Raw genomic sequence first — 55,346 nt, forward strand, 5'->3', positions numbered from 1 at the left:
CTGGGGAACCGCCCGCCGCAGGCGCAACCGCAACCACAAACGACCCGCGGACGACGACGCCCTCCGCCCACAGGGAACGTGGGCGGAGGGCGGTGCGTGGGGTGCGGCCCCGCGGGGGTTACCGCTTGCGGAGGTGGAAGGTGAGGCCGAGGGCCTCGTCGGTGAACGCGGGGCCGTAGCCCTCCTCCGGGGCGCCGGAGGCGAAGTCCGTCGCGAGGACCTCGTCCGCGACGAGCCGCGCGTGCTCCGCGAGGGCCTCCGCCAGTTCCGCGTCCGCCGCGGCCCAGCGCAGCGCGATGCGGTCCGCGACGTCCAGGCCGCTGTTCTTGCGGGCCTCCTGGACGAGCCGGATGACGTCACGGGCCAGGCCCGCGCGGCGCAACTCCGGGGTGATCTCGAGGTCGAGCGCCACGGTCGCGCCGGAGTCGGACGCCACGGACCAGCCCTCCCGCGGGGTCTCCGTGATGATCACTTCCTCCGCCGACAGGGCGACCGGCTCGCCGTCCACGAGGACCGACGCGTTGCCCTCGCGCAGCGCCAGCGACAGCGCCGCCGCGTCGCACTCGGCGACGGCCTTGGCGACGGCCTGGACGCCCTTGCCGAAGCGCTTGCCGAGGGCGCGGAAGTTGGCCTTGGCCGTGGTGTCGACCAGGGAGCCGCCGACCTCGCTCAGGGACGCCAGGGAGGCGACGTTGAGCTCCTCGGCGATCTGCGCCCGCAGTTCCTCGCCCAGTGCCTCGAAGCCCGAGGCGGCCACCAGGGCCCGCGAGAGGGGCTGGCGGGTCTTGACCCCGGACTCGGCACGCGTGGCGCGGCCCAGCTCCACCAGGCGGCGTACGAGGGCCATCTGGTCGGACAGGACGGGGTCGACCAGCGCCTCGTCCACCGTGGGCCAGCCGGCCAGGTGCACCGACCCGGGGGCGCCCGGGGTGACCGGGACGACCAGGTCCTGCCAGACGCGCTCGGTGATGAACGGCACCAGCGGCGCCATCAGCCGGGTCACCGTCTCGACGACGTCGTGCAGGGTGCGCAGCGCCGCCTTGTCGCCCTGCCAGAAGCGGCGCCGCGAGCGGCGCACGTACCAGTTGGACAGGTCGTCGACGAAGGACGAGAGCAGCTTGCCCGCGCGCTGGGTGTCGTACGACTCCAGGGCGTCGGTGACGTCCCGCACGAGCGCGCCCAGCTCGCCCAGCAGCCAGCGGTCCAGCAGCGGGCGGTCGGCCGGGGCCGGGTCGGCCTCGCCCGGGGCCCAGCCGGAGGTGCGGGCGTACAGGGCCTGGAAGGCGACCGTGTTCCAGTACGTCAGGAGGGTCTTGCGGACGACCTCCTGGATCGTGCCGTGGCCGACCCGGCGGGCCGCCCAGGGCGAGCCGCCGGCCGCCATGAACCAGCGCACGGCGTCGGCGCCGTGCTGGTCCATGAGCGGGATGGGCTGCAGGATGTTGCCCAGGTGCTTGGACATCTTCCGGCCGTCCTCGGCGAGGATGTGGCCCAGGCAGACCACGTTCTCGTAGGCGTTCCGGTCGAAGACCAGGGTGCCGACCGCCATCAGCGTGTAGAACCAGCCGCGGGTCTGGTCGATCGCCTCGGAGATGAACTGCGCCGGGTAGGTGCCCTCGAAGAGCTCCTTGTTCCGGTACGGGTAGCCCCACTGCGCGAACGGCATGGAGCCCGAGTCGTACCAGGCGTCGATGACCTCGGGCACGCGCACGGCCTCGGCGGAGCACTGCGGGCACGCGAAGGTGACGTCGTCGATGAAGGGCCGGTGCGGGTCGAGGCCGGTCTGGTCGGTGCCGGTCAGCTCCGACAGCTCGGACAGCGAGCCGACGCAGGTGAGGTGGCCCTCCTCGCAGCGCCAGATGGGCAGCGGCGTGCCCCAGTAGCGGTTGCGGGACAGCGCCCAGTCGATGTTGTTGTTGAGCCAGTCGCCGAAGCGGCCGTGCTTGACCGCCTCCGGGTACCAGTTGGTGCGCTCGTTCTCGCGGAGCAGGGCGTCCTTGACCGCGGTCGTGCGGATGTACCAGGACGGCTGCGCGTAGTAGAGGAGCGCGGTGTGGCAGCGCCAGCAGTGCGGGTAGCTGTGCTCGTACGGCAGGTGCCGGAAGAGCAGCCCGCGCGCCTGCAGGTCGTCGACGAGGGCCTCGTCGGCCTTCTTGAAGAACTGGCCGCCGACGAGCTCCAGGTCCTCCTCGAAGGTGCCGTCGGGGCGCACCGGGTTGACCACGGGCAGGCCGTAGGCGCGGCAGGTCTTGAGGTCGTCCTCGCCGAAGGCGGGCGCCTGGTGGACCAGGCCGGTGCCGTCCTCGGTCGTCACGTACTCGGCGTTGACGACGAAGTGCGCGCCCTCCATCTCCACCAGGTCGAAGGGCCGGTCGTACGTCCAGCGCTCCATCTCGCGGCCGGTGAAGCGCTGCCCGGTGGCCTCCCAGCCTCCCCCTGGGCCTGACGGCCCGGGAGGTGCCCCCACGCCGAGCGCCTTGCCGAGCAGCGGCTCGGCGACGACCAGCTTCTCCCGGCCGTCGGTGGCGACGACGTAGGTGACGTCGGGGTGGGCGGCGACCGCGGTGTTGGAGACCAGCGTCCAGGGGGTGGTCGTCCACACCAGGAGCGCGGCCTCGCCCGCGAGCGGGCCGGAGGTGAGCGGGAAGCGCACGTAGACCGAGGGGTCGACCACGGTCTCGTAGCCCTGCGCCAGTTCGTGGTCGGACAGGCCGGTGCCGCAGCGCGGGCACCAGGGTGCGACGCGGTGGTCCTGGACCAGCAGGCCCTTGTCGAAGATCTGCTTCAGCGACCACCAGACGGACTCGATGTACTCCGGGTCCATCGTCCGGTAGGCGTCGTCGAGGTCCACCCAGTACCCCATGCGGGTGGTCAGCTCGGCGAAGGCGTCGGTGTGCCGGGTCACGGACTCGCGGCACTTGGCGTTGAACTCGGCGATGCCGTACGCCTCGATGTCCTTCTTGCCGGAGAAGCCCAGTTCCTTCTCGACGGCGAGCTCGACCGGCAGGCCGTGGCAGTCCCAGCCGGCCTTGCGGGTCACGTGGTGGCCCTGCATCGTCTTGAAGCGCGGGAAGACGTCCTTGAAGACGCGGGCCTCGATGTGGTGCGCGCCGGGCATGCCGTTGGCGGTGGGCGGGCCCTCGTAGAAGACCCATTCGGGCTTGCCCTCGGTCTGCTCGAGGGAGCGGGCGAAGACCTTGTTCTCCTGCCAGAACGCGAGCACCTCGTGCTCGAGCGCGGGCAGGTCGACCTGGGCGGGGACCTGGCGGTACTGCGTCATCGGATTCTGCCTCCGGCGGACACGTCGCGTGCGTATTCCGTCGGAGGGACGAGAGCACGTGCTGTGACTGCTCCCGCGGTACCACCCTCCTTGGCTGCGGACGGGCCCTCGCGGGCTCGCTCCGCAACCCCCTCATTGGGGTCGCGCTACCGGGTCTACTCGCCCTCGCGGGCTTTCTTCCGGCGGCTCCGGGGTGATCTTCACGTCGCGCACACCCCCGGGCTTCCACCGTCCCCGGGTCGCTATGGGCTGCGTACGGCGCTACTCGTCCCCTTCCACGCCTTTCGCTCCGCCCAGTGTAAGGGGCTGCGGGGTGCCGTGTCGGCCGGGTTTCCGCGGGGAGCCGGTGTGACCCGAATGGCCCGGTCCGCACCCTGTTACCCGTTGGTACCGGAATACCTCGTGGAGAGCTGGGCACAACCGATGCAGACCTGCCTCCCGACCCGGAGCGGCAGGCGGATCAGGCGGCGTGCCCCGTTGCCGCGGGTCCGGAGTCGATTTATCGTTCCGGCACGATTCGCGAGCAAGATCACAATATGTGAAGGGGCCTCGGCCATGGTGGGGAAGAAGACCACCGTCACGAAGAAGACGACGGCGAAGAAGACGGCACCGGCGGCCGCCTCCGCGGCCCGCAGGAGCGCCGCGCCCACCGCGCGGAAGGCGGCGGCCAAGCGCCCCACCAGGGCCGCGTCCCCCGCTCGCAGCGACACCGCCACGGCCGGCGAAGGAGCGGCCGAGGGGAAGCGGACCCCCGCGAAGCGGGTGGTCCCCCGTACGTCCGCGCCGCCGGAGAAGGCGGCGCCGGCCACCAGGACGACCGCGAAGAAGGCCGCGGCCGGGAAGAAGGCGCCCGCGAAGAAGGCTGTCGTACGCAAGGCGGCACCCGCCGCGAAGAAGGCCGCGGCGCCCGCCGCGGGGAAGACCGCGGCCGAGGCCGCAGGAAAGAAGGCGGCCGTGGCGGAGGAGACGACGACCAAGGCGGCGTCCACACGGAAGACCGCGGCACGCACCGCGAGGAAGACCGCGCCTCCCGCCAAGAAGGCGGTCACGGCGGCGGAGAAGCCCGCGAAGGCGCCGGCCGCGGCGAAGAAGGCCGCACCGGCGAAGAAGGCCGCGCCCGCGGGGAAGGCCGCGAAGACGTCCAAGACCGCCAAGACCGCCAAGACCGCCAAGACCGCGGGTACGGCCGCGACGGCCGCACCCGCGAGGACCGCGAAGACCGGCACGACCCCCGCCCGAGCGGCGGCGAGGACCACGAGGGCCACGAAGGCCACGAAGACGGGAGCCAAGACGGTGGCAGCGAAGAAGACGGCGGCCGGTACGGCCGCGGCAGGGGCGTCCGCCTCCGCGGTCCCCACGGCCCGCATCGCCGAGGCGGCGGGCGTCGTCGCCGCGGGCGACCTGGCCGTACGGCCCGACGAGGAGCCGTGGTCCGAGGAGGAGGTGGACGCGGCGCGCGCCGAACTGCTGGCCGAGATGGACCGGCTGCGGTCCGAGATCTCCACCTCGGAGGACGCCATCACCGGGCTGCTGCGCGACTCGGGCGACGGCGCCGGCGACGACCAGGCCGACACCGGAACCAAGAACATCACGCGCGAGCACGAGATGGCGCTGACCGCCAACGCCCGCGAGATGCTCGCGCAGACCGAGCACGCGCTGGAGCGGCTGGACTCCGGCACGTACGGGCTCTGCGAGTCCTGCGGCAAGCCGATCGGCAAGGCGCGGATGCAGGCCTTCCCCCGTGCGACGCTCTGCGTGGACTGCAAGCAGCGCCAGGAACGCCACTGACCGCGGACACGGGGAATCGCGGGGCCCGAACCCCCGCAGCCCCGCTGTTCGGACGTATGTGCCGTAACCTCGTCTGCGTCAGGATCCGGACTGGCGCAGATCAGGGCTGAAGGACTCACATGGCGAAGGCACAGGAGACCGCGGCGGACACGGCCGAGGAGCCGACCGGCGGTACGGACGAGGTCACCGGCAAGGGGCCGCGGCGGATCGCCGTGCTGCTCGGCGTCGCGGCGCTCGCGTACGTCCTCGACCTCCTCTCCAAGATCTGGGTGGTGACCAGCCTGGAGGGGCACGAGCCCATCGACGTGTTCGGCAGCTACCTGCGCCTGGAAGCGGTGCGCAACGCCGGCGCGGCCTTCGGCTTCGGCCAGGGCATGACCATCGTCTTCACGGTGATCGCGGTCACGGTGATCGTGGTGATCGCCAGGATCGCCCGCAAGCTGCACAGCGTGCCGTGGGCGATCGCGCTGGGGCTGCTGCTCGGGGGCGCCTTCGGCAACCTCACGGACCGGGTGTTCCGCGCGCCGGGCTTCCTGCAGGGGCACGTGGTCGACTTCATCGCGCCGACCCACTTCGCGGTCTTCAACCTGGCCGACTCGGCGATCGTCTGCGGCGGCATCCTGATCGTCCTGCTGTCCTTCCGCGGTCTCGACCCGGACGGAACCGTCCACAAGGACTGAGCCGGGATCGGGGCGGCGGAGGACGCCCCGCGGATCCGGCATACTCGATCAGGTGAGTATGCCTGCCGAAGTTCGATCCCTTCCCGTCCCCGATGGCCTCGAGGGCGAGCGCGTCGACGCCGCCATCGCCCGCATGTTCGGTTTCTCGCGGACCAAGGCGGCCGAGCTGGCCGCCGCCGGGAAGGTGACGATCGACGGCAGCGAGGCCGCCAAGTCCGACCGGGTGTCGGGCGGTGCCTGGCTCGAGGTCGAGATGCCCGCGCCGCCGCGCCCGGTGGAGGTCGTCGCCGAGCCGGTGCCCGGCATGCGGATCGTCCACGACGACGAGCACGTGGTCGTGATCGACAAGCCCGTGGGCGTGGCCGCACACCCCAGCCCCGGCTGGACCGGCACCACGGTCATCGGCGGCCTGGCCGCCGCCGGCTACCGGATCTCCACCTCCGGCGCCGCCGAGCGCCAGGGCATCGTCCACCGGCTCGACGTCGGCACCTCGGGGCTGATGGCCGTCGCCAAGTCGGAGATCGCGTACAGCGACCTCAAGCAGCAGTTCCGGGAGCGCACGGTCGACAAGCGTTACCACGCGCTGGTCCAGGGCCATCCGGACCCGCTCAGCGGCACCATTGACGCGCCGATCGGCCGCCACCCCAACCACGACTACAAGTGGGCCGTGACCGCCGACGGCAAGCCCAGCGTCACGCACTACGACCTCGTCGAGGCGTTCCGCGCGGCCTCCCTGCTCGACATCAAGCTGGAGACCGGCCGCACCCACCAGATCCGGGTCCACATGGCCGCCCACCGCCACCCCTGCGTCGGCGACCTGACCTACGGGGCCGACCCCACCCTCGCCAAACGGCTGAAGATCACCCGCCAGTGGCTGCACGCCGTCCGCCTGGGCTTCTCCCACCCCGAGGACGGCCGCTGGGTGGAGTTCGAGAGCTCCTACCCCGACGACCTGCAGTACGCCCTCGACGCCGTGCGAGCCGACAGTGCCTGAGACCTACGAGGTCCGGGTCGCCACCGACCCGGACGACCTGAAGGCGTACTACGCGGTGCGGCACGAGGTCTTCGTCGTCGAGCAGAAGGTCCCCGCCGAGCTGGAGTACGACGCCCACGACACCGACGCCGTGCACGTCCTGGCCACCGGCCCCGGGGGCGGCCTCGGCGCGGGCCGGCTCCTCCTCGGCGAGGACGGCACCGGCATCCTCGGCCGGCTCGCCGTGACCGGCGCGTCCCGCGGGCTGGGCATCGGCGTGGCCCTGGTGCGCGCCATCGAGGACGAGGCCCGGCGGCACGGCCTGTCCGCCGTCGAGCTGCACGCCCAGTCGCACGCCGTCGGCTTCTACGAGCGCCTGGGCTACACGTCCTTCGGCGAGGAGTACGAGGAGGCGGGCATCCCGCACCTGTCGATGAGGCGCGTGCTCTGACCGGGGCGGAGGCAGCCGACATGCCACGCTAGGGGTGTGGATCAACTCGCGCTGTTCTTCGCCCTGATGCTCGCGGCCATCGTCATGGTGCCGCTGGGCGACCGGATGGGGCTGCCGTCGCCCGTGCTGATGACACTGCTCGGGGTCGTGCTGGCCCTCCTGCCGTTCGTGCCGAACGTCGAGATCAACCCCGAGCTCATCCTGCCGCTCGTGCTGCCGCCGCTGCTCTACGCCTCCGTACAGCGCACGTCCTGGCGGCAGTTCGCCGTCAACAAGAAGGCCATCTTCCTGCTGGCCGTCGCACTGGTGCTGATCACCACCGCGGCGGTGGGCGCCATCGCCAACGCCGTCGTCCCCGGCATCTCGCTGGCCGCCGCCCTCGCGCTTGGCGCGCTGGTCGCCCCACCCGACCCGGTGGCCGCGACCGCCGTCGCCGGGCGCCTCGGCCTGCCGCGCCGCATGGTGTCGACCCTGGAGGGCGAGGGGCTGTTCAACGACGTCACCGCGATCGTCGTCTACAACGTCGCCGTCGCCGCGGCCGTGACCGGCTCCTTCTCCTGGCCCGAGGCGCTCGGCGAACTGCTGCTGTCGGCGGTGGTCGCGGTCGGCGTCGGCGTCGTGCTCGGCTGGACCGCCTCCAAGCTGATGGGCGTCGTAGGGGACCCGACCCTGCAGATCGGGCTCTCGCTGCTCGTCCCGTTCGCCTCGTACGCGATCGCCGACGAGGCGCACGGCTCCGGCGTCCTCGCGGTGCTCACCACCGCGCTGTTCCTCGCCGAACACGCCCGCGACGCCGACGACGTGACCGGGCGACTGGTCGGCGCCACCTTCTGGGAGGTCGTCGACACGCTCGTCACCGGCGTCGCCTTCGGCCTGATCGGCCTGGAGCTGCACAACGTCTTCGGCGTCGGCGCCGGCCGGTGGGGCACGATGCTGAGCCACGCGGCGATCGTCGTCGGCGCCGTCGTCCTCGTACGGCTGGCCTACCTGATGCCGGCGGCAGCGGTGACCAGACGGCTGCACAAGCGGCGCGACCTCGACGAGGACATCCCGATGTCCTGGCGGGAGACCGTCGTCATGTGGTGGGCCGGCATGCGCGGTGTGGCGTCCGTCGCCCTGGCGCTGGCCATCCCGCACACCACGGAGGCCGGCGAGGCCTTCCCGGCGCGTGACGAGATCCTCTTCATCGCCTTCTCCGTCGTCCTCACCACCCTCGTGCTGCAGGGCCTCACCCTTCCGCAGGTCGTCAAACGGCTCGGGGTCAGCAGCGACACCCAGGTGGAGCACGACATGGAGATGCTGCTCGCGCTGCGCGCCATGGCCGCCGCCAAGCAGCGGCTGAAGGAGGTCGAGGCGACCGAGGACTTCTCCGAGGAGGTCTCCGAACTCCTGCACCGCCGCGCCTTCGACGTCGGGGCCCGGATCTGCCCCGACATCGTCGACGACGAGAAGCGCGAGCGGCACACCGCCCGCGTGCGCCGCATCAGGACCGTCGAGCGCGTCCAGCGCGACATGCTCTCCGCCGCCCGGCACGAGGTCCTCGCGGCCCGCAGCGAGCCCGGCTACGACCCCGAGATCGTCGACCGGGTGCTGCGCCAGCTCGACGTGCGCAGCCTGCGCGTGTCCCGGTAACCGGCCCGGCGCGTTGCCTAGCGGGATCCGGGGCCGGGACCGATGTCCTCGGCCCCGGGTGTGGCCTGCTCCCGGTCCGGGGCCTCGGCCAGGCCGGGGGCGGTGGCGGTGTTGATGCGCGGCAGTGCGTACGGGTGCTCGCGGCGCAGCCAGTCGATCATCTGCTCCCGCACCACGCAGCGCACCGTCCAGATGTCGTCCGCGTCCTTCGCCGTGGCCAGCGCCCGCACCTCGATCGTGGACGGGGTGGTGTCCGTCACCACCAGGCCCCAGGCCCGGCCGTCCCACTGCTCGCACTCCTTGAGGACGTCGTGGAGGCGTCCGCGCATCAGGTCGACGGGCGTGGCGTGGTCCAGGTGGAAGTAGACGGTGCCGGTCATCCGGGCGTTGCCGCGGGACCAGTTCTCGAAGGGCTTGCTGGTGAAGTACGAGACCGGCATGGTGATCCGCCGCTCGTCCCAGGTGCGGACCACCAGGTAGGTGAGGGTGATCTCCTCCACCGTCCCCCACTCGCCCTCCACGACCACCGCGTCGCCGATCCGGACCATGTCGCCGAAGGCGATCTGCAGCCCCGCGAAGAGGTTGCCCAGCGTCGACTGGGCGGCTATGCCGGCGACGATGCCGATCAGCCCCGCGGAGGCCAGCATCGAGGCGCCGAAGCCGCGCATCGCGGGGAAGGTCAGCAGCATGGCCGCGATCGCCACCACGCCGACGACCGCGGTGACCACCCGCTGGATCAGGCTCACCTGCGTCCGCACCCGCCGCACCCGCGCCGCGTCCTGGGCGGCGGAGGCGTAGCGCGAGTAGGAGGCCTCCACGACGGCCGCCGCGACCCTGACGACCAGCCAGGCACAGGCCCCGATCAGCACCAGCGTCAGCACCTGCCCGATCCCGCGGGTGTGGCCGCGGGCCAGGTGCGTCTGTTCGTACGAGCCGCGCAGCAGCGAACTGCAGATCACCAGCTGGAGCGCCAGCCGGGCGCGGCGCAGCAGGTTCCACAACGGGGTCTCCGGGTGCCGGGCGTCCGCCCGGCGCAGCGCGTGGTCCACGGCCCAGCCCACGGCGAGCGTGACGACGAGGGAGCCGCCCACCACGCCGAGCGGTCGTATGACGGAATCCATGTCTTCGACGGTAACGGGCATGATGGAGCCCGTACCCGACCGTGCGCCGATCATGGGAAGTGAAATTGTGAGCTCGGGCATGACCATCGTGCTGTTCCACTCGGCCTACGGACTCCGTCCCGCCGTGCACGCCGCCGCCGACCGGCTGCGCGCGGCCGGCCACGAGGTGCACGTGCCCGACCTCTACGAGGGCCGCACCGCGGACACCGTCGAGGAGGGCATGGCCATCAAGGACGAGATCGGCCGCGACGAACTGCTGATGCGCGCCGTCACCGTCTCCGGCCCGCTCTCCGGCCGCGGCCTGGTCTACGCCGGGTTCTCGCTGGGCGGTTCCATCGCGCAGAACCTCGCCCTCGCCGACGACAGGGCCCGCGGCCTCCTGCTGCTGCACGGCACCTCCGACATCGCCGACGACGCGGCCACCGACCTCCCCGTCCAGCTGCACGTCGCCGAGCCCGACCCCTTCGAGCCCGACGACTGGCTGAACGCCTGGTACCTGCGCATGCGCAAGGCGGGCGCCGACGTGGAGATCCACCGCTACCGGGGCGCCGGACACCTCTTCACCGACCCGGACCTCGACGACTACGACGCGGAGGCGGCCGAGCAGACCTGGGCGGTCGCCCTGGACTTCCTCGCCGACCTCGCGGCGGAGGCCGGGACGGCGGGGGAGGCGTAACGCCGTTGCGGACGGGGGCCGTTGTCAGTGCCCGCTGAGATCATCGGGGACATGGGTGTTCTCTACGGGTACTACTCCGCCGCCGACGACAAGGACGCCGCACGCGCCGTGGTCCGGGAGTTCCGTGAGCTGTGCGAGTTCCGGGGGCCTCGCGAGCTCCGCGAGGCCGACGGCGACGGTCGCGACGAGCACGTGACCCAGGGCATAGACCCGGTCGTGGAGTTGCTCCCCGCGGAGGTGCTCATCACCGGCCGCGCCCCCGAGGACGTGCGCTCCGACCCGCGCCGCGGCGCCCTGGTGGGCGTGGCCGGCGAGGGCAGGGTGGTCGCCGTCTCGCTCACCGACAGTTTCCGCGACGCCCTCGCCGCCTTCGACGCGGACCTGCTGGACGACGTCGCCATGGGGTGGTCCCGCACCTCCGGGGGTCTCCACGGCGTCCACGGCCCGGACGTCCTCGGGCTGTTCCTCAAGGAACTCGCCGGGCTGGCCGGCCGCGCGGCGGCGGGCGGACGGCGGCTCTACTGCTGGATCCGCCCCTGAGCGAAGGCGGCCCCGCGCGGCCCGGCGGCCGCGGCGAGCAGCAGGAGCGCGGCCGAGGGCAGGAACACGTACATCGCCGGCACCGCGCCGATGACGGACCAGGTGACCAGCGCCAGCGCGATGACGACGCAGGCCTGGGCGAACACCCTGGGGAACCGCCCCAGGAGCGGTGGCAGCGCCAGCGGCACCACGGTCAGCACGAAGAAGCCTCCGTAGTAGCTGTCCAGCCCGAAGAGCAGCCCGGGCACGGCCGCGGCCAACGCCCCCACCGCGAGCACCCACTGCCGCCGCCCGATCCCCGCCCGCGCTTCCGGTCGCCCCACCTCAGCCCTCATGGCCGCCCCTTCCCCCTGGCGAAGAGCACTTTGAACGCGTTCAACCTAGCGGATCGAGGCCCGGCTCAGTACCAGCGGCTGAACGCGGCGGCACCGAGGCCGGACCGGGCGGCGTGACGCAGCACACGCACGGGGGCGTCGAGCAGCTCGGCCCCGTCGAACTCCGGGGCGTCGCCCATGCCGCGCATCCAGCCGGCCACGCGGGAAAGGACCTCGTCCCGCCGGGCGCCGGAGACGTCCAGGGCCCGCACGACCCGGGGGAGTGCCGCCACCACCTCGTCATGGCTCAGCAGGAACTCGCCGAACCTGCCGGGCAGCAGGGCCGAAGCCTCCGCGCCGAGACCGTGCAGCAGCGCCGCGACCGGGCTCGCCTTACGGGCGACGGCGGCGAACGGGCCGTCGCCCCCGGTCGTCGGCATGAGCTCCATGAGCTCGTCCTGAAGGGTCAGCGCGGGCTCGTCGTCGGGGGCGGTGTTGCAGTGCACGAGTTCGGCGAACCGCAGCGCGGCCGGGGTGGGGGACGCGCCACCTGAGCCGTCCGCGGTGCCATCGAAGAAGCGCTCCGCGTCACCTCCGCCCGACCACCAGGCGAGCGCCTGCGCGTGCACCGGTGGCAGGTCCTCGTCTCCGGTGCCCCGCCGGGCCGCGTGCCGGGACAACGCCCGTGCCTCGTCGTCGGGGACGGCCCCGACCACCCAGACGCCCATCACGCTCACGGCCCCCACCCACCTCCCGGTTCGATCCCGACCGTATCCAAGGGGGCCGGAGGGAGCGTGGCGGGGCGTCACGTCGTGGATGACGGTCGGCACGGCGCCTGGGCCTGCCGCCGCCACCGCCGATCGCCACGACGGCCTACGCGTGCTCGTTCCGCGCGACGGCAACGTTCGTTGCCGTTCCGGGGACGGCCGGGGTGGAATGGGCGGATGGAAGACCTGTCCTCGATCGCCGCCGCCCTGGCGGAGGTCGGCCCCCGCCTCAAACGCCTGCGCACGCAGCGGGGCGTCACGCTGGCCGCGCTGTCCGAGTCCACGGGCATCTCCACGAGCACCCTGTCCCGCCTGGAGACCGGCGGGCGCCGCCCCAGCCTCGAACTCCTCCTCCCGATCGCCCGGGCGCACCGCGTACCGCTGGACGAACTGGTCGGCGACCCGGAGGCCGGCGACCCCCGGGTACGCCTCAAGCCCCGCCGCGTGAACGGCCGTACCGTCCTGCCGCTGACCCGGCAGCCGGGTTCCCCGCAGGCCTGGAAGGTCGTCGTCCCGGCGGGCCAGTGCGAGCCCGACCTCCGTGTCCACGAGGGCTACGAGTGGCTGTACGTGCTCTCCGGACGCCTCCGACTCCTGCTGGGCGACCGCGAGGTCGTCCTCGGCGTCGGTGAGGCCGCCGAGTTCGACACCCGGATGCCGCACTGGTTCGGCAGCGCCGGTGACCAACCCGTCGAGATCCTCAGCCTCTTCGGCCGCCAGGGCGAGCGCATGCACGTCCGGGCCAGGCCCAGCCGGGGGAAGGGGCGCGGCGGTGACGGCTGAGGACGAGCTGGCTGATCGCGCTTTCCCCGTCGCAGTAACGCAGTAACCTCCGTCCGGAACGGGGGAGACGGGTGGGGACGGTGGGGGAAGTCCAGGGGCCGCTCGCGTCGGCAGAGGCCCTCATGCGCGGCGCAGCCCGGACAGGGATGCTCCGCGAATCGGACGTGGCCCTCAAAGGGGTGCTCGTCTGGGTCACGGTGGGGTTCGCCGGAACCTGGATCGCGGTCGCCGTCCGGCGCCGGCGACGCCTGTGCGCGGCCATCGCACAGCCGCCCGCACTCGTCGGTCGGCCACAAGGCCCTTTCGCCTGACCGGCTACCGGTACCAGTCGCCGCCATCGGCGAGGGCCCGCCGCAGATAATCGTCCAGCTCCCGCGCAGCCCACAGCCGACTGTCGTCCTCGTGGTCCCACACGAAGATGTCCGGACGCTTGGGCGTCTGCACGAAGGCGAACTGGTCACCCCCGCCGTTGTCACCGAAGAACAGCAGGGCGTCGAAGGGCATGTACAGGCCAGGGAACGCATCGGGAGACCAGAACAGCAGATTCTGTTCCACGATCCGATGCAGGGACCAGACGACGTCCTTGCCGTAGGTGCCGACCATCCCGTCGGCCTCCAGCAGCAGGGCGGCCAACTGCGCGGGCAGGGCCCGCCCCAGACGCTGCTCGGCCTCGGCGAGGGCTGCCCGGTCAACCGGTGGTCGAAATGCGACGTCGGGCAGGAGCTCGGCAGCGGTCTCTTTCCACATCAGCGCAGCATATGCGGCGGGCTGGTCAACCGGTCAGCTTCCGGATACGCCGGCGCCGGTCTTGAGCCGAAAGCTCAACTGGGCCCCCACCTCTCGGAAACCGAGCGCGCCCGCAACCCTTCGGGACGGCTCGGGCCGAGCTCTCCACTGAGGTAGGAGACCCGCATCGAGAGCATGAGCCACTGCTGCGGAGGCCACGGTCTTCGCCAACCCATGACCGCGGCGCTGCGGTGCCGTGAGTACCGACACATGAGCAGTACTCCCGGGCCACAGCCGATATCCCGCTGCGGCCACGACCTCGCCGCCGTCGAGGACGACGAACGCAGGCGAAGAGATCTCATCCAGGCCGCTTTCGCCGGCGTCTTCGTGCCCCGCTGCCCCGAGCAAGGCCAGCAGGTCAGGGTGTTCCGCGGGCAGGCGCACCACAGCCCGGTCCGTGGGCGCAGGACGGAACTCCACGTCGGACAGGTAAGCGAGGGTGGCCGGACCGAGTACCTCGATGACGGGCAGTACCGTCCGGAGCGCGTCCGTCCGGACGAGGGCGTCCGGAGGAATCCCAGCGGTGGCTTTGCACAGCAGGCCGGCGACCTCGGCTGTCGGAACCGTGACGATCCCTGCTCCGCCCAGCACCACGACCCCACACCACGAAGGGGGACACAACCCCGACCCCGGTGAGACGACCACCTGGGCCGCGGAGCGTCCGAATTCGACAGGTGCGCGGGCCAGTTCCCGCCACAGGGCTTGAGCACGAGCCGTCAGGTCGTCAGGCATGCGTGGATCCTGCCATTCGAGTGCCCAGTGCGAGGCGGCGTGAGCACAGGAGCCGGCCCGATCGGCGGCCGGTGTACGGGCCCGGATCTCTTGCGACCTCCGGCGCGACGTTCGCGGGGTCGGTCCGACGCGGCCGCTACGATCACCCCATGACGTCCCATCAGGTGGATGCCGCGTAGGGCGCCGCGCGAGGTGAGGGCCGCGGGGTCCGATGAACGAGGCAGTGATGCGGTGAGCTCGTTGCTCATCGGCACGTGTCCTGGGCAGCCCGTGTGCGCCGCCGTTCACACGTACCTCTTCGTCGACGGTCTCGACATGGTCGCGCGCAGCGACAGCAGGATGGCCGGCCTCGATCCGAGGCGGCTGCTCCGGCCGGGCGGGCCGCTTTATCCGACGGACATGCCGCGTGAGGTGGAGGTGGCAGCCCAGGGGCAGGCCGGGTCGGGGCCGGGCAGGCTGGGCATCCGGCTCCGGCTCCGGCTCCGGGGCGGGACGGTCATCTGGTCCGGCCTGATGTACCCCGGCATCGATGGCAGACCCGTCGAAGAGGTGCGCTTCCGCCTCGAGCAGTACCTGGGCGAGGTGGAGCGTGCCTATGCGGTCGTCACCGCCGACCGGCGGCCCACGGCGGGTGGCTAGGCCCCTGCCCTCGTCCTCATCCGCATGCATCGGTGGACCGACACGCCCACGCCGACGGCGAGGCATCCCGGCAGGCCGGTCGAGAGTGCCACGCCGGTCTCGCCGTCAGGATCTCCGATGCCGTCAGGAGTCGGCTCGATTCCGTACCTCACCGACAACGCGGGCGCCGCCCACGTCCGCCTCTCCGCGGCCGACCTCGCCGACCTCGACGCCATACCGGCCCCCGTCGGCGCGCGCTACTGACCCGACCGCCCCGGCACGCGGGGGCGCGGGACGATACCGCGCCCCCGCGGCGTGCCTTGCCCGCTACGGATCACGTGTGCAAAGCCCGGAATCGCCGAAGGCCACGAAGGTCAGCGTCGACATGGCCAGCACCATCGACGCACACACCCGCCTCGTAGTTGAAGCGCTGCGGCGCGCGTAGCTGTGCACGAAGTCCTCATGCGGGTGCCGCCCCGCAAGCGAGCGCCGTCACGGGGCCGTCGCCCGGCTGGAGGTCAGGTGATGCCAGGGGTGGCTGCAGTTGTGGACACGGCACAGTGCCCTGCGACTGCCGTCCGCGACGGCCAGCAGGGCGATCAGGAGGCGGAAGGCCTTCAGTCGCTCGTGCTGCGGGGTCAGCCCGGCGACCCTCCCCACCTGGTCCTCGATTCGTCCTCGAACGAGCATGACCGCAGGAGTGTGGGTCGGCCGGAGACCGGAACGCCGGATGCTCTCCAGGGCTTCCTCGGCGGTGGGGTGGGCTTGGAAGCAGAACCCCGCCAGCAGGCACAGCGTCCCGGTTTGCTCGTCCTCGGGGAGGGATGCGAACCATGCGATCCCCTCGTCGAGCGGGCGCAGGTCCTGGGCGAGTTCGTTCAGGTACTCCCCGGTGCCCGCTCTGTATCGCACGGCTTTCCCTCTCTCCTCGGCCGTCCACCCATCGTCATCTGCCCGAGGCCACCGCCGCATCCCCTCTGATGGAGGGAACTGTCCCCTTTGCCGCCATCTATTCTGGTGGCGCGACCGCAGGTTCGCGCGTGCCGCTGCACGTCGTGCCGAGGACGCGATCGGCGGGCACGATGGCCCTGTGCCGTCCCTGGGCCGTGGAAGGTCGACCAGCGTTGGCGAACGTTGACAACCAGCGGCGGCGTCAACTCTGCTCAGTAGACCGATATGTGCACGTGGTCGAAGTGGTTCTGCGTGATGGACCCGCGGTCCTCCATCAACTTCCACCCCTGTTGCGGGAGTCGGCTCGACCAGATGTGCTGCTCGTAGATGACGTACCAGATGCCGTATTCGTCCGCGTGCTCCCGCACCCAGGCCACGATGGCCTCGCCCAGGGCGTCGGACTTGCCGGTGGCCTTCTTGCCGGCGGGCATGAGCATGAAGTCGCAGGCGCGGCCGAGAGGGTGTTCGCCGCCGCCGGCGATGCCGCCTTCCTCGCGGTAGCAGCCGGGGGCGCCCTCGAGGCCGCGGGGGCCGAACTCCTTGACGACGGCCTCGCGGACGGCCTCCATGCGGGCGGTGATGTGCTGCGGCCCGCGGGGTTGCTCCTTCGGCCAGTTGGCCGCGCGGACCTGTGCGGAGAGTGTGGGCCACGCCACGGCGGCCAGTACGAGGCCGCCGATCAGCAGCAGCCCGAATATGGTGCGCCGCCGGCCGCGGCGCGCGGTGTCCCGCCCCCTGGTGGTGTTCATCGCAAGCCAGAACGCGCGACCGTGGCCGGAAGTGCCCGGTTGAACGCGGTGCGACGGTGACGCGAATAACGCCCCGCCGGGGGTCGTCCCCGGGCACGCGAGCGTACGCTCCTGCGTTGGACGCGGCAGACACGGACCAGCCCAGGAGGCACAGCACCGATGGCCACAGGCATGACGACGGACGAAGAGCGCGGCGAGCGGATCCTCGAGGTCTTCGGCACCGCGTTCGGGGAGCTGCTGGCCGCCGATCCGGCCGCGTTCCGGGTCAAGTTCCGCAAGATGGCGGCGTCGGCGTTCGCCTTCTACCGGGGCACCGCGTGCCTCTACTACGCGGACCTGGCCGACACCAAGGACGGCAGCCCGTTCCTGGACGAGCGCACCTCCCGGGTGTGGATCCACGGCGACCTGCACGCCGAGAACTTCGGCACCTACCTGGACGCCAACGGCCGCCTGATCTTCAACGTCAACGACTTCGACGAGGCCTACGTCGGCCCCTTCACCTGGGACCTCCAGCGGTTCGCCGCCTCCATAGCGCTGATCGGCTACAGCAAGGCCCTGGCCGACGACGTGATCTCCGGTCTGGTGCGCAGCTACGCCACCGCCTACCGCGAGCGCGTGCGCGCCCTCGCCCAGGGCGAGGCCGTCCCCGCGCTGACGCTGGACTCGGCGCAGGGCCCGCTGCTGGACGCGCTGCGCCACGCCCGCTCGCAGACCCGGTTCGGGCTGCTGGACTCGATGACCGAGATCCGCGCCTGGGACCGCCGCTTCGGCGCGGGGGGCGGCGCCGTGGAACTGGACGGCGGCACCCGCGAGAAGGTGCTGCGGGCGTTCGAGGCGTACCTGGACACGCTGCCGGAGACCAGCCGGATCAACCCGGAGAGCCACCGCGTCAAGGACGTCGTGGGCCGCCGCGGCGTGGGCATCGGCAGTGCGGGCCTGCCCTCGTACAACATCCTCCTCGAGGGCCACACCGACGCCCTGGAGAACGACGTCGTGATCTACATGAAGCAGGGGCAGACCCCGGCGGTCTCCCGGCACATCACCGACCCGGCGGTGCGTGACTACTTCCGCCACGAGGGCCACCGCACCGTGATCTCGCAGCGCGCGCTGCAGGCGCACGCCGACCCGTACCTGGGCTGGACCGAGCTGGACGGCGTCGGCCAGCTGGTCGCGGAGGTGTCGCCGTACGCGGTGGACCTGGACTGGTCGGACATCGACGACCCGGAGCAGATCGAGGCCGTCGTCGCCGACCTCGGCCGGGCCACCGCCGGCATGCACGCGGCCGCCGACGACGAGAGCGGGCACTCGCTGGTGCCGTTCTCCACGGAGGACGCCATCGACGCGGCCATCGCCCGGGACGAGGACGGCTTCACGGAGTCCCTGGTGGAGTTCGCCCACTCCTACGGCGCCCGGGCCCGCGCCGACCACCAGATCTTCGTGGACCTGTTCCGCAACGGGCGCATCCCGGGACTCTGATCCCGGGCGCCTTGTTCGGGGGTTTAGGCATTGCTTACACACCGGCATGGCACACTCTGCGCCATGGAAGGGACCGGACCCCGGCTGAGGGCACTGCGCGCGGGATGCTTCGCCGCGCTGTGCGTGACGCTGTCCGCGACCGCCCACATCATGCTCTCGCGGGAGCCCCTGCCGATGACGACCACGGCGGGGGCCTTCGCGGGCGTCTTCGCGGTCGCGTACGCGCTCGGCCGCCGGGAGCGCGGCTACTGGCCGATCGCCGGGCTGCTCGTCCCGCTGGAACTGGCCCTCGACACGCTGTTCACCGCGGGCCAGCACACCTGTTACGGCCCCGGGGGCGGTCCCGTCACCGGCTCGTGGCGCTCGATCAACGAGGCGCTGGCCTGCCACGGCGGCGACGTCGGCGGCTCGCTCGCCACGGGGCAGGGGATGTCCGGCGCCGGCACCTCGCCGTGGCTGCTGCTCCTGGCGCACGTCTGCGTCGGCCTGGTCGCCGCCGGGTGGCTGCGGTGCGGTGAGGACGCCCTGCACCGCCTGCTGCGTGCCGCCTTCCGGCCGCTGCTCGTCGCGGTGGCCGTCTTCCGGACGGCCGGACCGCGCGGTACCGCGCGCGCCGGCGCGGCCGGGCCCGTGGCCGCCGCCCCGGCCTTGCCCCTGCTCCTGCACTCCGTCGTACGGCGAGGGCCGCCCGCCCGTCTCGGCTTCCGCTGAGCACGGCGCCCCACCCCTCACCCACGTACGCACGAGTCGGAGATCACACCACCATGAGCAAGCGAAACAGCCAGGCCGCCAAGAACGCCGCCCGTGAGCGGCTGCGCGTCGAGCGCGAGCGGCAGGCGAAGCGGGACAAGCTGCGGCGGCAGCTCGTCGTCGGCGGCAGCGTCCTGGGCGTGCTGGCGCTCGGCGCCGGCATAGCCGTGGCCGTCGTCAAGATGAACGCGCCCACCTACTGGGAGAAGGCCGCGGACAAGCCGCTGGTGAAGCCGGCCAACTCCTCGGGCAAGAACGGCACGTCGATCGTCATCGGCGACGAGAACGCCAAGCACACGCTGAAGGTGTACGAGGACCTGCGCTGCCCGGTGTGCGCGCAGTTCGAGCAGACCTCGGGCGAGACCGTCCAGAAGGACGCCAAGGACGGCAAGTACAAGATCTCGTACACCATGGGTGCCTTCCTCGACGACCGCCTCGCCCAGGGCCAGGGTTCGAAGAACGCGCTGAGCGCGCTGGGCGCCGCCCTGAATGTCAGCAAGGACGCGTTCGTCCAGTACCACACGCTGCTGTACTCCAAGGACGTCCACCCCGAGGAGACCAAGGACGACTTCGGCAGCGACGACAAGCTGATCGAACTGGCGCAGAAGGTCGACGCGCTCAAGGGCAACAAGACCTTCGAGAACGCGGTCCGCAACGGCACCTACGACAAGTGGGCGCTGACCATGGACCAGCAGTTCACCGACGACGGCATCACGGGCACGCCGACCGTGAAGCTCGACGACAAGACCATCGACAGCGTGCAGGCGATGACCGCCGACCAGTACACGGCCGCGGTCGACCAGATCATCGGCAAGGGGTAGCACCGGCCCGTGGCCGGTTCCGCCCTCCGGTCCCCGGCGTCACGCCGGGGACCGGAGGGCGAAGTCCTCCCGAACTCTTGTGCATTCGGTCCCGGAAAGGGGTTACCGGCGCGTAATCTGACGCCCCGTGACCGATACCTCTGCACCCTCACAGACCTCATCGAGAACACCGAGCCGCCGTTCGGTCGTCAAGGCCGGCGCCGTCGTGACCGGCGCCGCGCTGATACCGCTGGCGGTCTCCGCCGCCCCCGCCTCCGCCGCGCCGGGCCCCGCCTTCCTGCACGGCGTGGCCTCCGGTGACCCGCTGCCCGACGGCGTGCTGCTGTGGACGCGCGTGACTCCCCTGCCCGAGGCCGTCCCGGGCTCCGGGCTCGGCCCCGCGACCGAGGTGAGCTGGACCGTCGCCACGGACAAGGCGTTCACCTCCGTCGTGGCTACCGGCACGGCGACCACCACCGCCACCTCCGACCACACCGTCAAGGCCGACGTGCGCGGACTGCAGCCCGCCACGGACTACTGGTTCCGCTTCACGGCCGGCGGTGTGACCTCGCCGGCCGGCCGCACCCGTACCGCGCCCGCCGAGAACGCCGCCGCCGACCGGCTGCGCTTCGGGGTGGTCTCCTGCGCCAACTGGGAGGCCGGGTACTTCTCCTCCTACCGGCACCTGGCCGCCCGCGGTGACCTGGACGCCTGGCTGCACCTGGGCGACTACATCTACGAGTACGGCACCGGGGGCTACGCCGCCCGCGGCACCGTCGTCCGCCCGCACGCGCCCGCCCACGAGATCGTCACGCTGGCCGACTACCGCACCCGGCACGGGCGCTACAAGACCGACACCGACCTGCAGGCGCTGCACGCCGTGGCCCCGGTCGTGGCGATCTGGGACGACCACGAGTTCGCCAACGACGCCTGGTCCGGCGGCGCCGAGAACCACACCGAGGGCGCCGAGGGCGCCTGGACGGCCCGGGTGGCCGCCGCCAAGCAGGCCTACTTCGAGTGGATGCCGGTGCGTCCCTCGGTGGCCGGCACCACCTACCGGCGGCTGCGCTTCGGCAAGCTCGCCGACCTGTCCCTGCTCGACCTGCGCTCCTTCCGCTCCCAGCAGGCCTCGATCGGCAGCGGCTCGGTGGACGACCCGGACCGGACGATCACCGGCCGGGCCCAGCTGGACTGGCTGAAGGCCGGTCTGAAGGCCTCGGACACCACCTGGCGGCTGATCGGCAACTCGGTGATGATCTCGCCGGTCGCCTTCGGCGCGCTGCCGGACCACCTGCTGGCGCCGCTGGCGAAGCTGCTCGGCCTGCCCGCAGAAGGCCTGGCGGTCAACGTCGACCAGTGGGACGGCTACACCGACGACCGCCGCGAGATCCTGGCCCACCTGCGGGACAACGGCATCCGCAACACGGTGTTCCTGACCGGCGACATCCACATGGCGTGGGCGAACGACGTCCCGGTGAAGGCGGCGACCTACCCGCTGTCGGCCTCGGCCGCGACCGAGTTCGTGGTCACCTCGATCACCTCCGACAACCTGGACGACATCCTCAAGGTCGCCCCGGACACCGTCTCCACGGTCGCCGAGGCCGCCGTGAAGGCCGCCAACCGGCATGTGAAGTGGCTGGACATGGACTCCCACGGCTACGGCGTGCTGGACATCACCGGCGAGCGGGCGCAGATGGACTACTACGCGCTCTCCGACCGCACCGACCCGAACGCCTCGTCGACCTGGGAGCGTTCGTACCGCACCCTGTCGGGCACGCAGAAGGTCGAGCGGGTCTACTCGCCGGTACGCTGAGCCTCCCGAACGTCGATTTCCGGCCAACCCCCCGTGCCGTGCGGGGACCGGCCGGCGCGGGGCGGGCGGTGGGGAGCCCCCGGGTCCGAATCCGGACACACCGCCCGCCCCGCGTTCCGCGGTGTTACGCCGGCCGGCACGGACCCTCAAGGGTCCTTCGTTGTCTAGGGATTACCCTCTGTCCGCCAATGGGCCGGAAGGGGGCTGCACCGGTTCTGGCATGGACACATAACCTCCGGGCGGCGAGGAGGAAATTCCTCCCGTACGTCCCACGAGGAGTGCCCCCACATGTCACGCACCCCCCGTTCCCGCCGTCTCGTCGGTCTCGCCGCCGTGGCCGGAACCCTGGCCCTGCTCCCCCTCACCGGCGCGACGGCCACCGTGAGCAGCGCCTCCGCGCACGCGAGGACCCCCGCGGAGCAGTGCGCGGACAGCGGCGACGCCGCGGCCCGCAAGATGAAGGGCTCCACCGCCCACGAGCCCAACGCCATCAGCGACGCCACCGCCAAGGCGATGGACGCGGACCTGAGGAAGCGCGTCGCGAAGATCAAGGCCGAGAGCAAGGGATCCCGGGTCGCCGCCGCCGCGACGACGACCATCCCGGTCTACTGGCACGTCATCCACAGCGGCAGCACCGGCAAGCTCAGCGCCGCCGCCGTCGCCGGCCAGATAGCGGTGCTCAACGCGGCCTACGCCGGCCAGGGCACCGGCAACGTCGACTCCGGCTACCGGTTCTCGCTGGTCGCGACGGACTACACCGACAAGGCCGCCTGGTACAACCTGACCGAGGGCTCCTCGGCCGAGACCTCGATGAAGACCAGCCTCCGCAAGGGCGGCGCGAGCGCGCTCAACATCTACTCGGCCAACCTCCAGGACGACCTGCTCGGCTGGGCCACCTTCCCGAGCTGGTACGCCGGCGACCCCGAGGACGACGGCGTGGTCATCCTCGACGCGTCCGTCCCCGGCGGCTCCGCCACCAACTACAACCAGGGCGACACCGCCACCCACGAGGTCGGCCACTGGATGGGCCTCTACCACACCTTCCAGGGCGGCTGCGGCGCCAACGGCGACTACGTCTCCGACACGCCCGCCGAGAAGACCGCCGCCAGCGCCTGCCCGACCGGCCGTGACACCTGCACGGCCGGCGGGGTGGACCCCATCCACAACTTCATGGACTACACCTACGACTCCTGCATGTACCAGTTCACCGCAGGCCAGGTGAGCCGCATGAAGAGCTCGTGGGCCGCCTACCGGGCGGGCTGACGCCACCGTCCGCGTCCGGCCGGTCACGGGGCCGGCCGGCCGCGGCGGCGAGGGCGGGGAGCGCGGGAATGGCATCGGCTGTCGGACCCCCGGCGTAGGATTCCAACGCCGCCAGATGACGACCGATGCCGGAGGTGTCGCTTCCCGTGACCACGCCGTTCACCCACCTTCACGTCCACACCCAGTACTCCCTGCTGGACGGAGCGGCGCGGCTCAAGGACATGTTCAAGGCCTGCGGTGAGATGGGCATGACGCACATCGCCATGACCGACCACGGCAACCTGCACGGGGCGTACGACTTCTTCCACCAGGCCAAGGGCGCCGGGATCACGCCGATCATCGGGATCGAGGCGTACGTCGCCCCCGAGTCGCGGCGGAACAAGCGCAAGGTCACCTGGGGTCAGCCGCACCAGAAGCGGGACGACGTCTCGGCCTCCGGTTCGTACCTGCACAAGACGATCTGGGCGGCGAACGCGACGGGTCTGCACAACCTCTTCCGGCTCTCCTCCGACGCCTACGCCGAGGGCTGGCTCACCAAGTACCCGCGCATGGACAAGGAGACCATCGCCCAGTGGTCGGAGGGCCTGATGGCCTCCACCGGCTGCCCCTCGGGCGAGGTGCAGACCAGGCTCCGCCTCGGCCAGTTCGACGAGGCGGTGAAGGCCGCCGCCGAATACCAGGACATCTTCGGCAAGGAGCGGTACTTCCTGGAGCTGATGGACCACGGCATCGAGATCGAGCGCCGGGTCCGCGACGGGCTGCTGGAGATCGGCAAGAAGCTCGGCATCCCGCCGGTCGTCACCAACGACTCGCACTACACCTACGCGAGCGAGGCCGACGCCCACGACGCGCTGCTGTGCATCCAGACCGGCAAGAACGTCTCCGACCCGGACCGCTTCCGCTTCGACGGCACGGGCTACTACCTGAAGACGACGGACGAGATGTTCGCCATCGACTCCTCCGACGCCTGGCAGGAGGGCTGCCGCAACACCACGCTGCTGGTCGCGCAGCAGGTCGAGACCGAGGGCATGTTCGAGGCGCGGAACCTGATGCCCCGCTTCGACGTCCCCGAGGGGTACACCGAGGTCACCTGGTTCCGCGAGGAGACCATGCGCGGCATGCAGCGCCGCTACCCCGGAGGCATCCCGGACGACAGGATCAAGCAGGTCGAGTACGAGATGGACACCATCATCCAGATGGGGTTCCCCGGCTACTTCCTCGTCGTCGCCGACTTCATCATGTGGGCCAAGAACAACGGCATCGCCGTGGGCCCCGGCCGCGGTTCCGCGGCCGGCTCGATCGTCGCGTACGCGATGGGCATCACCGACCTCGACCCGATCGACCACGGCCTGATCTTCGAGCGCTTCCTCAACCCCGAGCGCGTCTCCATGCCCGACGTCGACATCGACTTCGACGAGCGCCGGCGCGCCGAGGTGATCCGGTACGTCACCGAGAAGTACGGCGCCGACAAGGTCGCCATGATCGGCACCTACGGCACGATCAAGGCCAAGAACGCGATCAAGGACTCGGCCCGCGTCCTGGGCTACCCGTACGCCGTCGGCGACCGCCTCACCAAGGCGATGCCCGCCGACGTCCTCGGCAAGGGCATCCCGCTCTCCGGCATCACCGACTCCTCGCACCCGCGCTACAGCGAGGCCGGCGAGATCCGCTCGATGTACGAGAACGAGCCCGACGCCAAGAAGGTCATCGACCTCGCCCGCGGCGTCGAGGGCCTGGTCCGGCAGATGGGCGTGCACGCCGCCGGTGTGATCATGTCCAGCGAGCCGATCGTGGACCACGCCCCGGTCTGGGTGCGGCACTCCGACGGCGTCACCATCACGCAGTGGGACTACCCGAGCTGCGAATCGCTCGGCCTGCTGAAGATGGACTTCCTCGGCCTGCGCAACCTCACGATCATGGACGACGCGGTCAAGCTCGTGAAGGCCAACAAGGGCGTCGACATCGAATTGCTGGCCCTGCCCTTCGACGACCCCAAGACCTTCGACCTGCTCGCCCGCGGCGACACCCTCGGCGTCTTCCAGTTCGACGGCGGCCCCATGCGCTCCCTGCTGCGCATGATGAAGCCCGACAACTTCGAGGACATCTCCGCCGTCTCGGCCCTCTACCGGCCGGGCCCGATGGGCATGAACTCGCACATCAACTACGCCCTGCGGAAGAACAAGCAGCAGGAGATCACCCCGATCCACCCGGAGCTCGAGGCCCCCCTCAAGGAGGTCCTCGACGTCACCTACGGCCTGATCGTGTACCAGGAGCAGGTGCAGAAGGCCGCCCAGATCATCGCCGGGTACTCCCTCGGCGAGGCCGACATCCTCCGCCGCGTCATGGGCAAGAAGAAGCCCGAGGAACTGGCCAAGAACTTCACCATCTTCCAGGAGGGCGCCCGGAAGAACGGCTACAGCGACCAGTCGATCCAGGCGCTGTGGGACGTGCTGGTGCCGTTCGCCGGCTACGCCTTCAACAAGGCGCACTCGGCCGCGTACGGCCTGGTGTCGTACTGGACGGCCTACCTCAAGGCCAACTACCCGGCCGAGTACATGGCCGCGCTGCTCACCTCCGTGCGCGACGACAAGGACAAGTCGGCGATCTACCTCAACGAGTGCCGCCGCATGGGCATCAAGGTGCTCCCGCCGAACGTGAACGAGTCGGACGCGAACTTCACCGCGCAGGGCGACGACGTCATCCTGTTCGGCCTCACCGCCGTCCGCAACGTCGGCCAGAACGTGGTGGACTCGATCATCCGCTGCCGCAAGTCCAAGGGGAAGTACACCTCCTTCCCCGACTTCCTCGACAAGGTCGAGGCCGTGGTCTGCAACAAGCGCACCGTGGAGTCCCTGATCAAGGCCGGCGCGTACGACGAGATGGGCCACACCCGCAAGGGCCTCACCGAGCACTACGAGCCGATGATCGACAACGTGGTCGCGGTCAAGCGCAAGGAGGCCGAGGGCCAGTTCGACCTCTTCGGCGGCATGGGTGACGACGCCGGGGGCGACGAACCGGGCTTCGGGCTCGACGTCACCTTCTCCGACGTGGAGTGGGACAAGACGTACCTCCTCGCGCAGGAGCGCGAGATGCTCGGCCTGTACGTCTCCGACCACCCGCTCTTCGGCATCGAGCACGTCCTCAACGACAAGGCGGACGCCTCCGTCTCGGCCCTGGCCGGCGACTACGCCGACGGCGCGATCGTCACCATCGGCGGCATCATCTCCGGTCTGCAGCGCAAGATGACCAAGCAGGGCAACGCCTGGGCCATCGCCACCGTCGAGGACCTCGGCGGCTCCATCGACTGCATGTTCTTCCCGGCCACGTACCAGTTGATCTCGACCCAGCTCGTCGAGGACGCCGTCGTCTTCGTCAAGGGCCGGCTCGACAAGCGCGAGGACGTGCCGCGCCTGGTGGCCATGGAACTGATGGTCCCCGACCTCACCGACGCCGGGACCAACGCGCCGGTGACGATCTCCATCCCGACGGTGAAGGTGACCCCGCCGCTGATCGCCCGCCTCGGCGAGGTGCTCGCCAGCCACAAGGGGAGCACCGAGGTCCGGGTGCGGCTGCAGGGCGCCCGCAAGACGACGGTGCTGCGGCTCGACCGCCACCGCGTCACTCCCGACCCGGCACTCTTCGGCGACCTCAAGGCCCTCCTGGGCCCCTCCTGTCTCGCCACCGCCCAGCAGCAGGCGGGCTGATCACCTCCCGCGCGAGCGGGCGGACGTGCCGAGGGTGGCACCCCTTCCGGACGGGGTGCCACCCTCGGTCGTGAGTGTCCGGCGCTCGCGCGCTAGTTGTGGCCGAACTTCTTCTGCCGCTTCTGCGACACGTGCGGTTCGGCGCCCGGGACCGTCATCGCCATCTGCTCGCGTCCGCCTGCGCTCTTCGCGTGCTCTTCGGTGGTCGCGGCGCTGCGGTCGTGGTGCTGGCCGGTACGTTCGCCCCGGTTCTTGTTCTTGCCCACGATTCCTCCTTGGGGGAAATCTCGGATGATGGGCCGCACTCAGGCTTGCACGGGAGTACGAAGGTCGCATTTCGGGCAGTTGCAGAGTGTGGCGCGCCGGTGATCGCGTAACCGGTCACAACGCCCCGGTGTTCGGGCAGACTCGGGGCAACAGCGTTACCGGGGGGACGGACGGCAGGACTTTCGGAGAAGAGGGTGAGACCGATGGACCGCTGCGTCGTCCTCGTGGATGCCGGCTACCTGCTCGGGGCTGCCGCGAGCCTCCTCGCCGGAGAGCCCTCACGGTCCAGGATCACGGTCGACCACGCCGAGGTCGTCGCGGGCCTGCGGGAGCGCGCCGAGAAGGAGACGGGCCAGCCGCTGCTGCGGATCTACTGGTTCGACGGCGCCCCCGACCGCGTCCCCCAGCCGGAGCACCGCAGACTGCGCGTGATGCCCCGGGTGACGGTCCGCCTGGGCGCGCTGACCCGGACCGACGGCCGCTGGGCGCAGAAGGGCGTCGACGCGGCCATGCACGCCGAGCTGTCGGAGCTGGCCCGCAACCGCGCCTGCTCCGACGTCGTCCTGGTCACCGGCGACGGCGACCTCCTGCCCGGCATGATGTCGGCGAAGGAGCACGGCGTCGCCGTCCACCTGTGGGCCGTGCAGGCCGCCGACGGCGACTTCAACCAGTCCGAGGACCTGGTCGCCGAGGCCGACGAGCGGCGCGTCCTGGACCGGGAGTGGATCACCCGGGCCATCCACGTGCGCGAACCCGCCGGGGTCTGCGCGCCACTCACCCCGCGGCCCGAGATCGCCGCGATCCTGTCCGCGCCGCTGCCCGAGACCACCCGCAGCGCCGAGCCGCAGCCCGCGGCGGACCAGCCCGCGGAGCCGGCCGCCGTCGCGCCCCAGGTCGTCACCGTCGAGCGCAACGGCACCCGCCCGAACCCGCAATCGCCCGCCGCCGCGACCGGCAAGGGCATGGTGCCCACCCCCAAGGACGTCGCCGGCATCGTCCACCGCGGGCACTCCTCCCCGCACCCCGCCTCCCCGTCCGCCACCGGGGCCACCCTGCGCTGGTCCTCCGACCGCGGGCTGGTCGGCGGCGCCGAGGCCGCCGACGCGGGCCTGCCCACGCTGGCCCAGCTCACCAGCCCCGAACAGCGCTGGGCGGACCGCGAGGAGGACATCACCGCCGTCAGCGGCGACCCGTACGAGGTCGGCCAGGTCTTCGCCCGCCGCTGGATCGGCCGGCTCACCGACACGTCCCACCTCCAGGTGCTCTCCGCCGAGTACCCGCGCGTCCCGCACCGCATCGACGGCGAGCTGCTGCGCTACGCCGCCCGGTTCGGGCTGCTGGCCCACAAGGACGACCAGATCGACGAACACGACCGCTACGCCATCCGGGCGGGCTTCTGGCGCGAGATCGACGCCCGCGCGGTCGTCGCGAGGGCCTCTCCGGGGGAGTGAGCGCGCCCGGACCCGACCCTGCGGCACGTCCCGGACGGGATGCAGCGTAGGCTCGATGCTCGTGAGTACGGGCACGGGACAGGGCGCCACCACGCGGACGGCGATGGTGGTGACCGTGCGCGGGCTGGTGAAGAGCTATCCGGCCGGGCGGGGGCGGCGCGGCGCCGCGAGCCCCCCGGTGCGCGCCAACGACGGCATCGACCTGGACATCCGGGGCGGTGAGATCTTCGGGCTGCTCGGCCCCAACGGTGCCGGGAAGACGACCTTGGTACGCCAGTTGACGGGGCTGCTGCGCCCCGACGCGGGCACCGTCCAGCTCCTCGGGCACGACCTCGTCCGGCACCCGGAGCGCGCGGCGCGGCTGGTCGGCTACCTCGGCCAGGAGTCGAGCGCGCTGGACGAGCTGACCGTCGCCCTGGCCGCCGAGACCACCGGACGGCTGCGCGGTCTGGACGCCAGGGCCGCGCGCGCCGAGCGGGACGCCGTCCTGGAGGAGCTGGACCTGACGGCCCTGGCCTCACGGCCGGTGAAGAGGCTGTCGGGCGGGGAGCGGCGGCTCGCCTGCTTCGCCGCCGCCCTGGTGGGCGAGCGGCCGGTGCTCGTGCTGGACGAGCCGACCACCGCCATGGACCCGGTCGCCCGGCGCGCGGTGTGGGCGGCGGTCGACCGGCGGCGCGCCGAACGCGGCACCACCGTGCTGCTGGTCACCCACAACGTGATCGAGGCGGAGACCGTACTGGACCGGGTCGCGGTCATCGACGACGGCCGGGTCATCGCCTGCGACACCCCGGCCGGGCTGAAGGCACTCGTCGCCGACGAGGTACGGCTGGACCTGGTGTGGCGGGAGACGCCCCCGCTGTCGGTGCCCGTCGTGGCGGCCCTGCGCGACGCCGCCCACGTCACCGGGCGCCGGTGGACGCTGCGGCTGCCGCAGCAGCGGGCCCGTTCCGTGGTCGCCGAGCTGACCGGCGGCCCGGCCTTCGGCGCGCTCGACGATTTCACCCTGACGGCGCCGAGCCTGGAGGATGTCTACCTGGCGCTCGGCGGCCGCCGGAAGGGACTGGTCAAGGCGTGAACGGCGGCAACGGCGAAGACGTGACCCTGGACGTGGACCGGAACGTGGACCTGGACATGCGCGGCACCGCGCAGCGGGGCGGCGTGGAGTGACGATCATCTCCGCGGGAGCGGACACCCGGACGGCGGCACCGGCGGCGCCCGCCGCCCCCCTCGGCGAGGCGGCCGCGACGCTCGCCCCGCGCGCCCGGCTGCTGCCGGCGATGGCGGCGGTGTACCGGGCGCAGCTGTCCCGGGCGAAGGTCGCCCGGATCCCGCTGCTGTTCGTGGCGACCTTCCAGTCGGTCGGCATCATGATCATGATGCGTGGCGTCGTCGACGGCGGCCCGGCCGCGCGTGCGGTGGTCGCCGGGTCGAGCGTGCTGGTCGTCGCCTTCGTGGCGCTGAACCTGCTGGCCCAGTACTTCGGGCAGCTGCGCGCCTCCGGCGGGCTCGACCACTACGCCACCCTGCCGGTGCCACCGGCCGCCGTGGTGCTGGGCGTGGCAGGCGCGTACGCGTCCTTCACCGTGCCCGGGACGCTCGTGACGGCGGGCATCGGCTGTGCGCTGTTCCAGCTGCCGTTCGCCCACCTGTGGATCCTCGCCGCGGTCATCCCGCTGGCGGGGGCCGCGCTGTCCGGGCTGGGCGCGGCGCTCGGGCTGTTCGCGCCGCGCCAGGAACTGGCCACCCTCGCCGGTCAGCTCGGCATGTCCGCGGCGCTGCTGCTGGGAGTGCTGCCGGCCGGCAACCTCCCCCGGCCCATCGGCTACGTACGGGACCTGCTGCCCTCCACCTACGGCGTGGAGGCCTTCATCCGCAGCTTCGACGCCCACCCCGACTGGCTGGCGATCACCACCGACCTGTCGGTGTGCGCGGCCGTGGGCCTGGTGTCGCTGGCCGTGGCCACCTGGGCCTACCGCCGGGCGGCCTGCCGGTGACCCGTGGGTGTGGTGCCGGTGAGGTGCCGGTGCCGCGTGCCACGGAAGGACCTGGCACGATGGCAGGGTGACCGCACCCCTGACCCCCCATGATCAATGGCCGCCCGCGCCGCTGCCGCCGTTCCCGCAGCAGGAGAGCCGCATGGATCCCGTCCGGGAGCTCAAGAGCGGCGCGCTGACCGCGGTGCTCGTGGCCGTGGCGGGCGTGGTCCTCGGCCTGCTGTGGCTGTGGCTCGCGCCGCGGATCCCGCTGGTCTCCGACGGCAAGGCGGTCTACCTCAAGGACACCGAGGGGGAGCAGGCGATCGGCGCCGACGGCGTCTTCGTGCTGCTCGGGCTCGGCATCGGAGTGCTGACCGGGGCCGTCGTCTTCTGGCGCAACCGGCGCGGAGGCGTCGGCGTCGTCCTCGGCATGGCGGTGGGCGCGGTACTGGGCTCCCTGCTGGCCTGGCGGCTGGGCACCTGGCTCGGCCCCACCAGCGACCTGATCGCGCACGCCAGGGCGGTCGGCGCGAAGAAGGTGTTCGACGGCCCCCTCGCACTGCAGGCCAAGGGCGCGCTCCTGGCCTGGCCCGTAGGGGCCGTCCTCACCCATCTGCTGCTCACCACGGGTTTCGGCCCCCGCGACGAGCAGCCCCCCACCGTGCAGTGGACGCCGCCGCCCCCGGGCGCGTGACCCGCGGCCCGCAGGTCACGCCGGGCGCCTGCCGTGGTTGGCGTTGCGCTTCTTGATCCGCCACTTGCGCTTGCGGGTGCGCTTGGACATCGGGCCTCCCCTGGACCGGGTGTGCTTCCCGGCAGAGTGCGCCCGTACGGGCCCGCCGTCCAGGGGTCAGGCGCGACCGATCGGCGCGACGACCGCGTCCGTGAGCCGCACCAGGTCCTGCGGCGCCAGCTCGACCTCCAGGCCGCGCTTGCCCGCCGAGACGAAGACCGTGGGGTGCTCCAGCGCGGAGGCGTCCACGACGGTGCGCAGCCGCTTGCGCTGCCCCAGCGGGGAGATGCCGCCCCTGACGTATCCGGTGGTCCGCTCGGCGGCGGCCGGATCGGCCATACCGGCGCGCTTCCCGCCGGCCGCGGAGGCCAGCGCCTTGAGGTCCAGTGAGCCCGCGACGGGGACGACGGCGACGGTCAGCGCCCCGTCCACGTCGGCGACGAGGGTCTTGAACACCCGGTCGGGGGAGGTGCCCAGCGCCTGCGCGGCCTCCTCCCCGTAGCCGAGCTCCGAGGCGGGGTCATGGGCGTACGCGTGCACGGTGAAGGCGGCACCCGCCTTCTCCAGGGCGACGGTGGCGGGCGTGCCGCCGGAGGATGACTGCTTCTTCTTGGCCATGGCGCTGTGAGGATACGTCAGTTCGGGCTCGGGACCTGCCGGGTCAGGTCCACGGCGGGCAGGGTGCCGAGCTTGTTGATGACGGCCGCCTCGCGGCGCAGCAGCCGCAGTTCCCGCTCCAGCCGGGCCGCGGTGTCCGGGGCCTCCAGCAGGGCCTGCTTCTCCGGGGTCTCGGCGACGGTCGCGGCCGCCACCAGGTACGACAGCACGGTCGGGTCGTCCGGCAGCTCCTGGCTCCCCGCCAGGCTCCGCTCCCGCGCCCCGGCCAGCCGCTTCTGGTAGGTGCGGAAGGCCCGCGCCACGTCGGCCGCCAGCGCCCCCGACCCGGTGCCGGGCTCCTCCGGGACCGCCTCGACCTCTCCGACCAGGTACGGCCCTGAGGCGTCCACCGACAGCAACCGGAAGCGCGTCGTACCGGTCGCCACGACGTCGAAGCCGCCGTCCTCGCGCTCCCCGATCGTCGCCGCGTCCGCGGTGCAGCCCAGCGCGTACAGCGCCCCGGACAGGTCCGGCGCGTACCCGGCGGCGGCCTCCTCCGCCCCGGCGGGGGCGACCTCGTGGCCGTCCCGGATCGCCACGACGCCGAAGGTGCGCGGCGCGTCCTCCGGCAGGGCCAGCAGGTCGCGGAAGAGCGCGCGGTAGCGCTCCTCGAAGACGTTCAGCGGCAGCACGAGCCCCGGGAAGAGGACGGAGCCGAGCGGGAAGAGCGGAAGGCGAGCGGTCACGGTCAGCAATCCTAGGGCCTGCGGCGTTCACCCCCATCGTCGCCCTCGTCCCGCACCACCCGTTTTCGCCCCGGACGACCCGTATGCGGCCATCGCCCCCCACCGGGCGCACCGGCTCGCCGGGCCCGCAGGCCCGCGGCGGCGTCAGCCGCGGCGCAGCAGGCGGGAGGCGCCGGCGGCGACCGTGGTGGCGAGGATCCAGCCGAGCATGCTGAGGACCGCGGCGGCCCATTGGGCGTTGCCGGTCAGGCGCCAGGCGTTGTCCTGCCCGAGGTTGATGACCGGCAGGAGCAGGTCGAGGGCGAACAGGGAGGGGTTCCAGTGGGGGAAGGCGCCGCCGTCGACGGGATCGGGCCTGCCGTGCGCGGTGAAGAAGACCGCGCCGAAGGCCCAGAGCAGCGCCATCCATATGGCGGCGCGGCCCGGGCGGTAGCCGTAGCCGACGGTCACGTCCTGCAGGTAGCCCCAGAGCTTGCCCGCCAGGGGGAGGGTCTCGCGGCGCCGGCGTTGCTTGGCCAGCAGCACCTCGCGGGCGTCGGCGTCCTCGCCGCTCGCGCGCAGGGCGGCCGACAGGTGCTCGTACGGCTCGGGGCTGTACTCAGGGGTGGCCGCGGCCAGCCAGGCGATCCGGGCGCGCAGCGGGAAGGCGCCCTCGGGGCTGAGGGAGCCGTAGGCGAAGCCGGTCAGGTCGAGACCGCCGGCGTCGGGCCAGCAGGTACGGCTGTCCGTGAGGTTGCCCACCCGCGCGCCCGCCAGCGAGATCGTCCCGGTCGGGGGCTGGTCGAGGGTGAGCCGCAGCTCGGGCGTCTGGATCCGGCGCAGTGACAGTTGCTGGCCGCCGGTGAGCCGGAACCGCGCCTGGTGGATGATCACCGCGTTGCCGAACCGGCCGTCGTCCAGCCGCACCCCGCCGTCCGAGCTGAAGCGCCGGGTGCGCACGCCCAGCGGCGGGGTGCCGCCGCCGGATCCGCCGGTGCCGACGTAGCCCGCGCTCAGGTAGAGGGTGTGCTCGACGGTGACCCGGGCCGCGTTGAGCGCGTAGCGCCCGTACGGGTTGTGCAGCCGGCTGCCGCGCAGGCTGAGCCGGCCGCCGATGCGGGCGCTGCGCAGGCTGATCTCGCCGGTCGCCTCGATCAGCTCGGCCTCGACGTCCTGGGCGACGCTGAGCCCGTCGGCCGCCAGCGCCCGGCCGTGCCGGTCCTTGCGCAGGGTGATCTGGTTGAGCAGCAGGTCCGTGCCGATGTGGGCGTCGGTGAGCCGTATCCCGCCCTCGATCGTGCACTGCGGCAGGTGCAGGTCCCCCGAGGTGTGCAGACGGGCCGCCTCCAGCCGCGGTATGGCGCAGCGCACCATGCGCAGGGTCGTGAAGCTGCACTCCGCGAGCAGCACCTGTTGCTCGAAGCGGCAGTCGTGCAGCTCCACGTACGGCACCACCGTGCCGCCCGAGAGGTTGAGCTGACCGCTGATCTGGGCCCCGGACAGCTTCACGCACGACACGCGCCCCGAGGCGGCCTGCGGCCCGTCGAGCAGCAGCTTGGCGATCACCTCGGCCCGCACCGTGCGGTCCGGTCCCCAGAAGCGGTCGGCGGCCGGGTCGTCCCGCTCCGGGATGCCGGTGCGCAGGTCGTACAGCTCTCCCCGGCGGAAGGCCTCCCACAGGCCCTGCTCCACAGCGCTCCAGTCGTGCGGCGGCGCGACGTCCGACGGCTCGGTCACCGGTTTCCCTCCCGTGGCTGGCGACGACGACGGAAACGCTAGCCGGGGAGATCATGGGACGGGGCCCGTACGCGTATCACGGACTGATACTCGACGAAGGCCGTGAGGGCGGTTCTCTACACTTGGGAGGGTGATCTCCCGAATCGATCTGCGCGGCGACGCCTTCCCGGCGGACGGCGTCGACCGCGACCTGCTGCCCCGTGCCGAGCTCGACGTCGAGGCCGCACTGGAGAAGGTGCGCCCGATCTGCGAGGACGTGAAGCATCGTGGCACCGCGGCACTGATCGACTACGCGGAGAGGTTCGACGGCGTCACCATCGACCGGGTGCGCGTTCCGGCCGAGGCGCTGACCCGGGCCCTGGCGGAGCTGGACCCGAAGGTGCGGGCCGCGCTGGAGGAGTCGGTCCGCCGCGCCCGGCTCGTCCACGGCGAGCAGCGCCGCACCGACCACACCACGCAGGTCGTGCCGGGCGGCACGGTCACCGAGCGCTGGGTGCCGGTGGAGCGCGTGGGCCTGTACGTGCCCGGCGGCCGCTCGGTCTACCCGTCCTCCGTGGTGATGAACGTGGTGCCCGCGCAGGAGGCCGAGGTCGGCTCGATGGCCGTCGCCTCGCCCCCGCAGAAGGAGTTCGGCGGGCTCCCGCACCCGACGATCCTCGCCGCGTGCGCGCTGCTCGGCGTGGACGAGGTGTACGCCGCGGGCGGCGCCCAGGCCGTCGCGATGTTCGCTTACGGCACCGAGGAGTGCCGTCCGGTGAACATGGTCACCGGCCCCGGCAACATCTGGGTCGCCGCCGCCAAGCGCCTGCTCAAGGGCCGCATCGGCATCGACGCGGAGGCCGGCCCGACCGAGATCGCCATCCTCGCCGACGCCACCGCCGACCCGGTGCACGTCGCCGCCGACCTGATCAGCCAGGCCGAGCACGACCCGCTGGCCGCCGCCGTCCTGGTCACCGACTCCGTGGACCTCGCCGAGGCGGTGGAGAAGGAGCTGGAGACCCAGGTCGCGGCGACCAAGCACGTCGAGGACCGGATCGCCCCCGCGCTGTCCGGCCGCCAGTCCGGCATCGTCCTGGTCGACGGGATCGAGCAGGGCCTGCAGGTGGTGGACGCCTACGCGGCCGAGCACCTGGAGATCCAGACCGCGGACGCCGCCGCCGTCGCCGCCCGGGTGCGCAACGCGGGCGCGGTCTTCGTCGGCGCGTACGCGCCCGTATCGCTCGGCGACTACGCGGCCGGCTCCAACCACGTCCTGCCCACCGGCGGCTGCGCCTGCCACTCCTCGGGCCTGTCCGTGCAGTCCTTCCTGCGCGGCATCCACGTCGTGGACTACACCCGCGAGGCGCTCGCCGGGATCGCCGCGCACGTGGTGACCCTGGCCGACGCCGAGGACCTGCCCGCGCACGGCGCCGCGGTCCGCGCCCGATTCGATTGGACGGTACCGGGTCCGTGACCGGCATCGACGACCTGCCCATCCGGGACGAGCTGCGCGGCAAGTCCCCCTACGGCGCCCCGCAACTCGACGTCCCCGTACGCCTGAACACCAACGAGAACCCGTACCCGCTGCCCGAGGCGCTGGTCGAGCGGATCGCCGAGCGGGTCCGCGAGGCCGCCCGCGACCTCAACCGCTACCCCGACCGGGACGCGGTCGAGCTCCGCACCGAACTGGCCGGGTACCTGACCCGCACCGCGGGCCACGAGGTGGGACTCGCCAACGTGTGGGCCGCCAACGGCTCCAACGAGGTCATCCAGCAACTGCTGCAGACCTTCGGCGGCCCCGGGCGCACCGCGATCGGCTTCGAGCCCTCGTACTCCATGCACGGGCTGATCTCCCGCGGCACCGGCACCGGCTGGATCTCCGGCCCGCGCCGCGAGGACTTCACCATCGACGTGGCCGCCGCCGCGCGGGTCATCGCCGAGCAGCGGCCGAACGTGGTCTTCATCACCTCCCCCAACAACCCGACCGGCACCGCCGTCGCCGCCGACACCGTGGTGGCGCTGTACGAGGCGGCCCAGGCGGCCCGGCCCGCGCTGGTGGTGGTCGACGAGGCGTACGGCGAGTTCAGCCACGGTCCGTCCCTGCTGCCGCTGATCGAGGGCCGCCCCAACATGGTGATCAGCCGCACCATGTCCAAGGCCTTCGGCGCCGCCGGCCTGCGGCTGGGCTACCTCGCCGCCGACCCGGCGGTGGTGGACGCCGTCCAGCTGGTCCGGCTGCCGTACCACCTGTCCGCCGTCACCCAGGCCACCGCGCTGGCCGCCCTGGAGCACACCGATACGCTGCTGGGGTACGTCGAGCAGCTGAAGGCCGAGCGGGACCGCCTGGTCGGCGAGCTGCGGGCGATCGGCTGCGAGGTCACCGACTCCGACGCCAACTTCGTCCAGTTCGGCCGCTTCGAGGACAGCCACCGCGCCTGGCAGGCGATCCTCGACCGCGGCGTGCTCGTCCGCGACAACGGCGTACCGGGCTGGCTGCGGGTCACCGCGGGCACCCCGGCCGAGAACGACGCGTTCCTCGAAGCGGTACGCGAGCTGAAGAAGGAGCAGTAACCACATGACCCGCGTCGGCCGCGTGGAGCGCACGACCAAGGAGACCTCCGTCGTCGTCGAGCTCGACCTCGACGGCACCGGCAGGACCGAGATCTCCACCGGAGTCGGCTTCTACGACCACATGCTCGACCAGCTCGGCCGCCACGGCCTCTTCGACCTCACGGTCAAGACCGAGGGCGACCTGCACATCGACACCCACCACACCATCGAGGACACCGCCCTCGCGCTGGGCGCCGCCTTCAAGCAGGCGCTCGGCGACAAGGTGGGCATCTACCGCTTCGGCAACTGCACCGTGCCGCTGGACGAGTCCCTCGCCCAGGTCACCGTCGACCTGTCGGGCCGCCCGTACCTGGTGCACACCGAACCCGAGAACATGGCGCCGATGATCGGCTCCTACGACACGACGATGACCCGGCACATCCTGGAGTCCTTCGTCGCCCAGGCGCAGATCGCGCTGCACGTCCACGTCCCGTACGGGCGCAACGCCCACCACATCGTGGAGTGCCAGTTCAAGGCGTTGGCCCGGGCCCTGCGCTACGCCTCCGAGCGCGACCCGCGCGCCGCGGGCATCCTCCCGTCGACGAAGGGCGCCCTCTGATGAGCAAGCCGGCCGTTCTCTTCATCCTGCTCGGCCTCTTCCTGGCCGGCGGGGTGTACTCCTTCTGGAAGCAGAAGATGCCCAAGAGCATCGTCGTGCTGCTCGGTGTCGGCTCGGCCATGTCGCTGGCGGCCGGCCTGCTGCGGCTGTAGGGGGTTCCGGCAGATGAGCAAGGCCGCCAAGAAGGTCGTGGTCCTCGACTACGGCTTCGGCAACGTCCGTTCCGCCGAGCGCGCGCTCGCCCGGGTGGGCGCGGACGTGGAGATCACCGCCGACTTCGACAGGGCCATGAACGCCGACGGGCTGCTCGTCCCCGGCGTCGGCGCCTTCGCCGCCTGCATGGCCGGGCTGAAGGCGGTGCGCGGTGAGTGGATCATCGGCCGCCGGCTGTCGGGCGGCAGGCCCGTGATGGGCATCTGCGTCGGCATGCAGATCCTCTTCGAGAGGGGCGTCGAGCACGGCGTCACCACGGAGGGCTGCGAGGAGTGGCCCGGCACCGTGGAGCCGCTGCGCGCACCGGTCGTGCCGCACATGGGCTGGAACACCGTCAAGGCGCCCGAGGACTCCCGGCTGTTCGCCGGCCTGGACGCCGAGGCCCGCTTCTACTTCGTGCACTCCTACGCGGTGCGCAGCTGGGAGCTGGAGACCGCCAACCCCGGCATCCGGGTCCCGAAGGTCACCTGGGCCACGCACGGCGAGCCCTTCGTCGCGGCGGTGGAGAACGGTCCGCTGTGGGCCACCCAGTTCCATCCGGAGAAGTCCGGCGACGCCGGCGCCCAGCTGCTGACCAACTGGCTCGACACCTTCAAGGACTAGGACGTACGCCGCCATGAGCACGACGCACCGCCTCGAACTCCTTCCCGCCGTCGACGTCCGCGACGGCCAGGCCGTCCGCCTCGTCCACGGCGAGTCCGGCTCCGAGACGTCCTACGGCGACCCGATGGCCGCCGCCCTGGCCTGGCAGCAGGCCGGTGCCGAATGGCTGCACCTGGTCGACCTGGACGCCGCCTTCGGCACCGGGGACAACCGGGAGCAGATCGCCGAGGTGGCCCGCTCCATGGACATCAAGGTCGAGCTGTCCGGCGGCATCCGCGACGACGGGACGCTGGCCGCGGCGCTCGCCACCGGCTGCACCCGGGTCAACCTCGGCACCGCCGCCCTGGAGACCCCGGAGTGGGTCGCCAAGGTCATCGCCGAGCACGGCGACCGGATCGCGGTCGGCCTGGACGTCCGCGGCACCACCCTGCGCGGCCGCGGCTGGACCCGCGACGGCGGCGACCTCTACGAGACGCTGGCCCGCCTGGACTCCGAGGGCTGCGCTCGCTACGTCGTCACCGACATCAACAAGGACGGCACCCTCCAGGGCCCCAACGTCGAACTGCTCAGGAACGTGTGCGCCGCGACCGACCGGCCGGTGGTCGCCTCCGGCGGTGTCTCCTCCCTCGACGACCTGCGCGTCCTGGCGACTCTGGTCCCGGAGGGCGTCGAAGGCGCCATCGTGGGTAAGGCCCTGTACGCCAAGGCGTTCACCTTGGAAGAGGCTCTGGAGGCTGTGTCGCGATGACCCAAACCCCTGCCGTACGGCGTGTGCAGAGCGACAGCCCCTGGGAGGAGCAGTTCGGTTTCGCACGTGGCGTCGCGGCGGGGGACCGGGTCCTCGTCGGCGGCACGATGCCGTTCGTCGGCACCATGCTGTACGGCGAGGGCGACCCGTACGAGCAGGCCAAGACGGCGTTCACCAACGCGCTCGGCGTGCTGGAGGAGTTCGGCCTCGGCGCCGAATCGGTCGTCCGCACCCGCATGTATCTCACCCACACCCGCGACGTGGACGCGGTGGGCCGGGCCCACAAGGAGTTCTTCGACGCCGTGCGACCCACCGCGACGGTGGTCGTCGTCTCCGGTTTCGTGGACTCCCGGGTCCTGGTCGAAGTCGAACTGGAAGCATTCCGAGGAGCTTGAGCACCATGACCCTGGCGGTCCGAGTCATCCCCTGCCTGGACGTGGACAACGGCCGGGTCGTCAAGGGCGTCAACTTCCGGAACCTGCGGGACGCCGGCGACCCCGTCGAGATGGCCAAGCTGTACGACGCCGAGGGCGCCGACGAGCTGACCTTCCTCGACATCACGGCCTCCTCCGGCAACCGCGAGACGACCTACGACGTGGTGCGGCGCACCGCCGAGCAGGTCTTCATCCCGCTCACCGTCGGCGGCGGCGTGCGGTCCGCCGAGGACGTCGACAAGCTGCTGCGTGCCGGGGCCGACAAGGTCGGCGTCAACACCGCCGCGATCGCCCGGCCCGAGCTGCTGCGCGAGATCGCCGAGCGGTTCGGCCGCCAGGTGCTGGTGCTGTCCGTGGACGCCCGCCGCACCGACGCCGGGACGCCGTCCGGCTACGAGGTGACCACGCACGGCGGCCGCCAGGGCACCGGCATCGACGCCGTGGAGTGGGCGCACCGCGCGGCCGAGCTGGGCGCCGGCGAGATCCTGCTCAACTCGATGGACGCCGACGGCACCAAGGACGGCTACGACACGGAGATGATCGCCGCCGTCCGCAAGCACGTCACCGTCCCCGTCATCGCCTCCGGCGGCGCGGGCCGCCTCACCGACTTCCCCCCGGCCGTCGCGGCCGGCGCCGACGCCGTCCTGGCCGCCTCCGTCTTCCACTTCGGCGACCTGCGCATCGGCGAGGTCAAGCGGACCCTGCGGGACGCCGGGCACCCGGTGCGCTAGGCCGTGTCGTCAAATGGGCGCCGGCCGCCCGGAGGGCGGGCTCGGCGGCGTCTGGTGCGGTGCATCGCAAGGCGGAGAGTCGTCCTCGTAGTGGGTTACTCGGACGATTCGACAACGCAGCGTGGGGGCACCCCCGGCCGAAGGCTGGGGGAGTGCCGCACCAGGCGTCGCCGAGCAGGCGGGCATTTGACGACACGGCCTAGGCCGGCCCGTTCCGGCCCGCGGCCCGGACGGCGACGCGGTCGCGGGCCAGGAGCGGCCGCGCGGCGGCGAGGGTGAGGGCGGTGAGGGTGACGCCGCTCGCGGCGCTGACGGCGGCCGCGGGGAGGGAGCCGTCGGCGAGGATCAGGCCGCTGACGGCTGAGCCGCCCGCGATGCCGGTGGTGACCAGGGTGACCAGCCAGGCGAAGGCCTCGGTGACGGTGCCCGCCGGGGCGAGTTCGCCGGTGAGCCCGAAGACCACGGTGAGCAGCGGCGCGAAGAACACCCCGCTCAGCAGGGCGGCGACCACCATCGGCAGCGGGCCGGGGACCAGGGCGAAGGGCCAGAAGGTGACGGCCATCCCGGCGGCGGTGACGGCCGCCTTGGTGGCCGGGTCCGCCCGCCAGGGCAGGACGGCGATCAGCAGGGCGCCGATCAGGGCGCCGGTGGAGTTCAGCGCCAGCAGGGTGCCCGCGCCGCCGGGCAGCGGGTGGCGCTCGGCGTAGGCGACGGCGAAGACGTTGAACGTGCCCAGGGCCCAGCCGCATCCGGCCAGCGCGCACAGCACCACCACCAGGGCCCGGTTGCGCAGCGGACCCAGCCAGTCGACGGAACGGGTGGCGGAGGCCCAGGCGCGGGAGGGCGCGGAGGTCGCGACGGAGAGCGCGCCCACCACCCCGAGGACGGCCGCGGCCAGCAGCGCCAGCCGGGCCGGGCCGAGCACCGCCAGCCCGCCGACCAGGAGCGGGCCGGCGATGAAGACCAGCTCCTGCGCACCGGCGTCCACCGCGTACGCCGACTCCAGTTCGTCCGGCTCGACGAGGTCCGGCCAGAGCGCGCGCAGGCACGGCTCCAGCGGCGGCGAGGCGGCCCCGGCGACGGCCGGGCCGAGCACGGCCACCGCCGTGCTGCCCGGTGCGGCGGCCAGCGCGGCGAAGCCGCAGGCCGAGACCAGCGCCGAGACGATCAGCACGCGCGGCTGGCCCAGCCGGTCCGCCCACCGTCCGAGCAGCGGCCCGCCGATCGCTCCGGACACCGCGTAGACGCCCCCGGCGGCGCCGACCAGCCGGTAGTCGGCGCCGGCCGCGCGCAGCGCCAGCGCGATGGCCAGGGCCGCCATGGCGGTCGGCAGCCGTCCGACGAGCGAACCGGACAGCAACCGGCCCACATGGGGCCGGCGGAGCAGCTTCAGGTACGGCACACGTCACCCACGGAGGTCGAGCGCTGCGGCGATCACGTCGTGCACCAGGGTCTCACCGGACGCCCGGTTCTCCTTCAGCCGTTCGAGGTCCTCCGGGCCGAACCAGCCGTACTCCGTGTGCTTGCCCGGCTCCAGGCGCGGACGCGCGAGGTCCCCGTCGACGTCGACCACGAAGTCCGCCTCATGGCGCAGGCCTTGACCGTCGTCGCCCTCCCAGGTGGACACCCCGATCAGCCGCCGCACGGCGCGCAGCCGCCAGCCGGTCTCTTCCTCCACCTCGCGGGCGAGGGCCGCCAGGAGGGTCTCGCCGGGCTCCACATGGCCGCCGACGATGTCCCAGCAGTCCGGGAAGAGCCTGCGGCCGGGGGAGCGGCGCTGGGCGAAGGCCCTGCCGTCCGTGTCGAGGACCACCGCCCCGACGGCCCAGGTCTCGCCCGGGCGCGGCACCGGTATCCCGGGCCCCGCCGACCCTACGTCCGTTCCCGTCCCACCCTGGTTCGCGCCCATGGCCGCAGAGCGTAGCCCGATGTGCAGGATCAGTTGCGCAATTTCTGTTGCGCAAATTTCCTTTCCTATCTAGCCTCCCGGGTATGCCCGATGAAGAGGCGGAGGAGAACTCCGCAGACCCCCGCAGGATCACCGACCTCGACGCGCTCAAGGTCTTCACGCACCCGCTGCGCATCGAGCTCTACCGCGCCCTGTTCACCGCCCGCACCGCGACCGCCTCCCAGCTGGCCGACCAGGTCGACGAGGCGGTGTCGCTGGTCAGTTACCACCTGCGCAAGCTCGCCGCGCACGGCTTCATCACCGAGGCCCCCGGGCAGAGCTCGGACGGCCGCGAACGGTGGTGGAAGGTCAGCTCCGAGCGCGGATTCACCTTCCGCACCTCGGACTTCGCCGACCGCCCCGAGGGCGCCGCCGTCATGGGCGAGGTGACCCGGCAGCTCCTCGCCACCCGCTACGCGCGCTACGCCGCCTACCTCGACCAGCAGTTCGCCTGGGACAAGGAGTGGACCGACGCGTCCTTCAGCTCCGAGTACATGCCCCGGCTCACCGCGCAGGAGATGCGCCGGTTCGGCGATGAGCTGGGCGAGCTGGTCATGCGCTGGGTCGACCGCGGGCGCGCCGCCGAGGAGGCGGGCGACACCGAGGGCCGTGAGCACGTCGCGGTGCACCTGTACGGATTCCCCCACCGGCCGTGAACCCCGAAGGAGGCGACCGCATGACGGCGCCCGCCACCGCCGCACCGTCCCTGTCCCCTTCCCGTGCCCCCGCCCACCGGGACGCCAACGTCCTGCGCTGGCTCGCCGCCTTCACCGCCTCTCTCGTCGGCGACGCCGTGTGGTTCCTCGCGCTGTCCTGGGCCGCCACCCGCGCCGGCGACCCCGGGCGGGCCGGCCTGGTCCTCGCGGCCGGCGCCGTGCCGCGCGCGGTGCTGATGCTCGGCGGGGGAGTGCTGGCCGACCGGTTCGGGCCGCGACGCATCGTCATCGGCAGTGATCTGACCCGGTGCGCGGTGATGTTCGCGGCGGCCGCGCTGCTCGCCCTCACCACCCCCGGGCTGTGGGCGCTGGCCGTCGTCGCGGTGCTCTTCGGCGCCGTGGACGCGGTGTTCCTGCCCGCCGTCGGCGCCCTGCCGCCGCGCATCACCGGCCCGGACCAACTGGGCCGCCTGCACGGGATGAAGGGCATCGCGATGCGGGTCGGCAACGTGGCCGGCGCGTCGCTCGGCGGCACGGTCGTCGCGACCGGGGGCGCCCCCACCGCGTTCGCCGTCGCGGGCGTGCTGTTCGCGGTCTCGCTCGTGCTGCTGCTCGCCGTCCGCGTGGCCCCGCTGCCGCCCGACGACGGTGCCGCGAAGGCGGACGGCACCCCGTGGCGGGAGCTGGTGGACGGCCTGCGCCACATCCGGGGACGGCGCGCGCTCACCGCGCTCATGGTCGTCATCGCGGTCGGCGAGCTCGGTTTCACCGGGCCGTTCAACATCGGCCTCGTGCTGGTCGCCGCCGACCGGGGCTGGGGCGCCGCCGGGCTCGGCTGGATCGTCAGCGGCTTCGGCGCCGGCGCGGGCGCCGCTTCACTGCTGCTGACGGTGCGCGGCCGGCTGCCGCGCGCCGGGCTGGCCCAGGCCTGCTGCCTGGGGCTGGGGGCGGTCGCGGTGGCCGCCTTCGCCTTCGTCCCCGCGCTGCCGGGGGCGGTCGCCGTGGCCGTCGTGATCGGCCTCGTGGCAGGACTGAGCGGGGCACTGTGCGGAGCCCTGCTGCAGACCCTCACCGAACCCGCCTACCTCGGCCGGGTCAGTTCGGTGGCCGCGCTGTTCTCGCTCGGCGTCGCCCCGATGAGCTACCCGCTCACCGGGGCCGCCATCGGCGCCTGGGGTCCGCAGCCGGTGTTCGTCGTCAGCGCGGCGGTCGCGGCCGCGGGAGCCGTCGCGGGACTCGCCGCGCCGGCGCTGCGGCGGGCGGAACTCGCCCGCCGCCCCGGGTAGCCGGACTCAGGCGGTGATCCCGAGCCTGGCGTCGTACAGCCGGGTCACCGCGTCCTTGTCGCCCTCGGTCTCCACCCGGGCGGAGTCCTGCCGGCCGAAGGCGAACAGCAGCAGCTCGCCGGGCTCCCCGGTGACCGTGACGACCGGGGCGCCGCGGTGCGCCACCGCGGTCTGCCCGTCCGGACGGCGCAGCACCACGCCGACCGGGGCCTTGCGGCCCAGCAGCCGGGCGGAGCGCTCCAGCCGGGACCAGAGCAGTTCGGCGAAGACGGGGTCCAGTTCGCGCGGCGACCAGTCCGGCTGGGCCCGGCGCACGTCCTCGGCGTGGACGAAGAACTCAACGGTGTTGGCCGCCTCGTCGATCTGCTTGAGGGCGAACGGCGACAGCCGCGGCGGCCCGGTGCGGATCAGCCGGATCAGTTCCTGGAAGGGCCGTTCCGCGAACTCCTTGCGCACACGCTCCGACCGGTCCGCGAGGAAGGGGATGACCAGGCCGGCCGAGGCGTCACCGCGGCGCTCCCGCACCACGATGTGGGCGGCGAGGTCGCGGGTGGTCCAGCCCTCGCAGAGGGTTGGCGCCTCGGGTCCGGCACTCTCCAGCAGGTCGGCGAGGAGCAGACGTTCACGCTGGGCATGAGTCGACATGCCGTCAGCCTACGTCCGGCCCCCGCCGGTGGGCAGCAGCTACGGCAGCGGTTTCGTCAGCTTCTTGCCGTCCAGCTTGTTGCTGAGGGTCAGGGAGCAGGAGATGGTGTCCTTGCCCTGCACCTGGTAGCCCGAGAGCTTCGGGTACAGCGCGTAGTAGTAGTACCCGGGGTTGTCCTTGACGTCCTTCAGGCGCTTGGCGGCGTCCGCCTCGCACAGCTTCAGGACCTTGGCCTTGAGCGCGGCCTCGGTGTCGAAGGTGCCCGTGATGGTCTCGTTGGCGATGACCTCGGCGTCGTGCGGGCCGTTGCAGGAGACCGTCGTGACCTCGGTGACGCCGCTGTCCAGGCCCGGATCGTCGAAGCACTGGCCGGGGCTGAGCACGACGTACTTGCGGAAGGTCTCCGAGGGGTCCGGCTCCGTGGACGCGGTCGCCGTGTCCTGCGTGGCGGGGGCCGAGGCCGTGGGGCTGCTGCTCGTGGACCCGGTGGCGCCCTTGTCGTCGTCCTCGCCGCCGCTCAGCGCGATCGCCAGGCCGCCGACGACGACGGCTATCAGGACGACCGCGCCGATGACGATCGCGGCCACCTTCGCGCCGCCACCGCTGCGCGGCGGCTGCGGCGGGGGCGGGTAGCCGTAACCGCCGCCCTGCTGCGCAGGCCCGGGGAACTGCGGCTGGTTCTGGTACGGCGGCTGCGGCTGCGGCTGGTACTGCTGCTGCGGCTGGGGTTGGTACTGCGGCGGGCCGAAACCCCCCGGGGGCGGCCCGAAACCGCCGCCCTGTCCGGGGCGCGGGTCGTCGGGCGGCGACGGCGGAGGAAAACTCATGGACGAAGCATGCCCCATACGGGTGAGCGGGGTGAGGGCAGGAGCCGAAGTCACGCCGCCCGCAGCGGGCAGAATGGGGGTATGGAATCCCCGCTCGACCCAGCCGTCGCCGCCCGTCTCAAGCGCACCGCCGACGGCCTCGTCCCCGCCGTCGCGCAGCAGTACGACACCGGCGAAGTCCTCATGCTCGGATGGATGGACGACGAGGCGCTGCACCGCACCCTCACCACCGGCCGCTGCACCTACTGGAGCCGCAGCCGCCAGGAGTACTGGGTCAAGGGCGACACCTCCGGGCACGTCCAGCACGTGAAGTCCGTGGCCCTGGACTGCGACGGCGACACGATCCTCGTCAAGGTCGACCAGGTCGGCGCGGCCTGCCACACCGGCGACCGCACCTGCTTCGACGCGGGCGAACTGCCGCTGGCCTGAAGCGGCCGCGCCCGGGCACTAGGCTGCGGACCATGACCACGGGCACCGTCACCCCCGACCTCGACACCTTCCGCAAGCTGGCGCAGGACCGCCGTGTCATCCCGGTCAGCAGGAAGCTGCTGGCCGACGGGGACACCCCGGTCGGCCTGTACCGGAAGCTCGCCGCCGAGCGCCCCGGCACCTTCCTGCTGGAGTCCGCGGAGAACGGCCGCTCGTGGTCCCGCTACTCGTTCGTCGGCGTCCGCAGCGCCGCCACCTTGACCGAGCGCGACGGCCGGGCCCACTGGCTCGGCACGCCGCCGGTCGGCGTGCCGGCCGGGGGCGACCCGCTGGAGGCGCTGCGGGCCACGATCGAGGCCCTGCACACCCCGCGCGACCTGCACGACGACGCGGGCCTGCCGCCGTTCACCGGGGGCATGGTCGGCTACCTCGGCTACGACGTCGTGCGCCGCCTGGAGCGCATCGGCGACCACGCCCGCGACGACCTGGGCCTGCCCGAGCTCACGATGCTGCTCACCTCCGACCTGGCGGTGCTCGACCACTGGGACGGCTCGGTGCTGCTGATCGCCAACGCGATCAACCACAACGACCTCGACACCGGCGTCGACGAGGCGTACGCCGAGGCCGTGCGGCGGCTCGACGCCATGACCGAAGACCTGGCCCGTCCCGTGGACTCCGCGCCCGCCGAGCTGCCGCCGTCCCGGCTGCCGGAGGAGGTCACCTCGCGCTTCGGCGGCGCCGCGTACCAGGCCGCGGTGGAGACGGCCAAGGAGTACATCCGGGCCGGCGACGCCTTCCAGGTCGTGCCCTCGCAGCGGTTCGAGACCCCCTGCCCGGCGAGCGCGCTCGACGTCTACCGCGTGCTGCGGGCGACCAACCCCTCCCCCTACATGTACCTGCTGCGCTTCGACGGCTTCGACGTCGTCGGCTCCAGCCCCGAGGCGCTGGTCAAGGTCGAGGACGGCCGGGCCATGGTGCACCCCATCGCGGGCACCCGCCCGCGCGGCGCGACGCCCCAGGAGGACCAGGCGCTCGCCGACGAACTGCTCGCCGACCCCAAGGAGCGCGCTGAGCACCTGATGCTGGTCGACCTGGGCCGCAACGACCTCGGGCGGGTCTGCGAGCCCGGCAGCGTCGAGGTCGTCGACTTCATGTCGATCGAGCGGTACAGCCACGTCATGCACATCGTCTCCACCGTCACCGGCAGCCTCGGCGCCGGCCGCACGGCCTTCGACGTCCTCACCGCCTGCTTCCCCGCGGGCACCCTGTCGGGGGCGCCCAAGCCGCGGGCGATGCAGATCATCGACGAGCTGGAGCCCACCCGGCGCGGGCTGTACGGCGGCGCCGTGGGCTACCTCGACTTCGCCGGGGACTCCGACACCGCCATCGCCATCCGCACCGCGGTGCTGCGCGGCGGGACCGCCTACGTCCAGGCCGGCGCCGGCATCGTCGCCGACTCCGACCCGGTCAGCGAGGACACCGAGTGCCGGAACAAGGCCGCCGCGGTGCTCCGCGCGGTCGACACGGCGGGCCGGATGCGCGGCGGGGCGTGACCGCCACCGGCAGGACCCGCGTGCCGGGGCGCGGCAGCGACGGGGGATAGTGGTCCGGTGAGCAGTTCCGTACCCCAGCCCCGCACCGTCGCAGAACCGTCCGGCGAGCCCGCACCCCGCCGGGCGGCCGGCCGCGGCAGCCTCGTCCTCGCCCTGGCGAGCGGCGTGGCCGGCGCCGCGGTCGTGCTCCTGGCCTCGGGCAAGACCTGGCAGAAGGGCAGCGCCCCGTTCGCCGGCGGCGGGATGCCGGTCAGTGTCTCCGGCCACCAGGTCACCGGGGTGCCGGGCGCGCTCGCGCTGGTGGGACTCGCCGCCCTCGTGGCGGTCTTCGCCGTACGGGGAGCGGCCCGGCTGCTCGTCGGCGGGCTGCTCGCGCTGTGCGGGGCCGGGGCCCTCGCGGCGGCGCTGCTCGCGCTCGGCGACACCGCGGCCCTGGACGCCGCCGCGGCGACCGCCAGCGGCCTCAGCCGTACGACCGTCACCGGGGCCGCCACCAGCGCCTGGCCGGGCGTCTCCGCGGCCGGTGGGGCGCTGCTGCTGTCCGCAGGCGCCGTCGCCCTCCTCCGCGCCCGGACCTGGCCCGGGATGTCGAACCGGTACGACCGCGACACCCCGAAGGCGTCGCAGCCCGCCCGTACCGCCGCACCCGCCGCCGGCGAGGAGCGCCCCGAGGACGTGTGGAAGGCGCTGGACCGCGGCGAGGACCCCACCGAGGCGTCCTGACGCGCCGGGCCACCCCCCGCGCGCGGAGCGTCAGCGGAACGGGGGACAATGGCGCCTGACGCGCGCCATCGCGCGGGCGGAGCAACTGACGACCCTTTTGTAGAACGACTTGGGAGCACTCATGGCGGGCAACAGCCACGGACACACCCCTGCCGCCTGGACCGGCGTGACCATCGCCTTCATCGGCTTCTGCGTCGCGGCTGCCTTCGTCGTCCTGGCGGAGCCGATCGGTATGTTCGCCGGCCTGGCGGTCGCCGCCCTGGGCGGTCTGGTCGGTCTCGGCATGCGCGCCGCGGGCCTCGGCAAGCCGGTGCCGGAGAAGCAGCACGGCTGACCCGGGCACGGACCCCGCAGCCGCCGCCGGCGCATCCGCCGGCGGCGGCTGCGTCCTTTCCGGCCACCCCGGGTGTCCCTGCCGGCCGCGGCGCGGGACAATCACCGCGTGACCGAGACCGCCGCCAGGCCGAAGCCGATTGCCCTCGCCGCCCCGCTGGGCGTGCTCGGCGGTGTCGCCGCCGCCTTCGCGTACGTCGGCACCTTCGACCCGAACGAGGCCGGGCACTACCCGGTCTGCCCCCTGCTGCACTACACGGGCCTGTACTGCCCCGGCTGCGGCGGGCTGCGCAGCGCGTACGCGGTCGTGCACGGCGACTTCGGCACGGCGTTCGGCCTCAACGCGCTGGCCGTGGCGGGCTACCTGCTCTTCGCCGTGGTGTGGACGGTCTGGCTCATCCGGACGCTGCGCGGCCGGCCCTTCCCGCTCGCGCTGCGGGCCGTCCACTGGTGGGCGATCACGGGTGCCGTGCTGCTCTTCACCGTCGTCCGGAACCTTCCGTTCGGGACCGCGCTGGCGCCCTGACCAGCGACGAAGGGACGACCGGACCGTCCGTCCGGTGGGCCCCCGCCCCGCCGGATGCGGGTCCTCCGCCCACCGGCGGTTACCATCGCAGTGCTGGTGGAACATCTCACTGGCTTGATCGTTTCGCTTTCGGAAGGGGTCCTCTCGCGTGAGTGTGCTCGACGAGATCATCGACGGAGTCCGCGAGGACCTCGCCGAGCGGCAGGCCCGGGTCTCCCTCGACGAGCTCAAGGAGCGGGCGGCGAAGGCGCGCGACGCCAAGGACGGCGTGGCGGCCCTGCGCGGCGACAGCGTCAAGGTCATCTGCGAGGTCAAGCGGTCCAGCCCCTCCAAGGGCGCTCTGGCCGCCATCGCCGACCCCGCGGGCCTGGCCGCGGACTACGAGGCGGGCGGCGCCGCCGTCATCTCGGTCCTCACCGAACAGCGCCGCTTCGGCGGCTCGCTGGCCGACCTCGAGGCCGTCCGGGCCAAGGTCGACATCCCCGTGCTCCGCAAGGACTTCATCGTCACCGCCTACCAGCTCTGGGAGGCCCGCGCCTACGGTGCCGACCTGGCGCTGCTGATCGTCGCGGCGCTGGAGCAGGACGCGCTGGTCTCCCTGATCGAGCGGGCCGGGTCCATCGGGCTCACCCCGCTGGTCGAGGTGCACGACGAGGAGGAGGTCGAGCGCGCCGTCGACGCGGGCGCCCGCATCATCGGCGTCAACGCGCGCAACCTCAAGACCCTCGAGGTCGACCGCGGCACCTTCGCCCGCGTCGCCCCGGAGATCCCGGACCACATCGTCAAGGTGGCCGAGTCCGGCGTCCGCGGCCCGCACGACCTCATCGCCTACGCCAACGACGGCGCCGACGCCGTCCTCGTCGGCGAATCGCTGGTGACCGGCCGCGACCCCAAGGCCGCCGTGGCCGACCTCGTGGCCGCCGGCGCGCACCCCGCGCTGCGCCACGGACGGGGCTGACCGGCACCATGACGACCTACGCGCGACTGGCCCGGGGCTGCCGTCCCCGTGGCTGCCGCGCGCCCGCGCGGCGCGTCCTCGGCCGCCGCGTGCGCTACCACATCGGCTGCGAGCCGGGTCAGATCAACGGGCGCCGATGGCGCTGACGGCAGCGCCGTCCTCCTGATGACCGGGGCACGGGCGTGCCCACCGGCGACCGCGCCGGTGAGCGTCCCGCCGTGCTCCCCGGCCGCGGGCGTGCGCATGCCGCCGGCGGCGCCGAACGCGCCGTAACGTGACCATTGGTACGCGAAACCCTGGGGGCTGCCGACGCACGCCCCCGAAGGAGCCGAGAACGTCATGTCCGAAGACTTCTTCATCCCCGACCCCGAGGGCCGGGTGCCCAGTGCCGAGGGCTACTTCGGCCGGTTCGGCGGCAAGTTCATCCCGGAGGCGCTGGTCGCCGCCGTGGACGAGGTCGCCGTGGAGTACGACAAGGCAAAGTCCGATCCGGCCTTCGCCGCGGAACTGAACGACCTGCTGGTGCACTACACCGGCCGGCCGAGCCCGCTCACCGAGGTGCCGCGGTTCGCGGAGCACGCCGGCGGGGCACGGGTCTTCCTCAAGCGGGAGGACCTCAACCACACCGGCTCGCACAAGATCAACAACGTGCTGGGCCAGGCGCTGCTCACCAAGCGCATGGGCAAGACCCGGGTCATCGCCGAGACCGGCGCCGGCCAGCACGGCGTGGCGACGGCCACCGCCTGCGCCCTGTTCGGCCTGGAGTGCACCATCTACATGGGCGAGGTCGACACCGAGCGCCAGGCGCTCAACGTCGCCCGCATGCGCATCCTCGGCGCCGAGGTCATCCCCGTGAAGTCCGGCAGCCGCACGCTGAAGGACGCGATCAACGAGGCGTTCCGCGACTGGGTCGCCAACGTGGACCGCACCCACTACCTCTTCGGCACGGTCGCGGGCCCGCACCCCTTCCCGGCGATGGTGCGCGACTTCCACCGCGTCATCGGCGTCGAGGCCCGCCGCCAGATCCTGGAGCGCGCGGGCCGGCTGCCGGACGTGGTCGCCGCCTGCGTGGGCGGCGGGTCCAACGCGATCGGCCTGTTCCACGCCTTCATCCCGGACGGGTCCGTGCGTCTGGTGGGCCTGGAGGCGGCAGGGCACGGCGTGGACTCCGGCGAGCACGCGGCGACGCTCACCGTCGGCGAGCCCGGCATCCTGCACGGCTCCCGCTCCTACGTCCTGCAGGACGACGAGGGCCAGATCACCGAGCCGTACTCGATCTCGGCCGGCCTGGACTACCCCGGCATCGGCCCCGAGCACGCCTACCTCAAGGAGACCGGCCGCGCCGAGTACCGCCCGGTCACCGACGACGAGGCGATGCAGGCGCTGCGCCTGCTGTCCCGCACCGAGGGCATCATCCCGGCCATCGAGAGCGCCCACGCCCTCGCCGGCGCGCTGGGAGTCGGCCGGGAGCTGGGCGAGGAGGGCCTGGTCCTGGTCAACCTCTCCGGCCGCGGTGACAAGGACATGGACACGGCCGCCCGCTACTTCGGGCTGTACGACGAGTCTGAAGGAGCACAGCGGTGAGCGGGCAGATCGAGCTGCTGGACCGGACCCTGGCCGGTGCCAGGGCCGAGGGGCGCGCCGCCCTGGTGGCCTACCTCCCGGCCGGTTTCCCGACCGTGGAGGGCGGCATCGAGGCGGCGAAGGCGGCCCTGGAGGGCGGTGCCGACGTCGTCGAGATCGGCCTGCCGCACAGCGACCCCGTGCTGGACGGCCCGGTCATCCAGACCGCGGACGACATCGCGCTGCGCGGCGGTGTGCGGATCAAGGACGTGCTGCGCACGGTGCGGGAGGCGCACGCCGCGACCGGGAAGCCGATCCTGGTCATGACGTACTGGAACCCGGTGGACCGCTACGGCACCGAGCGCTTCGCGGCCGAGCTGGCAGAGGCGGGCGGCGCGGGCTGCATCCTGCCGGACCTGCCGGTGGAGGAGTCCGAGGTGTGGCGGAAGGCCGCCGAGCAGCACGGACTGGCCACCGTCTTCGTGGTCGCCCCGAGCAGCCGGGACGAGCGGCTGGCGAAGATCACGGCGGCGGGCTCCGGCTTCGTCTACGCGGCCTCGCTGATGGGCGTCACCGGCACCCGTGAGAGCGTCGGCGCCGAGGCGGCCGACCTGGTGCGGCGCACCCGGGCCCAGACCGAGCTGCCGGTCTGCGTGGGCCTGGGCGTCTCCAACGCCGCCCAGGCGGCCGAGGTGGCGGGTTTCGCGGACGGGGTGATCGTCGGCTCGGCGTTCGTCAAGCGGCTGCTCGACGCGCCGGACCTGGAGCAGGGCCTGGCCGGGGTGCGCGAGCTGGCGGCGGACCTCGCCCAGGGCGTCCGCCGGTAGCGGCGCCTCACTCTTCCGGGCGAAACATGGGCCGGGGGTACGCGCGAGCGTGCCCCCGGTTCGTTGTGCCTGGGTGTGAGCGAGAAGAACCGTGAAGGAAAGCGCAGTGCCCGGGACCGGCTGCAGGAGCAGCGCGCGGAGGACGAGCGCCGGCACAAGCGCAAGAGGACGCTGATCGTCGCGGGCTCCGTGGTGGGGGTCCTGGCCGTCGGCGCCGTCATCGGGATCGTGGTGGCGGGCAGCGGCGGTGGTTCCGGCGCCCCGGCCGTCACCCCGGTGGGCGCGACCGGCAAGGACAAGCTGGCCCTCCCCAACGGCGCGAGCGACGCCCCGTCCACCCTGACCGTGTACGAGGACTTCCGGTGCCCGGCCTGCGCGGCCTACGAGAACGAGCTCCGCGACACCATCCACGCCCTCCAGGACCAGGGCCAGCTCAAGGTCGAGTACCACCTCGTCCGGCTCATCGACGGGAACCTGGGCGGTACCGGATCGCTCAACGCCGCCAACGCCGCGGCCTGCGCGCAGGACGAGGGCAAGTTCCGCGCGTACCACGACGTCCTCTACCGGAACCAGCCGCAGGAGAACGACGACCACTTCGCCGACAAGACCTACCTGCTGGAGCTTGCGGGCAAGGTGCCGGGACTGAAGACCGACGCCTTCACCACCTGCGTGAAGGACGGCACGTACGACGACTGGGTGAACGCCAACAACGAGGCCTTCGGCGCCGCCGGCTTCAACTCCACGCCCACCATCCTGCTCAACGGCGGGGGGAACCTGCTCGCCAAAGGGCAGCCCAACCTGACCGCGGACCGGCTGAAGCAGCTGGTCACCGAGGCCAACAAGGGCAAGAAGCCCGGCACCGCGACGCAGGGCGCCACCCCGCCGAGCGCTTCCGGGTCGCCGGGTGCGCCGGGATCGGCGAGCGGCTCCGCGACCGCGGGAGGCTCTCCCGCGGCCTCGCAGGGCGGCTGAGCTCCCGCCCGTTATCCAGCCGTTGCCGGGCGGGTGCCCGCCGCACCCGCCCGGCACGGTAGCGTCGGCAGTGCCATGGAACTCATCGCCTTCATTCCCAGCCCGTCGCGCGGGGTCATCCACCTCGGCCCCATCCCTCTGCGCGGCTATGCCTTCTGCATCATCATCGGTGTCTTCGTGGCCGTGTGGCTCGGCGGCAGGCGATGGGTCGCCCGCGGCGGACTGAAGACCACGGTCGCCGACATCGCCGTCTGGGCGGTGCCCTTCGGCCTGGTCGGCGGCCGCCTCTACCACGTGATCACCAGTTACGAGCTCTACTTCGGTGAGGGCAAGGACTGGGTCAACGCGTTCAAGATCTGGGAGGGCGGCCTCGGCATCTGGGGCGCCATCGCCCTGGGTGCCCTCGGCGCCTGGATCGGCTGCCGGCGCCGCGGCATCTCGCTGCCCGCGTACGCCGACGCCGTGGCGCCGGGCATCGCCTTCGCACAGGCCATCGGCCGCTGGGGCAACTGGTTCAACCAGGAGCTGTACGGGCGCGCCACCGATGTGCCCTGGGCGCTGAAGATCGACAGCGCCCACCGGCCGGCGGACAGCCTGGACGTCGCGACGTACCACCCGACCTTCCTCTACGAGTCGCTGTGGTGCGTGGGCGTGGCCCTGCTGGTCATCTGGGCCGACCGGCGCTTCCGGCTCGGCCACGGCCGCGCCTTCGCGCTCTACGTCGCGGCGTACACCGTCGGGCGCTTCTGGATCGAGTACCTGCGCGTCGACGACGCCCACCACGTCCTCGGCCTGCGTCTCAACGACTGGACGTCGATCCTGGTCTTCGTCGCCGCCGTGGTCTACATCGTGGTCTCGGCGAGGCTGCGGCCGGGCCGTGAGGAGGTCGTCGAGCCGGCGGCCGTCGCCGCGGCCGAGGCCTCCGCGGAGGGGACGGACCCCGACGCGAAGGCCAAGGACGCCGAGGGCGAGCAGGCGACGGACACGGAAGCGGACGTGGACGCCGAGAAGACCGAAGCCGACGGGGCGGAGCCCGGCCCGGACCGGGACGAGGAGGACGGCGCCGTCCCCGTCGACGCCGAGGCCAAGCCCGCCAAGAACCTCTGACGCGTACGTCGCGCAGCCCGCGGCCGCCGTTCACCACCCTGGTGACGGCGGCCGCGGCGTTTCGTCTCCGGGCGCGTTTTCGCAGGTAAGGCAGGCTTTCCTTGCTGGAAACGCAGGGAATTCGAGCGTACGGTCGAGGCGTTCGAGGGAGGGACGCGGGGATCGCCGCCCCGGGGGAAGGAGCAGATCGACCATGCCGTCAGCCATGGAGGACGAGCGGGTCGCGCCGTACCACGTGGCGCACCACACCCACCGGGACGTCAGCGGCGGCTGGCTTCGTCCGGCCGTGTTCGGGGCGATGGACGGCCTGGTGTCGAACCTCGCGCTCATGACCGGCGTCGCCGGCGGCAACGTCGCCCCCTCGACCATCGTGATCACCGGATTGGCCGGACTCGCGGCGGGCGCCTTCTCGATGGCCGCGGGCGAGTACACCTCCGTCGCCTCCCAGCGGGAGCTGGTCCAGGCAGAGCTGGACGTCGAGCGGCTGGAACTGCGCCGCAACCCCACGGACGAGCTGCGCGAACTGGCCGCGCTGTACGTCGCCCGGGGCGTCGAGCCGGAGCTGGCCGAAGAGGTGGCCCGGCAGATGTCCAGGGACCCGGAGCAGGCCCTGGAGATCCACGCCCGCGAGGAGCTGGGCGTCGACCCGACCGACCTGCCGTCGCCGCTGGTGGCGGCCGGTTCCTCGTTCGTGTCCTTCGGCGTCGGCGCCCTGCTGCCGGTGCTCCCGTACCTGATCGGCGCAACGGTGGTCTGGCCCGCGGTGATCGTCGCGCTGATCGGTCTCTTCCTCTGTGGGGCGGCTGTGGCCCGTGTGACGGCGCGCAGCTGGTGGTTCAGCGGACTTCGGCAGCTCGTCTTGGGCGGAGCCGCCGCCGGGGTTACCTTCGTTCTGGGCGCGCTGTTCGGCACCGCCGTCGGCTGAGCCGGGTGACGGCCACAAGCCACTTGTTACCCGCTCGTTTCAGCGCGACCAACACAG

The 55,346-nt window shown here is 72.5% G+C and carries 60 protein-coding genes; 42 read left to right on the plus strand and 18 right to left on the minus strand.

Annotated elements, in window-relative coordinates; translation table 11 throughout:
- Positions 1-118: 118 nt before the first annotated feature.
- Positions 119-3,280 carry an isoleucine--tRNA ligase gene (gene ileS, locus PV341_RS05945; RefSeq protein WP_500330498.1) on the minus strand — a complete coding sequence of 1,054 codons (3,162 nt, stop codon included), beginning with the start codon at positions 3,278-3,280 and terminating at the stop codon, positions 119-121.
- A 377-nt stretch (positions 3,281-3,657) separates the two neighbouring features.
- Positions 3,658-4,569 (minus strand): hypothetical protein, encoded by a 912-nt coding sequence (locus PV341_RS05950; RefSeq protein WP_500356934.1) that lies wholly within the window; start codon positions 4,567-4,569, stop codon positions 3,658-3,660.
- A gap of 4 nt (positions 4,570-4,573) precedes the next feature.
- Between PV341_RS05950 and PV341_RS05955 the strand changes: the two genes are divergently transcribed.
- From PV341_RS05955 to PV341_RS05975, 5 genes are all read left to right on the plus strand, one after another.
- Positions 4,574-5,068: a TraR/DksA family transcriptional regulator gene (locus PV341_RS05955; RefSeq protein ID WP_499511352.1), complete on the plus strand. Its 495-nt coding sequence runs from the start codon at positions 4,574-4,576 to the stop codon at positions 5,066-5,068.
- A gap of 119 nt (positions 5,069-5,187) precedes the next feature.
- A complete protein-coding gene (lspA, locus tag PV341_RS05960; protein ID WP_500330501.1) occupies positions 5,188-5,748 on the plus strand; it encodes a signal peptidase II in 561 nt (186 codons plus the stop codon).
- A gap of 58 nt (positions 5,749-5,806) precedes the next feature.
- Positions 5,807-6,742, plus strand: coding sequence for an RluA family pseudouridine synthase (locus PV341_RS05965; protein WP_499516802.1), 936 nt, complete (start codon positions 5,807-5,809; stop codon positions 6,740-6,742).
- Positions 6,735-7,172 carry a GNAT family N-acetyltransferase gene (locus PV341_RS05970; protein WP_500330503.1) on the plus strand — a complete coding sequence of 146 codons (438 nt, stop codon included), beginning with the start codon at positions 6,735-6,737 and terminating at the stop codon, positions 7,170-7,172. The genes PV341_RS05965 and PV341_RS05970 overlap by 8 nt, the downstream gene beginning before the upstream one ends.
- Before the next feature lie 36 nt (positions 7,173-7,208).
- The gene (locus tag PV341_RS05975; RefSeq protein WP_499511349.1) at positions 7,209-8,804 is read left to right on the plus strand and encodes a cation:proton antiporter; all 1,596 of its coding nucleotides are present in this window, start codon (positions 7,209-7,211) and stop codon (positions 8,802-8,804) included.
- A 17-nt stretch (positions 8,805-8,821) separates the two neighbouring features.
- On the opposite strand, the gene PV341_RS05980 is transcribed toward PV341_RS05975, so the two are convergent.
- Positions 8,822-9,925, minus strand: a complete 1,104-nt coding sequence (locus tag PV341_RS05980) for a mechanosensitive ion channel family protein (RefSeq protein WP_500330504.1) — start codon at positions 9,923-9,925, stop codon at positions 8,822-8,824.
- Between the two features lie 79 nt (positions 9,926-10,004).
- Between PV341_RS05980 and PV341_RS05985 the strand changes: the two genes are divergently transcribed.
- Positions 10,005-10,601: a dienelactone hydrolase family protein gene (locus tag PV341_RS05985; protein WP_500330506.1), complete on the plus strand. Its 597-nt coding sequence runs from the start codon at positions 10,005-10,007 to the stop codon at positions 10,599-10,601.
- A gap of 51 nt (positions 10,602-10,652) precedes the next feature.
- Positions 10,653-11,141: a hypothetical protein gene (locus PV341_RS05990; protein WP_500330508.1), complete on the plus strand. Its 489-nt coding sequence runs from the start codon at positions 10,653-10,655 to the stop codon at positions 11,139-11,141.
- Here the strand turns inward: PV341_RS05990 and PV341_RS05995 are convergent.
- Together PV341_RS05995 and PV341_RS06000 are read right to left on the minus strand one after the other, a co-directional pair.
- On the minus strand, positions 11,120-11,476 hold the full coding sequence (locus tag PV341_RS05995; RefSeq protein WP_500330509.1) for a hypothetical protein: 357 nt from the start codon (positions 11,474-11,476) through the stop codon (positions 11,120-11,122). The genes PV341_RS05990 and PV341_RS05995 overlap by 22 nt on opposite strands.
- A 65-nt stretch (positions 11,477-11,541) precedes the next feature.
- Positions 11,542-12,192 carry a hypothetical protein gene (locus tag PV341_RS06000; protein ID WP_500330511.1) on the minus strand — a complete coding sequence of 217 codons (651 nt, stop codon included), beginning with the start codon at positions 12,190-12,192 and terminating at the stop codon, positions 11,542-11,544.
- A 207-nt stretch (positions 12,193-12,399) separates the two neighbouring features.
- Between PV341_RS06000 and PV341_RS06005 the strand changes: the two genes are divergently transcribed.
- Positions 12,400-13,005, plus strand: a complete 606-nt coding sequence (locus tag PV341_RS06005; protein WP_500330513.1) for a helix-turn-helix domain-containing protein — start codon at positions 12,400-12,402, stop codon at positions 13,003-13,005.
- A 315-nt stretch (positions 13,006-13,320) separates the two neighbouring features.
- Here PV341_RS06005 and PV341_RS06010 read toward each other — a convergent pair whose 3' ends face one another.
- Both PV341_RS06010 and PV341_RS06015 read right to left on the minus strand, forming a co-directional pair.
- A complete protein-coding gene (locus PV341_RS06010) occupies positions 13,321-13,752 on the minus strand; it encodes an SMI1/KNR4 family protein (RefSeq protein WP_500330514.1) in 432 nt (143 codons plus the stop codon).
- A gap of 33 nt (positions 13,753-13,785) precedes the next feature.
- On the minus strand, positions 13,786-14,523 hold the full coding sequence (locus PV341_RS06015; protein ID WP_500356935.1) for a GNAT family N-acetyltransferase: 738 nt from the start codon (positions 14,521-14,523) through the stop codon (positions 13,786-13,788).
- 231 nt (positions 14,524-14,754) lie between these two features.
- Between PV341_RS06015 and PV341_RS06020 the strand changes: the two genes are divergently transcribed.
- Together PV341_RS06020 and PV341_RS06025 are read left to right on the plus strand one after the other, a co-directional pair.
- Entirely contained in the window at positions 14,755-15,162 is a 408-nt protein-coding gene (locus PV341_RS06020; RefSeq protein ID WP_500330517.1) for a hypothetical protein, read from the plus strand.
- A 117-nt stretch (positions 15,163-15,279) separates the two neighbouring features.
- Entirely contained in the window at positions 15,280-15,405 is a 126-nt protein-coding gene (locus PV341_RS06025) for a hypothetical protein (RefSeq protein WP_500330519.1), read from the plus strand.
- 228 nt (positions 15,406-15,633) lie between these two features.
- On the opposite strand, the gene PV341_RS06030 is transcribed toward PV341_RS06025, so the two are convergent.
- Both PV341_RS06030 and PV341_RS06035 read right to left on the minus strand, forming a co-directional pair.
- The gene (locus PV341_RS06030; RefSeq protein ID WP_500356937.1) at positions 15,634-16,053 is read right to left on the minus strand and encodes a DUF5958 family protein; all 420 of its coding nucleotides are present in this window, start codon (positions 16,051-16,053) and stop codon (positions 15,634-15,636) included.
- Between the two features lie 251 nt (positions 16,054-16,304).
- Entirely contained in the window at positions 16,305-16,841 is a 537-nt protein-coding gene (locus PV341_RS06035) for a VldE C-terminal domain-containing protein (protein ID WP_500330520.1), read from the minus strand.
- 159 nt (positions 16,842-17,000) lie between these two features.
- Between PV341_RS06035 and PV341_RS06040 the strand changes: the two genes are divergently transcribed.
- The 6 genes from PV341_RS06040 (at position 17,001) to dnaE (ending at position 26,647) form a co-directional block, all read left to right on the plus strand.
- Positions 17,001-18,317: a DUF2252 domain-containing protein gene (locus PV341_RS06040; RefSeq protein ID WP_500330522.1), complete on the plus strand. Its 1,317-nt coding sequence runs from the start codon at positions 17,001-17,003 to the stop codon at positions 18,315-18,317.
- Between the two features lie 63 nt (positions 18,318-18,380).
- Positions 18,381-19,028: a hypothetical protein gene (locus PV341_RS06045; RefSeq protein ID WP_500330523.1), complete on the plus strand. Its 648-nt coding sequence runs from the start codon at positions 18,381-18,383 to the stop codon at positions 19,026-19,028.
- 53 nt (positions 19,029-19,081) lie between these two features.
- Entirely contained in the window at positions 19,082-19,888 is an 807-nt protein-coding gene (locus PV341_RS06050; RefSeq protein ID WP_499511336.1) for a thioredoxin domain-containing protein, read from the plus strand.
- A gap of 127 nt (positions 19,889-20,015) precedes the next feature.
- On the plus strand, positions 20,016-21,680 hold the full coding sequence (locus PV341_RS06055; RefSeq protein WP_500356939.1) for an alkaline phosphatase D family protein: 1,665 nt from the start codon (positions 20,016-20,018) through the stop codon (positions 21,678-21,680).
- Positions 21,681-21,968: 288 nt separating this feature from the next.
- Positions 21,969-22,943 (plus strand): zinc metalloprotease, encoded by a 975-nt coding sequence (locus PV341_RS06060; protein WP_500330527.1) that lies wholly within the window; start codon positions 21,969-21,971, stop codon positions 22,941-22,943.
- A gap of 125 nt (positions 22,944-23,068) precedes the next feature.
- Positions 23,069-26,647 carry a DNA polymerase III subunit alpha gene (dnaE, locus tag PV341_RS06065; RefSeq protein ID WP_500330528.1) on the plus strand — a complete coding sequence of 1,193 codons (3,579 nt, stop codon included), beginning with the start codon at positions 23,069-23,071 and terminating at the stop codon, positions 26,645-26,647.
- Positions 26,648-26,739: 92 nt separating this feature from the next.
- Here the strand turns inward: dnaE and PV341_RS06070 are convergent, their stop codons facing one another.
- Positions 26,740-26,913 carry a hypothetical protein gene (locus PV341_RS06070; RefSeq protein WP_499511332.1) on the minus strand — a complete coding sequence of 58 codons (174 nt, stop codon included), beginning with the start codon at positions 26,911-26,913 and terminating at the stop codon, positions 26,740-26,742.
- A 204-nt stretch (positions 26,914-27,117) separates the two neighbouring features.
- On the opposite strand from PV341_RS06070, the gene PV341_RS06075 reads away from it, so the two are divergent.
- From PV341_RS06075 to PV341_RS06090, 4 genes are all read left to right on the plus strand, one after another.
- Entirely contained in the window at positions 27,118-28,365 is a 1,248-nt protein-coding gene (locus PV341_RS06075) for an NYN domain-containing protein (protein WP_500356941.1), read from the plus strand.
- 55 nt (positions 28,366-28,420) lie between these two features.
- A complete protein-coding gene (locus PV341_RS06080; protein ID WP_500330531.1) occupies positions 28,421-29,440 on the plus strand; it encodes an ABC transporter ATP-binding protein in 1,020 nt (339 codons plus the stop codon).
- Between the two features lie 202 nt (positions 29,441-29,642).
- Positions 29,643-30,359 (plus strand): ABC transporter permease, encoded by a 717-nt coding sequence (locus PV341_RS06085; protein ID WP_500330585.1) that lies wholly within the window; start codon positions 29,643-29,645, stop codon positions 30,357-30,359.
- 67 nt (positions 30,360-30,426) lie between these two features.
- A complete protein-coding gene (locus PV341_RS06090; protein ID WP_500330532.1) occupies positions 30,427-31,035 on the plus strand; it encodes an ABC transporter permease in 609 nt (202 codons plus the stop codon).
- Between the two features lie 15 nt (positions 31,036-31,050).
- Here the strand turns inward: PV341_RS06090 and PV341_RS06095 are convergent, their stop codons facing one another.
- From PV341_RS06095 to PV341_RS06110, 4 genes are all read right to left on the minus strand, one after another.
- Positions 31,051-31,125, minus strand: a complete 75-nt coding sequence (locus PV341_RS06095) for a 50S ribosomal protein bL37 (protein ID WP_488180945.1) — start codon at positions 31,123-31,125, stop codon at positions 31,051-31,053.
- Between the two features lie 66 nt (positions 31,126-31,191).
- Positions 31,192-31,692 (minus strand): Cys-tRNA(Pro) deacylase, encoded by a 501-nt coding sequence (gene ybaK / locus PV341_RS06100; protein WP_500330533.1) that lies wholly within the window; start codon positions 31,690-31,692, stop codon positions 31,192-31,194.
- Positions 31,693-31,709: 17 nt separating this feature from the next.
- Positions 31,710-32,417: an LON peptidase substrate-binding domain-containing protein gene (locus tag PV341_RS06105; protein WP_500330535.1), complete on the minus strand. Its 708-nt coding sequence runs from the start codon at positions 32,415-32,417 to the stop codon at positions 31,710-31,712.
- A 144-nt stretch (positions 32,418-32,561) separates the two neighbouring features.
- Complete coding sequence (locus PV341_RS06110; protein ID WP_500330536.1) at positions 32,562-34,133, minus strand: oxidoreductase; 1,572 nt, start codon at positions 34,131-34,133, stop codon at positions 32,562-32,564.
- Between the two features lie 130 nt (positions 34,134-34,263).
- On the opposite strand from PV341_RS06110, the gene hisD reads away from it, so the two are divergent.
- Genes hisD through hisF form a run of 8 tightly spaced genes read left to right on the plus strand, consistent with a single transcriptional unit; the run spans position 34,264 to position 40,010 of the window.
- Positions 34,264-35,586, plus strand: coding sequence for a histidinol dehydrogenase (gene hisD / locus PV341_RS06115; protein ID WP_500356942.1), 1,323 nt, complete (start codon positions 34,264-34,266; stop codon positions 35,584-35,586).
- A complete protein-coding gene (locus PV341_RS06120; protein WP_500330539.1) occupies positions 35,583-36,683 on the plus strand; it encodes a histidinol-phosphate transaminase in 1,101 nt (366 codons plus the stop codon). Before hisD ends, PV341_RS06120 begins: the two co-directional genes overlap by 4 nt.
- 4 nt (positions 36,684-36,687) lie before the next feature.
- A complete protein-coding gene (hisB, locus tag PV341_RS06125) occupies positions 36,688-37,281 on the plus strand; it encodes an imidazoleglycerol-phosphate dehydratase HisB (protein WP_319661088.1) in 594 nt (197 codons plus the stop codon).
- Entirely contained in the window at positions 37,281-37,433 is a 153-nt protein-coding gene (locus tag PV341_RS06130) for a CG2302 family histidine operon protein (protein ID WP_499511324.1), read from the plus strand. The genes hisB and PV341_RS06130 overlap by 1 nt, the downstream gene beginning before the upstream one ends.
- Before the next feature lie 13 nt (positions 37,434-37,446).
- The gene (gene hisH / locus PV341_RS06135) at positions 37,447-38,097 is read left to right on the plus strand and encodes an imidazole glycerol phosphate synthase subunit HisH (protein WP_500330541.1); all 651 of its coding nucleotides are present in this window, start codon (positions 37,447-37,449) and stop codon (positions 38,095-38,097) included.
- A gap of 13 nt (positions 38,098-38,110) precedes the next feature.
- On the plus strand, positions 38,111-38,845 hold the full coding sequence (gene priA, locus PV341_RS06140; protein ID WP_500330543.1) for a bifunctional 1-(5-phosphoribosyl)-5-((5-phosphoribosylamino)methylideneamino)imidazole-4-carboxamide isomerase/phosphoribosylanthranilate isomerase PriA: 735 nt from the start codon (positions 38,111-38,113) through the stop codon (positions 38,843-38,845).
- Entirely contained in the window at positions 38,842-39,240 is a 399-nt protein-coding gene (locus tag PV341_RS06145) for a RidA family protein (protein ID WP_499511321.1), read from the plus strand. Before priA ends, PV341_RS06145 begins: the two co-directional genes overlap by 4 nt.
- Before the next feature lie 5 nt (positions 39,241-39,245).
- On the plus strand, positions 39,246-40,010 hold the full coding sequence (gene hisF, locus PV341_RS06150; RefSeq protein WP_500333195.1) for an imidazole glycerol phosphate synthase subunit HisF: 765 nt from the start codon (positions 39,246-39,248) through the stop codon (positions 40,008-40,010).
- A 199-nt stretch (positions 40,011-40,209) separates the two neighbouring features.
- Here hisF and PV341_RS06155 read toward each other — a convergent pair whose 3' ends face one another.
- Both PV341_RS06155 and PV341_RS06160 read right to left on the minus strand, forming a co-directional pair.
- Positions 40,210-41,412, minus strand: a complete 1,203-nt coding sequence (locus tag PV341_RS06155) for an MFS transporter (RefSeq protein ID WP_500330546.1) — start codon at positions 41,410-41,412, stop codon at positions 40,210-40,212.
- Positions 41,413-41,415: 3 nt separating this feature from the next.
- Complete coding sequence (locus tag PV341_RS06160; protein ID WP_500356943.1) at positions 41,416-41,919, minus strand: NUDIX hydrolase; 504 nt, start codon at positions 41,917-41,919, stop codon at positions 41,416-41,418.
- 83 nt (positions 41,920-42,002) lie between these two features.
- Here PV341_RS06160 and PV341_RS06165 point away from each other — a divergent pair, with 83 nt between their 5' ends.
- Both PV341_RS06165 and PV341_RS06170 read left to right on the plus strand, forming a co-directional pair.
- Positions 42,003-42,614, plus strand: coding sequence for a winged helix-turn-helix domain-containing protein (locus PV341_RS06165; RefSeq protein WP_500330549.1), 612 nt, complete (start codon positions 42,003-42,005; stop codon positions 42,612-42,614).
- Between the two features lie 20 nt (positions 42,615-42,634).
- Entirely contained in the window at positions 42,635-43,900 is a 1,266-nt protein-coding gene (locus tag PV341_RS06170; RefSeq protein ID WP_500330551.1) for an MFS transporter, read from the plus strand.
- A gap of 6 nt (positions 43,901-43,906) precedes the next feature.
- Here PV341_RS06170 and PV341_RS06175 read toward each other — a convergent pair whose 3' ends face one another.
- A complete protein-coding gene (locus tag PV341_RS06175; protein WP_499511315.1) occupies positions 43,907-44,545 on the minus strand; it encodes a TIGR03085 family protein in 639 nt (212 codons plus the stop codon).
- A 39-nt stretch (positions 44,546-44,584) separates the two neighbouring features.
- Positions 44,585-45,373, minus strand: a complete 789-nt coding sequence (locus tag PV341_RS06180) for a hypothetical protein (protein ID WP_500356945.1) — start codon at positions 45,371-45,373, stop codon at positions 44,585-44,587.
- A gap of 81 nt (positions 45,374-45,454) precedes the next feature.
- Between PV341_RS06180 and hisI the strand changes: the two genes are divergently transcribed.
- The 12 genes from hisI to PV341_RS06240 all read left to right on the plus strand — a co-directional run bounded on the left by hisI (position 45,455) and on the right by PV341_RS06240 (position 55,289).
- Positions 45,455-45,802 carry a phosphoribosyl-AMP cyclohydrolase gene (gene hisI, locus PV341_RS06185; RefSeq protein WP_499511313.1) on the plus strand — a complete coding sequence of 116 codons (348 nt, stop codon included), beginning with the start codon at positions 45,455-45,457 and terminating at the stop codon, positions 45,800-45,802.
- Positions 45,803-45,834: 32 nt separating this feature from the next.
- Entirely contained in the window at positions 45,835-47,355 is a 1,521-nt protein-coding gene (locus PV341_RS06190; protein ID WP_500330554.1) for an anthranilate synthase component I, read from the plus strand.
- Positions 47,356-47,412: 57 nt separating this feature from the next.
- Positions 47,413-48,078: a TIGR02234 family membrane protein gene (locus PV341_RS06195; protein ID WP_500356947.1), complete on the plus strand. Its 666-nt coding sequence runs from the start codon at positions 47,413-47,415 to the stop codon at positions 48,076-48,078.
- Positions 48,079-48,199: 121 nt separating this feature from the next.
- The gene (locus PV341_RS06200; RefSeq protein WP_500330558.1) at positions 48,200-48,412 is read left to right on the plus strand and encodes an HGxxPAAW family protein; all 213 of its coding nucleotides are present in this window, start codon (positions 48,200-48,202) and stop codon (positions 48,410-48,412) included.
- Positions 48,413-48,520: 108 nt separating this feature from the next.
- Complete coding sequence (locus PV341_RS06205) at positions 48,521-48,937, plus strand: DUF2752 domain-containing protein (protein WP_500330560.1); 417 nt, start codon at positions 48,521-48,523, stop codon at positions 48,935-48,937.
- A 148-nt stretch (positions 48,938-49,085) separates the two neighbouring features.
- The gene (gene trpC, locus PV341_RS06210; protein ID WP_500330562.1) at positions 49,086-49,895 is read left to right on the plus strand and encodes an indole-3-glycerol phosphate synthase TrpC; all 810 of its coding nucleotides are present in this window, start codon (positions 49,086-49,088) and stop codon (positions 49,893-49,895) included.
- Between the two features lie 8 nt (positions 49,896-49,903).
- The gene (gene trpM, locus PV341_RS06215) at positions 49,904-50,041 is read left to right on the plus strand and encodes a tryptophan biosynthesis modulator TrpM (RefSeq protein ID WP_431959897.1); all 138 of its coding nucleotides are present in this window, start codon (positions 49,904-49,906) and stop codon (positions 50,039-50,041) included.
- Between the two features lie 193 nt (positions 50,042-50,234).
- Positions 50,235-51,479, plus strand: a complete 1,245-nt coding sequence (gene trpB / locus PV341_RS06220) for a tryptophan synthase subunit beta (protein ID WP_500330564.1) — start codon at positions 50,235-50,237, stop codon at positions 51,477-51,479.
- A complete protein-coding gene (trpA, locus tag PV341_RS06225) occupies positions 51,476-52,285 on the plus strand; it encodes a tryptophan synthase subunit alpha (RefSeq protein WP_500330566.1) in 810 nt (269 codons plus the stop codon). The genes trpB and trpA overlap by 4 nt, the downstream gene beginning before the upstream one ends.
- Before the next feature lie 75 nt (positions 52,286-52,360).
- Complete coding sequence (locus tag PV341_RS06230; protein WP_500330567.1) at positions 52,361-53,257, plus strand: DsbA family protein; 897 nt, start codon at positions 52,361-52,363, stop codon at positions 53,255-53,257.
- A 75-nt stretch (positions 53,258-53,332) separates the two neighbouring features.
- Positions 53,333-54,364, plus strand: coding sequence for a prolipoprotein diacylglyceryl transferase (lgt, locus tag PV341_RS06235; RefSeq protein ID WP_500356949.1), 1,032 nt, complete (start codon positions 53,333-53,335; stop codon positions 54,362-54,364).
- Between the two features lie 205 nt (positions 54,365-54,569).
- Entirely contained in the window at positions 54,570-55,289 is a 720-nt protein-coding gene (locus tag PV341_RS06240) for a VIT1/CCC1 transporter family protein (protein WP_500330587.1), read from the plus strand.
- Positions 55,290-55,346: the final 57 nt, after the last annotated feature.

Origin of the sequence: Streptomyces sp. PA03-1a (genome assembly GCF_033792805.1) — a bacterium.
Lineage (GTDB): Bacteria > Actinomycetota > Actinomycetes > Streptomycetales > Streptomycetaceae > Actinacidiphila.

What these genes read in the sequence shown, in the direction of transcription:
- ileS (WP_500330498.1), bottom strand. Translation starts at nt 3,280, where the DNA reads ATGACGCAGTACCGCCAGGTCCCCGCCCAGGTCGACCTGCCCGCGCTC.
- PV341_RS05985 (WP_500330506.1), top strand. Translation starts at nt 10,005, where the DNA reads ATGACCATCGTGCTGTTCCACTCGGCCTACGGACTCCGTCCCGCCGTG.
- PV341_RS06130 (WP_499511324.1), top strand. Translation starts at nt 37,281, where the DNA reads ATGAGCAAGCCGGCCGTTCTCTTCATCCTGCTCGGCCTCTTCCTGGCC.
- trpB (WP_500330564.1), top strand. Translation starts at nt 50,235, where the DNA reads ATGTCCGAAGACTTCTTCATCCCCGACCCCGAGGGCCGGGTGCCCAGT.
- hisB (WP_319661088.1), top strand. Translation starts at nt 36,688, where the DNA reads ATGACCCGCGTCGGCCGCGTGGAGCGCACGACCAAGGAGACCTCCGTC.
- trpM (WP_431959897.1), top strand. Translation starts at nt 49,904, where the DNA reads ATGACGACCTACGCGCGACTGGCCCGGGGCTGCCGTCCCCGTGGCTGC.
- PV341_RS05965 (WP_499516802.1), top strand. Translation starts at nt 5,807, where the DNA reads ATGCCTGCCGAAGTTCGATCCCTTCCCGTCCCCGATGGCCTCGAGGGC.
- PV341_RS06165 (WP_500330549.1), top strand. Translation starts at nt 42,003, where the DNA reads ATGCCCGATGAAGAGGCGGAGGAGAACTCCGCAGACCCCCGCAGGATC.
- PV341_RS06075 (WP_500356941.1), top strand. Translation starts at nt 27,118, where the DNA reads ATGGACCGCTGCGTCGTCCTCGTGGATGCCGGCTACCTGCTCGGGGCT.
- ybaK (WP_500330533.1), bottom strand. Translation starts at nt 31,692, where the DNA reads ATGGCCAAGAAGAAGCAGTCATCCTCCGGCGGCACGCCCGCCACCGTC.
- PV341_RS06035 (WP_500330520.1), bottom strand. Translation starts at nt 16,841, where the DNA reads ATGAACACCACCAGGGGGCGGGACACCGCGCGCCGCGGCCGGCGGCGC.
- lspA (WP_500330501.1), top strand. Translation starts at nt 5,188, where the DNA reads ATGGCGAAGGCACAGGAGACCGCGGCGGACACGGCCGAGGAGCCGACC.
- PV341_RS06160 (WP_500356943.1), bottom strand. Translation starts at nt 41,919, where the DNA reads ATGGGCGCGAACCAGGGTGGGACGGGAACGGACGTAGGGTCGGCGGGG.
- PV341_RS06060 (WP_500330527.1), top strand. Translation starts at nt 21,969, where the DNA reads ATGTCACGCACCCCCCGTTCCCGCCGTCTCGTCGGTCTCGCCGCCGTG.
- dnaE (WP_500330528.1), top strand. Translation starts at nt 23,069, where the DNA reads ATGCCGGAGGTGTCGCTTCCCGTGACCACGCCGTTCACCCACCTTCAC.
- PV341_RS06080 (WP_500330531.1), top strand. Translation starts at nt 28,421, where the DNA reads ATGCTCGTGAGTACGGGCACGGGACAGGGCGCCACCACGCGGACGGCG.
- PV341_RS05995 (WP_500330509.1), bottom strand. Translation starts at nt 11,476, where the DNA reads ATGAGGGCTGAGGTGGGGCGACCGGAAGCGCGGGCGGGGATCGGGCGG.
- PV341_RS06085 (WP_500330585.1), top strand. Translation starts at nt 29,643, where the DNA reads ATGGCGGCGGTGTACCGGGCGCAGCTGTCCCGGGCGAAGGTCGCCCGG.
- PV341_RS06175 (WP_499511315.1), bottom strand. Translation starts at nt 44,545, where the DNA reads ATGTCGACTCATGCCCAGCGTGAACGTCTGCTCCTCGCCGACCTGCTG.
- PV341_RS05990 (WP_500330508.1), top strand. Translation starts at nt 10,653, where the DNA reads ATGGGTGTTCTCTACGGGTACTACTCCGCCGCCGACGACAAGGACGCC.
- lgt (WP_500356949.1), top strand. Translation starts at nt 53,333, where the DNA reads ATGGAACTCATCGCCTTCATTCCCAGCCCGTCGCGCGGGGTCATCCAC.
- PV341_RS06200 (WP_500330558.1), top strand. Translation starts at nt 48,200, where the DNA reads ATGGCGGGCAACAGCCACGGACACACCCCTGCCGCCTGGACCGGCGTG.
- PV341_RS06170 (WP_500330551.1), top strand. Translation starts at nt 42,635, where the DNA reads ATGACGGCGCCCGCCACCGCCGCACCGTCCCTGTCCCCTTCCCGTGCC.
- PV341_RS06045 (WP_500330523.1), top strand. Translation starts at nt 18,381, where the DNA reads ATGGAAGGGACCGGACCCCGGCTGAGGGCACTGCGCGCGGGATGCTTC.
- PV341_RS06190 (WP_500330554.1), top strand. Translation starts at nt 45,835, where the DNA reads ATGACCACGGGCACCGTCACCCCCGACCTCGACACCTTCCGCAAGCTG.
- PV341_RS06015 (WP_500356935.1), bottom strand. Translation starts at nt 14,523, where the DNA reads ATGCCTGACGACCTGACGGCTCGTGCTCAAGCCCTGTGGCGGGAACTG.
- hisI (WP_499511313.1), top strand. Translation starts at nt 45,455, where the DNA reads ATGGAATCCCCGCTCGACCCAGCCGTCGCCGCCCGTCTCAAGCGCACC.
- PV341_RS06010 (WP_500330514.1), bottom strand. Translation starts at nt 13,752, where the DNA reads ATGTGGAAAGAGACCGCTGCCGAGCTCCTGCCCGACGTCGCATTTCGA.
- PV341_RS06145 (WP_499511321.1), top strand. Translation starts at nt 38,842, where the DNA reads ATGACCCAAACCCCTGCCGTACGGCGTGTGCAGAGCGACAGCCCCTGG.
- PV341_RS06005 (WP_500330513.1), top strand. Translation starts at nt 12,400, where the DNA reads ATGGAAGACCTGTCCTCGATCGCCGCCGCCCTGGCGGAGGTCGGCCCC.
- priA (WP_500330543.1), top strand. Translation starts at nt 38,111, where the DNA reads ATGAGCACGACGCACCGCCTCGAACTCCTTCCCGCCGTCGACGTCCGC.
- PV341_RS06240 (WP_500330587.1), top strand. Translation starts at nt 54,570, where the DNA reads ATGGAGGACGAGCGGGTCGCGCCGTACCACGTGGCGCACCACACCCAC.
- PV341_RS06050 (WP_499511336.1), top strand. Translation starts at nt 19,082, where the DNA reads ATGAGCAAGCGAAACAGCCAGGCCGCCAAGAACGCCGCCCGTGAGCGG.
- PV341_RS06040 (WP_500330522.1), top strand. Translation starts at nt 17,001, where the DNA reads ATGGCCACAGGCATGACGACGGACGAAGAGCGCGGCGAGCGGATCCTC.
- PV341_RS05980 (WP_500330504.1), bottom strand. Translation starts at nt 9,925, where the DNA reads ATGGATTCCGTCATACGACCGCTCGGCGTGGTGGGCGGCTCCCTCGTC.
- hisF (WP_500333195.1), top strand. Translation starts at nt 39,246, where the DNA reads ATGACCCTGGCGGTCCGAGTCATCCCCTGCCTGGACGTGGACAACGGC.
- PV341_RS06180 (WP_500356945.1), bottom strand. Translation starts at nt 45,373, where the DNA reads ATGAGTTTTCCTCCGCCGTCGCCGCCCGACGACCCGCGCCCCGGACAG.
- hisH (WP_500330541.1), top strand. Translation starts at nt 37,447, where the DNA reads ATGAGCAAGGCCGCCAAGAAGGTCGTGGTCCTCGACTACGGCTTCGGC.
- PV341_RS06025 (WP_500330519.1), top strand. Translation starts at nt 15,280, where the DNA reads ATGCCGTCAGGAGTCGGCTCGATTCCGTACCTCACCGACAACGCGGGC.